Genomic DNA, 56350 nt, shown 5'->3' on the forward strand with positions numbered 1-56350 from the left:
CACTGGAACTCTGTCGTACACATATTCTGTGTTCACTGAAGATCAAATGTGGGAGCGGCGGTGCGGCGATCCGACTTGCTCGCGAAGGGGCCAGCACTGACACCAAAAAACTCAACCCGGGGTCAAACACTCCGGCCCATTGAGCTTCGGATCATTCACCATATTGGCCAGCACCCGCTCGCGCAATGCGGCAGGCTCACTGGCCAGCAATGCTTGCAAAGCATGCAATGGCGTCTCCGGATCCAGCCACGCGGCCTGCCCCGCCTCGTCAAGAATCAACGGCCGCCGTTGGCTTGCCGCTGGCTGGGTAATCACCGCGGTACTGAGCCAAACCTGTTCCTGTACCGGATACGCCTCCCAGATCGCCGCAAAAAATAATGACGAGCCCTCCCCCGGTGTCAGCCAGTACGGGCGCTTGCGCGTTGTGCCGCGCCATTCGTAGAAACCATTGGCCGGCAACAGGCAGCGGCGCAGGCGCAGGGCTTCGCGGAACATCGGTTGTTCGGCAACGGTTTCGGCGCGGGCGTGGGCCGGGGTGCGGGACAGATCGGTCAGCCAGGGTGGCGTCAGGCCCCAGCGGGCGCGGGCCAACGTGCGCTGGCCGTCAGGCTCGGCCCGCAGCATCAACACCGAATCATTGGGGGAAATGTTCCACTGCGCCTGCTGGTCGGCGGGAAAACCGGGCAGCGCCGCGAAGGCGGGGTTCCAGCGAAACAGGGCATAACGTCCACACATGGGGCAACACGGCTCTTGATCAAACGAACGCCAGCCTAACAGACCAGCGTGCCGGGAAAGCTGTCCGATTCATCGCCGGACAGCGGCAGCGCGGCATTGTACGCAGTGATCAGCTCGCGGGCGTATGCAGCCTGATCGTTCTCGACCGACAGCCCGAGCAGGCCATAGATCGGTAACTCGCCGCTACCCCCGAGCAAATCACGGCCCACCAGATGCGCTTCGATGCCCTCGCTGGCGAGCATGCCTTGCAGCAACTCGCCTTCCATCAGGTTTTCCGGATCGTAGATGCGCTGCATACACGCTCCTCACTCGTTTTCGCTGAACACTTCGAGATGCCATTCCTCTTCATGAACTTGCAACACGAAGGTTATCGGCCGGCAGCACACCTGACAGTCTTCAATATAGGTCTGATCGCCACCGGACAAATCCAGCGTCGTCTCGACTTCCTCACCACAATACGGACATTCATATTGCGCAGTTTCCAGCATCGCGGTCTCCCAGGTGACTTGTGCGTATAATCGCCGGTCTATTTGCAGGGCTATTTTTGTCTGACTACTTTTTCAGACCGTACCCCGCCGGTTTTCGATCAAAACCTTTACTTACCCTAGCCGTTTCTAACAAGAGAGCATGATGGGCGAATTCGATGCCATCCGACCTTACGACGACAGCGAAGTCCCGGCAGTGCTGGCACGACTGCTCGGCGACAAGGCGTTTCTAGATATCCTCACCCACTTCCGCTTCCCGCGTTTCGCCGGCGCTTTAGGCTGGGCACTCAAACCTCTTATAGCCCATCGGTTGCGCCGTGAGTTTGCCGGCATTACCTCCGTGGCCACGTTACAGGACAAAGTCGAGCATTACGTCGACCATACCATCGAGCGCGCCACCGACGGTGTTACCTATACAGGGGTGGAGCAATTCAAGTCCGGCAGCGCCTACCTGTTCATCGCCAACCACCGCGACATTGTGATGGACCCGGCCTTCGTCAACTATGCCGTGTACCACGCCGGTCTGCCGACCCCGCGCATCGCCATTGGCGACAACCTGCTACAAAAGCCTTTCGTCAGCGACCTGATGCGCCTGAACAAGAGCTTCATCGTGCACCGCTCAATCAGCGGACGACGGGAGAAAATGGCGGCCTATCAACTGTTGTCGGCGTACATCAACCATTCGATCCGCAACGATTGCGCCTCGATCTGGATCGCCCAGGCCGAAGGCCGCGCCAAGGACGGTGACGACCGTACCGAGTCGGCGATCCTCAAGATGTTCCACATGAGCCGCAAGGACGAGCCCTTCGGCGAAGTCATTCAGTCGCTGAACCTGACCCCGGTGTCGATCAGCTACGAGTACGACCCGTGCGATCAGGCCAAGGCCCGCGAGCTTTACATCCGCGCCACCACCGGCAGCTACACCAAGGTGCCGGGCGAGGATGACGTGAGCATCGCCAAGGGCATCACCGGCTACAAGGGCCGGGTGCATGTGAACTTTGCCGCGCCGATCACCGAACTGTTCGACGACACCAAGCAATTGGCGGTCGAGATGGACAGGCAAATCCTCAGCGGATACCGCTTGTTCCCGGTGCACTACCTGGCTTATGCACAGTGGAAAGTTGCTGATCCGCAGTTGCAGGTGCCGAAAGCCGCCGAAGTGTTCCCGGCCGAGGAGCTGGTCAAAGCCCAGGAAGAATGGCAACGCCGCCTGGACGCCTGCCCTGAAGAGCATCGTCCATTCCTGGTGCTGCAATATGCGACGCCGGTACGCAATCAGTACCGGGTGAAGGCAGGGTTGCCGCTGTAAGCGGTTTCGGCCAAATGTGAAAACGGCGCCCTTGAGGCGCCGCTTTTGTATCTGTTCACCACAGGTTTGCGGTTATTCAAACCTGAGTACTGATCCACGACACCAGCAGCGCCATCCCCATGCAGGCAAAACCGAAGATGTAGAAAAACCGGTTCATGCGTAAGGTCGCCCAGTCCAGCGTGGGCTCTACGTTGGGGCTGCTCTGGCGCTGCGCCTGCAAACTGGCCATCGCGCGCAGTTCGCGACGACGGGTGGCGTGCAGCAACCAGCCGCCCGGGAAGGCAAAGAGCAAGGCCAGCAGATTGATCAATTTGGCGGGATGGGCAGTAAACAGCGTCATCAAGTGCAGCGACATCACAAACCTCAAGTAAAACAGGTGGCAGGTGCCGGGCCGGCGACCGCGGCGCGGATTCTACCGAAAGCCTGCGCACCTGCCCTCTGTTTCCGACAAATAACGAAGCTTTTGATCAATGGCTGTCCTGAGTCACGGCTTCGTCATCTGTATCGGCGATCATGCGCGCCTCGAAACCGACAGGGACCACGTCATGCTCCACGCCGAAAACCAGGATCGTCTTTACCTCATCACCCCCAGCGAAGAACAACAAGCCCTCGTCGGCAGCCTCGCCTTCAACGTTCAGGATCGCCATTGGCTGGTGTATTGCGCCTTGGGCGGGCATCAGCATGCGGATTTGCCGGAGGCGGATTTGCTGACGGGTGTGAGCGTGCTGGACTTTTACTCCGAGGCCGCCTGACACCACCATTCCCACATTTGATCATGTGTGAATCTGACTCAATGCTCACAAAAAAGCCCGGGACCATCACCGGCACCGGGCTTTTTTCACATCCAGCGAAGATTACTCGCCGAGAATCTGACCCACGGTCGGGTCCTTGAACAGGCGGGTCAACGCATCGCTCAGCACATCGCTGACCAGCTTGGTGTTGGTTTCCTGGTTCGGCGCCATTCCGAAGCGCTGGTCCAGGGACGAACCATAACGGCCGCTGTAGCGACGGTTGGCGTTTTGTACATCGGAGCGGAACGTCGCGCCGATGGTGGCTTCGGTCACGTACATGCCTTCCTTGGGCGACTGGTACTTCAACTCTGCCAGGGTCACGGTCAGTTGCGGTGCATTCATGGCATTGTTCGTCGGGGTAAAGCCCAGCAGACGCACGGCGGCTTCAGCCTGGGCCTGCAGCTTCGGCAGGATCTGCGCGCTCTGCACGGTGATTGCGCTGGTTTCCGGATACAGGCCACCACGGGTGCCCAGCGTCGGCGACGGGCGACCGTCCACTACACGCACCACGACGGGCTGACCATGGCCGACCGGGGCCAGTTGAGTGGTCAGCTTGGGTTCCGGGCTCAGTTGTTGCGGGCTGTTGGCGCAGCCAACCAGAGTCAAACTGGTCACAGTGATCAAACCGAACAACAGGCGTTGCAACATGCTCTTCTCTCCAGAATCAGGCACAAACAGGCCGGCAGTATAGCGGTGCTCCGCTGCCGGGAACCAGCACCTGACAGTGATAACTGAAATGTCTGACCATCCTATTTGAGAGCGGTTTCCTGTCACCAAGATGTCACTACTCAGACACTTGCGCGTCATCACCCGTGCGCTATGTTGGCGTTAGTCACCTAATACGGTAATCATCATGCGCCATTTGATTTCGCTGTTCGCGCCACGCCCTCTGCATCGCTGCTTCGCCCTGCTCGACCGCAACGGCCACTGCCAGGCCTTCAAGCAGTGCAGTCTCCAGCCCATGGGCGATGGCTGGGTTGAAATCGAAGAGATCCGCCTGAACTGGCTGAATCAGCCGCTGCCTGCCGGCGCCCGGGTCGTTTCGCAGCAGCTACAGCCACGCTCGCGTGCACAGCAACTGATGACGACCTGACCAAACACCTAATAAAAGTCATTAAACACGACCATTTCCCTGCGTTTCTTAGATACAATCTCCCCCCGATTATAAGGACGTCTCCTGATCGGGCCTCGCAGCATCGTCAATGCGCTTGCATTGACACCCCGCACCGCCCACAGAGAGCCGCCCACACAGATCGAGTGAAGCTGGCGCGCTTGCTGTTTTGTTGAGCAAGACCTCCACTTTTCGCGAATCTGCAGAGCTGTCATTACGCTCGGTCACTGAGCTGTTTGCCCGTTTTGCCTGCCCTGTATCCCATGGCGGCAATCCATCCGGGCACGGTGCCAGGCTGGGACAGCCCTTTTTGAGGTTCACGTCTTCAAAAGAGCGTGAAAAAAACGGGTTTTCACAACTTCACAAGAGTGTGGCGAGCAAATGAATAGTTTTGCGTCTGAACATGCACCATTAGCGTCTACAACAGCCCAACGACACAGGACCGAGTATTCCTCGAACACCGGAGCCTGAAGCCTGTCCGCTACGGATTTGGTTGCACAAACGGATGTATCGACCATAAGTCGAATTGCCTCCCGCGCGCTGAAATGAGTTCATATGGCTCATAGGCCCGGCAGGTAGCGTCCGTCGAAGTTGCGATAAATTGCGAAGATTCGGACATGGCGATCCTGCCATGGGTACCTGGGGCAACACTGACACGCCCCGTCACTCCTGGCAGCCATGCCGACAATTTGGTGCTGCAGATTTTGGAGACGCGTTAAATGGCGCATAACGAAGCAGTCGACGTAGTACTGGTTGGGGCCGGCATCATGAGTGCCACCCTTGCAGTACTGCTCAAAGAGCTCGACCCCGCGATCAAGCTGGAAGTCGTCGAGCTGATGGATTCCGGTGCCGCGGAGAGTTCCAACCCGTGGAACAACGCCGGTACCGGTCACGCCGGGCTGTGTGAGCTCAACTACACGCCGCAGGCCGTCAATGGCGCCGTCGACATCAAGAAAGCCGTGCACATCAACACCCAGTTCGAGGTGTCGAAGCAGTTCTGGTCGTACCTGACCAAAAAAGGCACGTTCGGCTCGTGCAAATCGTTTATCAGCCCGGTGCCACACCTGAGTTTCGTGCAGGGCGACAGCGGCGTGTCCTTCCTCAAGGAACGCTTCAAGGTGCTGAGCAAGCACCACGCCTTCGCCGACATGGAATACACCGAAGACAAGGCCAAAATGGCCGAGTGGATGCCGCTGATGATGCCTGGCCGCGATCCTGGCGAAACCCTCGCCGCGACCCGCGTGATCAATGGCACCGACGTCAACTTCGGCGCCCTGACCAACCAGTTGCTCAAGCACCTGACCAGCGCACCCGATGCCCATGTCAAGTACTGCAAGCGCGTGACCGGCCTCAAGCGCAGCAACGGCGGCTGGACCGTCAGCATCAAGGACGTCAACAGCGGCAACACCCGTGAAGTCGATGCGAAGTTCGTCTTCCTCGGCGCGGGCGGTGCGGCACTCCCGCTGCTGCAGGCCTCGGGCATCGAAGAAAGCAAAGGCTTCGGCGGCTTCCCGATCAGCGGCCAGTGGCTGCGTTGCGACAACCCGGAAGTGGTCAAGCACCACCAGGCCAAGGTCTACAGCCAGGCTGCCGTGGGCTCGCCGCCAATGTCCGTGCCGCACCTGGACACCCGCGTGGTCGAAGGCAAGAAGTCCCTGCTGTTCGGACCATACGCCGGCTTCACCACCAAGTTCCTCAAGCACGGTTCTTTCATGGACCTGCCGATGTCGGTTCGTGCCGGCAATATCGGGCCGATGCTGTCTGTGGCAAAAAACAACATGGACCTGACCAAGTACCTGGTCAGCGAAGTGATGCAGTCGATGGAGCAGCGCCTGGAATCCCTGCGTCGCTTCTACCCTGAGGCGAAAGCCGAAGACTGGCGCCTGGAAGTGGCCGGCCAACGGGTACAGATCATCAAGAAAGACCCGAAAAAAGGCGGCATCCTGCAATTCGGTACCGAACTGGTCGCGGCCAAGGACGGTTCCCTGGCGGCACTGCTCGGCGCTTCGCCAGGTGCCTCGGTGACCGTTTCGATCATGCTTGAGCTGATCGAAAAATGCTTCCCGAGCAAAGCCAAGGGCGAATGGGCTACCAAACTGGCAGAGATCTTCCCGGCCCGGGAAAAGGTCCTGGAAACCGACGCTGCGCTGTATCGCAAGATAAACACGCAGAACAACGTTGCCCTGGAACTGGTTGAAGCCAGCAGCGAGACCGAAAGCTACGCTTGATTCGGCTCCATGAAAAACGCCCCACTCTCATCGAGAGCGGGGCGTTTTTTTATGGCCGGCGAAACCATGTTTGTGGCGAGGGATCAGCCGCGAGCCTTTTCGATCAGCTCGATGTAATCCGCCGCATTGCGCTGATCCTTGATCAGGGCAATGAAGTTATTGCCGTGCTCATCCTTGCCATTCACGTCGTAACCCGCTTCGACGAAGAACGTCAGAAAGCGCGCGAAATCGTCGATGCGCAGGCCACGGTAGGCCTTGACCAGTTTGTGCAGGGACGGAGAAGTCGCGTCGACCGGTTCAAAATCGAGGAACAACTTGATCTGCTCATCGCCGATCTCGTCACCAATCACTTGTTTTTTATCTTTACGCATTGCCGACTCCAGCTCGCAGACATTTCACGGGGCGGGCAGTTTACCCCCGCGCAGGCACAGGGCTCAACGCGGACGAGTGCTGCCGGTGTGCAGATCGGCCCAAACATGACCATTGGCGTAGCTGAGAAACTGGCAATACACCGTGTCATTGCGCAACAAGTCGATCACCACCCGGTATTGCGCCAGCGGGTAATAGAGGGTCAGGGTCTTGCTCGGCACATCGTAAACCGGCTTTTTCAGGCTTTTGCTTTCACCATCGAAGTTGACCAGTACCTGATTGATGGTGGCGCCCTTGTTCAGGGATTTACCCTTGAGACGAATCATTAATGGGGACGTGACCGGAATCGGCTGTTGATTGGATTGACGCTGAGCACCGACCACCACCGAATAATCGGTGACCTGCATCAGTTGCTGCTGTTCGGGGTCGGCATCGCGCAGAGCGAGATCGTCCGGCGGCAGGAATTGACTGTGCATGGGCGCCGGCGCGGCGGCCAGGGGCAGGCTGAGGGTCAGCAACAGGGCGGCGCAGCAGCGGATAAAAGGGCTCATGGCTGGCTCCGGAGGGCGGGTGTAGGAGCAAGCTCGCTCCTACAGGTTACAGATGGTGAAAATCAATCGAACTGCGCGCGCATCCAGGCCTGATACTCGGCAACACCGGGCTCGCCTTCGCGCGGCGCCCAATGTGCCAGCTCACCTTCACCAACCGGACGGTAAGGACCGGCCTTGCATTCGAACATCAGGCTGTCGGCCTCCAGCACCACCACACCGTGGAACACACCGGTTGGCAGGTCCACGCCAACACAGTCGCCACCGGCCTGCAGCACGGTCTTGCTCAGCACCGCACCGGTCTCGTCAAAGATCAACACGCCCAGCCGACCCTTGAGGACCAACAGGGTTTCGGCCTTGTTGTCGCCCAAATGCCGGTGAGGCGGGATATACGTGGACGGCTGCAACCCCACTGCCATGCGATGGCAAGCGTCTTCCATCTGATGGAAGTTGTGATGCTGGCGCCCGCGAGGATTGGCCGCGGCTTTCCCGGCCAGCTCGGCGAACAAGGTCTGATCCAGAAAGCGAGGCGTATCCATGTCTTACATTCCTTTAACGGCGAAAATCCCGTTGGCATTACGCCAGTAGCCTTTGTAGTCCATACCGTAACCGAAGATGTAGCGGTCGATGCACGGCAGGCCGACGAAATCGGCCTTGAGGTCCGGACGGGCCTTGCGGTCGTGGTCTTTGTCGATCAGCACGGCGGTGTGCACTTTGCGGGCACCGGCGTGTTTGCAGAAGTCGATGATCGCGCCCAGGGTGTGACCTTCATCGAGGATGTCGTCGATGATCAGCACGTCACGGTCGATGAAGGAAACTTCCGGCTTGGCTTTCCAGAACAGGTCGCCACCGCTGGTTTCGTTGCGATAGCGGGTGGCGTGCAGGTAGGACGCTTCCAGCGGGAAGTCCAGGTAGGTCAGCAGCTTGCCGGAGAAAATCAGCCCGCCGTTCATCACGCAGAACACCACCGGGTTGCTGTCGGCCATTTGTTCGTTGATTTGTGCACCGACGCGGGCGATGGCCGCCTCGACTTCAGCTTCGGTGTACAGGCAGTCAGCCTCTCGCATGATTTGACGGATATGCTCGAGATCAGCGGACATGGCGCTCTCCAGGGGGTTTGAGGGGGAGGGACGGATTCGGAAAAGCGGGCAAAGGTACGCATCAAGCGAGGCCAGATCAAGCGTTTGTGGACTAACGTACTGTATGTCTATAGGACAACACCCTCGGATAGATTAATCTAGGCCGGTTTTTTTGCCCGCCGCCGGAGCCTTTCCCCATGCCCATCCATGAGATCCGCCACCCGCTGATCCGTCATAAACTTGGCCTTATGCGCCGCGCAGACATCAGCACGAAGAATTTCCGTGAGCTCGCTCAGGAAGTCGGCGCCCTGCTGACTTATGAAGCCACCAAAGACCTGCCGCTGGAATCCTACGATATCGAAGGCTGGTGCGGCACTGTGTCGGTCGAGAAAATCGCCGGCAAGAAAATCACTGTAGTGCCGATCCTGCGTGCCGGTATCGGCATGCTCGAAGGCGTACTGAGCCTGATCCCGGGCGCCAAAGTCAGCGCCGTCGGCGTGGCTCGCAACGAGGAAACCCTCGAGGCCCACACCTACCTCGAGAAGCTGGTGCCGGAAATCGACGAACGCCTGGCCATGATCATCGACCCGATGCTCGCCACCGGCGGCTCGATGGTTGCCACCATCGACCTGCTGAAAAAGGCCGGCTGCCGCGACATCCGAGCCATGGTGCTGGTTGCCGCGCCGGAAGGCATCGCCGCCGTAGAGAAAGCTCACCCGGACGTGATCATCTACACCGCTTCCATTGATCAAAAACTGAACGAACACGGTTACATCATCCCAGGGCTGGGCGATGCCGGTGACAAGATCTTCGGCACCAAGCAGAAGGACGCGTGACCATGCAGCAAGAGTTCAACGATCCGCTCTGGCGCACGGTGCTGTCGGGTGCACAGATGCTGTTCGTGGCCTTCGGCGCCCTGGTGTTGATGCCGCTGATTACCGGTCTCGACCCGAACGTGGCGCTGTTCACGGCCGGCCTGGGGACGATCCTGTTCCAGATCGTCACCGGGCGTCAGGTGCCAGTGTTCCTGGCATCGAGCTTTGCCTTCATCACCCCGATCATTCTCGCCAAGGGCCAGTTCGGCCTGGCCGCGACCATGGGCGGCGTGATGGCGGCGGGTTTCGTCTACACCTTCCTCGGCCTCGCGGTGAAGATCAAAGGCACCGGGTTCATCGACCGCCTGCTGCCGCCTGTGGTGATCGGGCCGGTGATCATTTCGATCGGCCTGGCCATGGCGCCGATTGCCGCCAACATGGCCATGGGCAAGGCCGGCGACGGCAGCGAATTGATCCATTACCAGACGGCGATGCTGATTTCGATGCCCGCGTTGCTGACCACCCTGATCGTCGCGGTATTCGGCAAGGGCATCTTCCGCCTGGTGCCGATCATCTCCGGCGTGCTGGTGGGCTTTGGCATGGCATTCTACTTCGGCGTGGTCGATACCGCGAAGATTGCGGCGGCACCGTGGTTCGCCATCCCGCACTTCACCGCGCCGGAATTCAACTGGCAGGCGATTCTGTTCATCGTTCCGGTGGCCCTGGCCCCGGCCATCGAACACATCGGCGGCGTGATTGCCGTGGGTAGCGTGACCGGTCGCGATTACCTGAAGAAACCCGGCCTGCACCGCACTCTGCTCGGCGACGGCATTGCCACCACGGCGGCCGGTCTGTTCGGCGGCCCGCCCAACACCACCTACGCCGAAGTGACCGGCGCGGTGATGCTGACCAAGAACTACAACCCGAAAATCATGACCTGGGCGGCGATCTTCGCCATCAGCCTGGCGTTCATCGGCAAGTTCGGCGCACTGCTGCAAAGCATTCCGGTGCCGGTGATGGGCGGGATTCTGTGCCTGTTGTTCGGTTCGATTGCCGCGGTGGGGATGAACACGCTGATCCGCCACAAGATCGATCTGGGCGAGGCGCGCAATCTGGTGATTGTTTCGGTGACCCTGGTGTTCGGGATCGGCGGCGTGCTGATCGGCACCGGCACCGGGCCGGACGATTTCGGCCTCAAGGGCATCGCGCTGTGCGCGGTGGTGGCGATTGGCTTGAACCTGATCCTGCCGGGCAATGACAGCTGGAAGCACAAGAAGGCGAATGAGCCGCTGATCTAACAGCTTGAGATATTTGTAGTCAGTGAAACAGCTATCGCGAGCAGGCTCGCTCCCACAGGGGAATGGATTCCAAACTGTGGGAGCGAGCCTGCTCGCGATGCTCTTTAAAGGGCCAACGGCGCTCGCTCGCACAACGCACTCAACGCCCGCGCCCAATGCGGATCATCGTTGAGGCACGGCACCAGCACCAACTCCTCTCCCCCCGCTGCGCGGAATTGTTCTTTGCCGCGATCACCGATCTCTTCCAGTGTCTCGATGCAATCGGCAACGAATGCCGGGCACATCACCAGAATCTTTTTCACCCCGCTTTTGGCCAATTCATCGAGGCGCACTTCGGTGTAGGGTTCGATCCATTTGGCGCGCCCCAGACGCGACTGGAACGACACCGACCACTTGCCCTCCGGCAACCCCATGCGCTTGGCAAACTCTGCCGCCGTGCGCAGGCATTGGCCGCGATAACAGGTAGCGACCACCTCCGGCGGCGCCCCGGCACAGCAATCACCGCCGCCCTCGAAGCTGTGTCCGGGGTTGAGTTTCTTCAGATGCCGTTCCGGCAAGCCGTGAAAGCTCATCAGCAAGTGATCGAAATCCTGCTCCAGATAGGGCTTGGTCGTGGCCATCAGCGCATCGAGGTATTCCGGTTGATCGTAGAACGGTTGCAGCACCGACAGCTGCACGTCGAGGTTTTTCTCGCGCACCACACGTTTGGCCTCTTCGATGACTGTGGTCGTGGTGCTGTCGGCGAACTGTGGATAAAGCGGTGCCAGCGTGATTCGCTTGTGCCCCGCGGCGGCCATGCGCATCAGTGTCGATTCAATCGACGGCTCGCCGTAGCGCATCGCCAGTTCGACCGGGCCGTGCTGCCATTGACGGGTCATGGCTTGTTGCAGGCGGCGGCTGAGCACCACCAGCGGCGAGCCCTCGTCCCACCAGATCGAGGCATAAGCATGGGCCGACTGCTCGGGACGCTTGATCAGGATCAGCGACACCAGCAGACGTCGAACCGGCCATGGCAGATCGATCACGTACGGGTCCATCAGAAATTGATTGAGGTAGCTGCGCACATCCGCCACCGAGGTGGAGGCAGGTGAGCCCAGGTTGACCAGAAGCAACGCGTGATCGGTCATGCAACGTCCTATTTCAAAGGCGACCGGACAGATCGTCCAGAGCCGCGCGCAAATCCGTGAACTTAAAAGTGAAACCAGCCTGTAACAAACGCACCGGAGTGGCGCGCTGGCCGCCCAGCAACAGCAAGGACAACTCACCCAGTCCCACCTTCAATGCGAAGGCCGGCATCGGCATGAAGGTCGGGCGACGCAGCACGCTGCCCAACGCCTTGGCAAACTCGAGGTTACGCACCGGTTTGGGCGCGCACGCATTATAGGGACCGCTGGCCTCGTTGCGATGCAGAAGAAAATCAATCAGGGCGATTTGATCGTCGATATGAATCCACGGCATCCACTGCCGGCCGTTGCCGATCGGCCCTCCCAGGCCCAGTTTGAACGGCAGTAACAGCCGCGACAAAAAGCCGCCTTCCGCCGACAGCACCAACCCGGTACGGATGAGGATGACGCGAATGCCCAGCGCTTCAGCCCGCTGTGCAGTCTCTTCCCAGGCGATGCATAACTGGCTGGCGAAATCTTCGCTGACCGGCCCCGAGTCCTCGGTCAGTTCGCGCTCGCCACCGTCGCCATACCAGCCGACAGCCGAACCGGAAATCAAGGCCCGTGGTTTCTGCTCGCGACTTTCGAGCCACGCCAGCAAGGTTTCGGTGAGGGTGATGCGGCTGCTCCACAACAAGGTTTTACGCTTGTGTGTCCAGGGCCGGTCGGCAATCGGCGCTCCGGCCAGATTCACGATCGCATCGATCTGCTCCTGCCCCAGATCCTCCAGCCGGGCAACTCCACGCACTTGGGCACCACATATTTTCGCGACTTTTTCAGGCTTGCGACTCCAGACTGTCAGGCGATGTCCCTGGCCCAACCAGTGCCGGCAGAGCTGACGTCCTATCAAACCAGTACCGCCGGTCAGCAATATGTGCATGACTTCTCCCTCGTGTGGCGTTTTACCTTGTCCATTAGTCTATTTTTATAAGCAGGGATCTTTGGTATCGAACAGGCGCTATGTTTAACAATAGGCCAAGCTGTCAGATCGAGAGCGCTAAAAGTTATACCAAAAAACAATATTGTACAGGTTTGAACCCCGGCGTAGTCTGTACAGAAAGGTAAACGAGGCCCCTATGACTGTACCTATCGCAATCATCGGCACCGGCATTGCCGGACTCTCCGCCGCCCAGGCCCTGACTGACCTCGGGCATGTGGTTCAACTGTTCGATAAAAGTCGCGGCAGCGGCGGGCGCATGTCGAGCAAGCGCAGCGATGCGGGTGCTCTGGACATGGGCACGCAGTATTTCACCGCGCGTGACCGGCGTTTTGTCAACGAAGTCCAGCGCTGGCAAGCCAAAGGTTGGGTCGCCGAGTGGACGCCGCAGCTGTACACCTACCATGGCGGCCAGCTCAACCTGTCGCCGGACGAGCAGACCCGCTGGGTCGGCACGCCGCGCATGAGCGCCATCACCCGCGCCCTGCTCGGTGACCTCGAAGTGCATTTCGCCTGCCGGATCACCGAGGTCTATCGCGGTGAAGAACACTGGCACCTGCAGGACGCCGAGGGCTTCACCCACGGACCGTTCAGCCACGTGGTCATCGCCACGCCGGCCCCACAGGCCACGGCTCTGCTGGCATCAGCGCCGAAACTCGCCGGGGCCGCCGCCGGGGTGAAAATGGACCCGACCTGGGCCATCGCCCTGGCCTTCGAAACGCCGCTGGAAACGCCCATGGAAGGCTGCTTCGTACAGGACAGCCCCCTCGACTGGCTGGCCCGCAACCGCAGCAAACCCGGGCGCGATAACACCCTCGACACCTGGGTGCTGCACGCCACCAGCGCCTGGAGCCGACAACACATCGACTTGTCCAAGGAAGCCGTGATCGAACAACTGCATGGCGCCTTCGCCGAACTGCTGCACGATTCCATGCCCGCGCCGAGCTTCAGCCTCGCCCACCGCTGGCTCTACGCCCGCCCCGCCAGCAGTCACGAATGGGGTACCCTGGCCGACGCCGACCTGGGGCTGTACGCCTGTGGCGACTGGTGCCTGTCCGGACGCGTCGAAGGGGCCTGGCTCAGCGGTCAGGAAGCCGCCCGCCGCTTGCATGAGCACCTGCAGTAAAGAGCATCGATCCGAGCAAATCGCTGCTGTCGCCATGGACAGCAGCCCGCCACAAAACTTATACACAACATTTGACTTGTACAACTTCGAACCTATGATGAAGTTATCTTGTACAGACTCGACCGCCTGCACAGGTTCAGATTCGAGGTGCTCCGATGTCCCATGCCCCCGCCAAACAGAAAATCGCCATCGACGCCTGCCTGCTGCACCCGGACTTGCCAGCGGAAGAAGACAGCCGGCTCAATGATCCGGTGCTACGGGAAAACTTCCTCACCCGCGCGTTCGCTTACAGCGCCTGGCAGCAGCTACGCCAGGAAGGCCTGACCCGGCGCGGTCTTACGGACTTTCACTCGCGCTACAAATACCTGCTGATGGCCCACAACCCGGTGCAATACAAAACCCTGGGCCACCTGCTGGGCAACATGGGCCATACCGATCCGCAGGAACTTGGTCCCCGCTATTTCAGTGAACTGATGGCGGCGCTGAAAAAGTGCGCCACCCGCCGGACCCATACCAACGTCCTGCAACACCTCAGTGGCTACTTGAAACAGGCCATCAGCCACGAAGACAAGCAGGAAGTGCAGCACGTGATCAACCAGTACCGCCTGGGCATCGTGCCGCTGGTGGTGCCGCTGACGCTGCTCAAGCATCACTTTCGCCAACACCCCGATCCGTACATCGCACAGCAGGTTTACCTGCAACCGCACCCGGAAAACCTCAGCCTGCGAAACGCCATCTGATGAAAAAAGCACTCGACACCAGCGCCCGCGAAGACCTCGGCGATGACTTTAAAAAGGCGTTGAACGAAGGCTGGTTGCCGATCCGTGAGGTGGCGCGGCAAACCGGGGTCAATGCCGTGACCTTGCGCGCCTGGGAGCGGCGCTACGGCCTGATCGTGCCGCTCCGCACGCCCAAGGGCCATCGGTTGTTCTCGGCCGACCATGTACAACGCATCCGGACCATCCTCACCTGGCTCAACCGTGGCGTTGCCGTCAGCCAGGTCAAGCCATTGCTCGACACGCCGCAAGCCTTCAGCGAGTCCGTCGACAACGATTGGCACGCCTTGCAGCAAACGTTGCTGCAGGCGGTCAGCGGATTGCAGGAACGCGCCCTGGATGACAGCGTCAATCAGGCGATGGCGTTGTATCCGCCGCGAACCCTGTGCGAGCACTTGCTGATGCCCTTGCTCGCCGCTCTGGAGCAACGCTGGCAAGGCCAGTTCGGGGCGCAGATGGAGCGGGGCTTTTTTTGTGCCTGGCTGCGCAGCAAGTTCGGCGCGCGCATCTACCATAACAATCGTCAGTTGCGCACCGCGCCGCTGCTGCTGGTCAACCACTCGGACCTGCCCGTGGAACCGCACCTGTGGCTCACGGCCTGGCTGATCAGCAGCGCGGACTGCCCGGTGGAGGTCTTCGACTGGCCGCTGCCTGTCGGAGAACTGGCATTGGCGGTCGAACTGCTGCAACCCCGTGGGGTTCTGCTGTACTCAAGCAAAGCCCTGAATCTGGCGCAGCTGCCGAAACTTTTCAAAGGTGTCAGTTGCCCCAAAATGATTGCCGGACCAACGGTATGCATCCACCACGCCGAGTTGTCCGCAAGTACTACCGAGATCGCTGATTTGTACCTGGCCGAAGATCCGTTGTCGGCACATCAGGCACTCGTTCAGCGCGGACTGATTTAAATGAATCGCGTGGATACCAAAATGCAATTGATCTGGCTGCGCAGCGACTTGCGTCTACATGACAACACCGCCCTCTCGGCAGCCGCGGCTCGCGGCCCGTGCGTGGCGGTGTACCTGCTGAGTCCGGAACAATGGCTGGAACACGACGATGCGCCCTGCAAAGTGGACTTCTGGCTGCGCAACCTGCGCGAGTTGAGCCGTGAACTGGGTCAACTGAACATTCCCCTGCTGATCCGCCAGGCACCCCGCTGGGATGACGCGCCCAGCGTATTGCTGAACCTGTGCCGAGAGTGGCAGGTCGACGCGCTGTATCTCAACGAAGAGTATGGCATCCATGAGTCCTGTCGCGATGCTGCAGTCGCCCGGACGCTACAGGCCGAAGGCATCGAAGTTCGCCGCTACCTCGATCAATTGCTGTTCAAGCCCGGGAGCGTGCTGACCCGCACCGGTACTTACTTTCAGGTCTTCAGCCAGTTCCGCAAAGTCTGCTACGAACGACTGCACCACTCGCTGCCCAGCCTGGTCCGCGCGCCGCACAAACAAGCGCCGTTGAACATTGCCAGCGATGCGATCCCCTTGAGTGTCGACGGCTTCGCAACACCCGTTGATAACCTGCGCAACCTGTGGCCGGCGGGCGAAGCTGAAGCCCGGCATCGCCTCGACAGCTTTAGCGATGCGCAGATCGAGCACTATCAAAGCGAACGCGACTTCCCGGCGAAGCCCGGCACCAGTCAGCTCTCGGCCTATCTGGCCGCCGGGGTGATTTCTGTGCGCCAATGCCTGCACGCCGCCTTGAACTGCAATCAAGGCGAATTCGAAAGCGGCAAGACCGGCGCCGTCACCTGGATCAGCGAACTGCTGTGGCGCGAGTTCTACAAACACATTCTGGTGGGCTACCCACGGGTTTCCCGGCACCGCGCGTTTCGTCCGGAAACCGAAGCACTGGCCTGGCGCGATGCCCCCGAAGAACTGGCCGCCTGGCAACAGGCGCGCACCGGCTTGCCGATCATCGACGCCGCCATGCGCCAACTGCTGGCAACCGGCTGGATGCACAACCGCCTGCGCATGGTGGTGGCGATGTTCCTGAGCAAAAACCTGTTGATCGACTGGCGCGAAGGCGAACGCTTTTTCATGCGTCACCTGATCGATGGCGACCTGGCGGCGAACAATGGTGGCTGGCAGTGGAGCTCCTCTACCGGCACGGACTCGGCGCCTTACTTCCGGATTTTCAACCCGCTGAGCCAGTCGGAAAAATTCGACCCCGAAGGCGTGTTCATCAAACAATGGCTGCCGGAACTGGCCGGGCTGAATAAAAAAGACGTGCACAACCCCGCCAATCTCGGCGGCCTTTTCGGTGTTGTGGATTACCCCTCACCGATCGTCGACTTGAGCACATCCCGTACGCGCGCGTTGACGGCATTCAAAAACCTGCCCTCGCTGCAATACGCCGCCGCTGGGTCATGAGTTACCGCCACCGGGATAACCTCGATGCCGGGGCTCTGTTTTATGAACATTTACCCGTATTGGGCCGGGCAATTGCCTGGCTGAAAAGGAGATTGGGATGAGTCGCACACCCGCACGACGTTACTGGCTGACCGGCGCCAGCAGCGGCATCGGTGCCGCCCTGGCCGAAGAAATCCTGAAAACCGGTGCGCACCTGGCCGTCAGTTCGCGCACCGTGGAACCACTGAAAGACTTGTCGCTACGTTATCCGGGACAGGTACTGGTGGTCGCCGGGGACCTGACCAACAGCCAGACCGTGCGCGAGATCGGCGAGCAGATTGCCGAGGACTGGGGCTCGCTGGACACCGTGATACTCAACGCAGGCACCAGCGAGTACGTGGATGCCAAGCAGTTCGATGCGTCGATTGTCGAGCATGTGGTGCGCACCAACCTGTTGGCCAGCAGCTATTGCATCGAAGCCGCCTTGCCCTTGCTGCGGGCCGGCACCGCACCGCATATGGTGGCCATGGCCAGTACGGTGACTTACCTGCCGCTGCCCAAGGCAGAAGCGTACGGCACCTCGAAGGCCGGGCTGCGTTATCTGCTCGAATCCCTGCGCATCGACCTGGCCCCGGAAGGCATAGAACTCACGGTGATCAGCCCCGGCTTTGTCGAAACGCCGCTGACGGAGAAAAACGACTTCTCCATGCCATTGAGCTGGCCGGTGGAAAAAGCCGCACGGCACATCTTCGAAAAACTCAAGGACCGCCCGTTGGAAATCGCTTTTCCGGCAGCGTTCATGGCCGCCCTCTGGCCGCTTTCCAAACGGCCGGACCAAGTGAAACTGGAGATCGGCAAACGCATGGTGCGCAGCCAGCCACCGATCAAGGATCAACCCTGAAAAGCACCATCATCGGCAGCGGTATCTCGGACGTTCCGATACTTGAGCGTCCGTCAGACCTTTCACACAGCACACGGTGACTGCCTTACACTGCGCGCCATGAAAACCATCCCCCATACGCAAATCGCGGAACCCGCGGTCACATGCTCGACCTGCGCAGCCTGCTGCTGTCAGCTCGAAGTCATGCTGATCACCGATACGGGTGTGCCTGAACGATTCATCGATACCGATGACTGGGGCGGGGAAGTCATGTTGCGTCTGGACGACGGCTGGTGTGCCGCACTGGATCGCAACACGATGATGTGCACTATCTACGAAAAACGCCCGCTGATCTGCCGAGAGTTCGAGATGGGCGCACCGGAGTGCATTGACGAACGCCAGGGAATTTCGACAGCGTATCGCTGATTTCAGAATCACCTAGGAACAAATGTGGGAGCGGGCTTGCTCGCGAAGGCGGCGTGTCAGTCAACAGGGATGTTGAATGTTCCACCGCTTTCGCGAGCAAGCCCGCCCCCACATTGGTGTGTATTCAGCAGTTACAACGGCAACGTGTAATGCAGCGAGTAGCTTTCTACACCGTCGTTGGAACTGGCGAGGCCGGCGTTGGAATAGTGCGTCGCGCGGATCCCGACCTCATGACCGCCATTGAAGCGCAGGCCAAAACCGAACCGGTCTTCAAACTGGAAGGCACTGCCGATGTTGTTGTCTTCGAGTCGGGTATTGGAGAACACCGCCACGCCAATGCCTGCTTCAACGTACGGTTTGACGTTCTGACCGGCAAATTCGTAAACGAACACCGGAGAGAACGACAGGCTGTTATTGCTCGAGGTCTTGTCGCCTTCCCAATAGGTGTAGGCGCCGCTCCAGTAACCGGTCACGCGACCGACGTCACTCTGCCACCAACTCTGGTCCCAATCGAATTGCATGCCCAGTCGATACGTCATGGTCGAATCGCTGGTCTGACCAACCGCGAACTCCACACCTGCCGCCTGAGCGGTAAAAGTGTGCCCCATTAATGCGGCCGCAATCGCGGCCAAACAGAATAGTCGCTTCACGAGAAACTTCCTTTTCCGAACGATTTCGTATGATTTTTTTGTTGCCCAGCCCTGCAAAGCTATAGAAGTCAGCGATTAATCAGAAATTCACCCGACTTTTCGTATTCCCCCAGTCAATCTTCTACCTGTTGAAGCTTCGCACAACGCCACAGGTATTCCACAGTATCGGCAAGATATTTCTGAAATGAACCGGATCGGCGCTGGTCCAGAACTGTGCCTCACGAGCAGGCCCCTCGGCCAGCAGCTCGCCTTCGGCCAGCAGACGCTGAAGTTGCCGCGCGACGGCGGCGCCGGTGTCGATCAGGCTGATGTCCTCGGGGATCATCTGCCGCAGCATCGGCTTGAGAAAGGGGTAATGGGTGCAGCCGAGAATCAGGGTGTCGGCGCCGGCGGCCAGCAGTGGCTCGACATACCCGGCCAACAGCTGGCGCAACTCGGGGCTGCGCAGGTCGCCGTTTTCAATCAGCTCCACCAGCCCGGGACAGGGCTGGGTAATGACTTTCACGTCCGTGGCGAAGCGGTCGAGCAATGCGGCGAACTTGGCGCTCTGCAAGGTACCGGTGGTGGCCAGCACCCCCACCACGCCGGAACGGGTTGCGGCGGCGGCCGGTTTGACTGCCGGCTCCATGCCGACAATGGGCCATTCTGGATAGTCGCGACGCAAGTCGGCGACGCCGGCCACCGTCGCCGTGTTGCACGCCAGCACCAAGGCCTTGGCGCCCTGCTGTCGAAAGAATTCAGCCATCACGCTGCAACGCTGTTGGATAAACTGCGGGGTTTTCTCACCATAGGGAACATTCCCGCAGTCGGCGACGTACAGCAGAGACTCATTGGGCAGCAAACGCTGGATCTCGGCCAGTACCGAGAGCCCGCCGACACCGGAGTCGAACACGCCAATCGGCGCTTCACGCATGTTTCGACCCACAGACGCTGCAACCCGGATCGCGCTTGACCCGCAACTCACGGAAGCGTGTGCTCAAGGCATCGATCAGCAGCAGGCGCCCCACCAGCGGCTCACCGAATCCGGCCAGCAACTTCAACGCCTCCAGCGCTTGCAAACTGCCAACCAGCCCCACCAGCGGACCGACTACGCCAGCCTCGCTACAGGTCAATTCGGCTTCGCTGCCGTGCCCGTATAAACAGTGGTAGCACGGACTCTCCGGCCGACGCGGATCGAACACCGACAGTTGCCCTTCGAGGCGAATCGCCGCGCCGCTGACCAGCGGTTTGCCGGCGGTTACGCAAGCGGCGTTGACCGCTTCACGGGTGGAAAAATTGTCAGAACAATCGAGGACCAGATCCACCCCGGCCACCACGGCGGCCAGCGAATCCTCATCCAGCGCCGCACGATGAGCGATCAACTGGATCTCGGGATTGATCGCGCTCAGGCGCTTGATTGCCGAATCGACCTTGGACATGCCGACGCTGTCGGTGTCGTGAATGATCTGGCGTTGCAGGTTGGTCAGGTCGACCGTATCGAAGTCCGCCAAGTGCAATTCGCCAACACCAGCGGCCGCCAGATACAGCGCCACTGGCGCGCCAAGGCCGCCAAGACCGACGATCAATACGCGGCTTTCCTTGAGCCGCAATTGGCCGTCGATATCGATGTGTTGCAGCAGAATCTGCCGGCTGTAACGCAGCAATTCCTGATCATTCAGCACGGCAGGCGCCCCAGACTGATGCGTTGGTGACCGCCCAAATCGGTGCGGCTGTGGACTTCTTCAAAACCCCGGGTCAGCAGCAAATCGCGAACCGCCTCGGCCTGATCGTAGCCATGTTCGAGCATCAGCCAACCACCGGCATCCAGATGGTCCGGTGCCTGGGCGACGATCAGGCGCAGATCGTCGAGCCCATCGACACCGGCCACCAGGGCGCTGGCCGGTTCGAAGCGCACATCGCCCTCGACCAGATGCGGATCGGTCGCTGCGATGTAGGGCGGATTGCTGATGATCAGTTGAAAACGCTGACCTTCCAGGGCGCTAAACCAATGACTGCTCAGCACTCTGGCGTTGCCCAGGTGCAGGCGCTGGCGATTGCGTTCGGCCAAGGCCACGGCTTCCAGAACACGATCCACGGCGGTGACATTCCACGCCGGACGCTCACTGGCCAGGGCCAGGGCAATTGCGCCGCTGCCGGTGCCAAGGTCGAGTACCTTGGCCGGTGTGGCCGGCAACAACTCCAGCGCGGCTTCCACCAGCAGTTCGGTGTCGGGGCGCGGGATCAGCGTGTGCGGCGCCACTTCCAGGTCCAGCTTCCAGAAACCCTGCTGGCCGAGGATATAGGCCACCGGTTCACCGCTGCGGCGGCGCTGCAAATATTCGGCAAACGTCAGCGCCGCTTCGCTCGGCACGATGCGCTCCGGCCAGGTGTGCAGGAAACTGCGGGACTTGCCCAAGGCCGCCGCCAGCAGCAATTCGGCATCCAGACGCGCCGTCGGCGAGTCGGGCAAATCAGCGGCGCGCAACAAACTGGCAATGATCGTCATTTACTCACCTATCGCTGCCAGTTGATCGGCCTGGTACTCGGCCAGCAACGGCTCGATCACCGCCTCGACGCCGCCGGCGAGGATCTCGTCGAGGGAATACAAGGTCAGGTTGACCCGGTGGTCGGTGACCCGGCCCTGGGCAAAATTGTAGGTGCGAATGCGCTCTGAGCGGTCGCCGGAGCCGACCAGCAACTTGCGCTCACTGGCGATGGCATTGGCCGCAGCGGAGGTCTGCTGATCGTTCAGCTTGGCCGACAACCAGGACATCGCCCGGGCGCGGTTCTTGTGCTGTGAACGTTCTTCCTGGCACTCGACCACGATGCCGGACGGCAAGTGCGTAATGCGGATCGCCGAGTCGGTCTTGTTGACGTGCTGGCCGCCGGCACCGGAGGAGCGATAGGTATCGATGCGCAGGTCGGCCGGGTTGATCTCGATGGCTTCCTGTTCGTCCGGCTCGGGCAACACCGCCACGGTGCAGGCCGACGTGTGGATGCGGCCCTGGGATTCGGTCGCCGGCACCCGCTGCACGCGGTGCGCACCGGATTCGAATTTCAGCTTGCCGTAGACGTTGTCGCCCTCGACCCGGGCAATCACCTCTTTATAGCCACCGTGTTCACCCTCGTTTTCCGAGAGGATCTCCACCCGCCAGCCACGACGCTCGGCGTAACGCGAATACATGCGGAACAGGTCGCCGGAGAAAATCGCCGCCTCGTCGCCGCCGGTACCGGCACGGATCTCGAGGAACACGTTGCGCCCGTCGTTCGGGTCCTTGGGCAGCAGCATGCGCTGCAGGTCGGCTTCGAGCGTGACCAGGCGCTCCTTGGCCTCGCGGACTTCTTCCACGGCCATTTCACGCATGTCCGGGTCGCTGTCCTTGAGCAGTGCCTGGGCGCCTTCGAGGTCGTCCTGCACTTTCAGCAGTTCTTTATAGACGCCCACGATCGGTTCGACTTCCGCGTACTCCTTGGAATAGGTGCGGAACTTGTTCTGATCGGAAATGACCTCGCCGTCGCCCAGCAGGGCGGTCAACTCTTCGAAACGGTCCTGGAGGATATCCAGCTTATTGAGCAGTGACGCTTTCATTGCGGTTTTTTATCCGAAAAGCTATCCGATGAGCCCTCACCGAGGGCAAAGAGTTCCTGGGCCATCGCCAGCGCATCCAGGCGACCTTCGGCAGAGAGCTTTTTCAACTGCACGCTCGGTGCATGCAACAGTTTGTTGGTCAGCCCGCGGGCCAGTTGCACCAGCACCTCTTCGGCACTGCTGCCATTGGCCAGCAGGCGCTGGGCCTTTTGCAATTCTTCGTCGCGTATGCGTTCGCTCTGTTGACGATAGGCCTTGAGCACGTCCACCGCCGCCAACTCGCGCAGGCGGACCATGAAATCTTCGGCACCGATCGAAACCATCTCTTCGGCGGCCTGGGCTGCGCCCTGGCGGCTCTTGAGGTTCTCGGCGACCACTTCGTGGAGATCATCGACGCTATAGAGGTAAACGTCGTCCAACTCGCCGACTTCTGGCTCGATGTCACGCGGAACGGCGATATCCACCATGAAGATCGGTTTGTGCTTGCGCAGTTTCAAGGCGCTTTCCACTGCACCCTTGCCGAGAATCGGCAATTGACTGGCGGTGGAACTGATGACGATATCGCTGCGCACCAGCTCTGCCGGAATATCCGACAGCAACACCGCATGGGCGCCGAACTGCTCGGCCAGAATGCTCGCGCGCTCCAGGGTACGGTTGGCGACCACAATGCGTTTCACACCCAGGTCATGCAGATGGCGGGCGACCAGGGTGATGGTCTCGCCGGCGCCGATCAACAAGGCCTGGCTGCGTTGCAGGTCGCTGAAAATCTGCTTGGCCAGGCTCACCGCGGCAAACGCCACCGACACCGGGTTCTCGCCGATGGCCGTGTCGGTGCGCACCTGCTTGGCCGCATTGAACGTGGCCTGGAACAAGCGCCCGAGCAATGGCCCGATGGTCCCGGCCTCGCGGGCCACGGCATAGGCCGACTTCATCTGGCCGAGAATCTGCGGTTCGCCCAACACCAGCGAGTCGAGCCCGGAAGCCACCCGCATCATGTGACGAACTGCCGCATCATCTTCATGCACATAGGCGCTTTCGCGCAGCTCGTCGTAGCTCAAATGATGATATTCGGCCAGCCAGCGCAGCACGATGTCCGCCGACAGGTGATCCTGTTCTATATAGAGTTCACTGCGATTGCAGGTGGAGAGGATCGCAGCTTCGCGGCTGTCGGTGAGTCGGCAGAGCTGCTGCAAGGCCTCAACCAGCTGCTCAGGGGTAAAAGCCACGCGCTCGCGGACGTCTACTGAAGCAGTCTTGTGGTTAATACCGAGTGCAAGGAAGGCCATTCAAAGTCGCTGATTGTGACGTGAAGCCGACAATTGTCCTACTTCGACGGAATCAGAACAACTACTCGATATCTATCGCGCCGGAAGGTGACGCCAACGTTGCGAGCAGTTCTCGTTTACACATAATTCCTGTAGGAGCTGGCTTGCCAGCGATGAGCTGACTGGCGCCGCTTCTTTCCTGTAAAAACGCGTCATCGTTAGCGACCATCGCAGGCAAGCCAGCTCCTACAGGGGCGGTGTTCATGCGAAAATGCCGGGCCGGTTATGTTTGGCCGAAAGCTTGTGTCATGATGATCCGACCGCAGGTTAGTCGTCCTCTTCCTATATGAATAGATCTTCCGCGTTGCTCCTCGCTTTTGTCTTCCTCAGCGGCTGCCAGGCCTTGGCACCCGTTTCACCGGACGGCACGTCACCGGTTGGAGACAGCACCCCGGCCCCTGAAAAGCCCAAGGTCTACAGCTCATTCAGCGAGGAAACCATCTTCAGCCTGTTGAGCGCCGAACTGGCTGGCCAGCGCAATCGTTTCGACATTGCCCTGGACAACTATGTGACCCAGGCCATCAATACCCAGGATCCGGGCATTTCCGAGCGGGCATTCCGTATCGCCGAATATCTGGGCGCCGATCAGGCAGCCCTGGACACCGCGCTGATCTGGGCCAAAAACGCCCCCAACGACCTCGAAGCGCAACGCGCCGCCGCCGTGCAACTGGCACGCGCCGGGCGTTATGACGACTCCATGGTCTATATGGAGAAAGTCCTGCAAGGCAAGGGCGACACCCATTTCGATTTCCTTGCGCTGTCCGCGGCCGACACCGACCAGGACACCCGCAACGGCTTGATGAAAAGCTTCGACCGTTTGTTGCAACGCCATCCGGACAACGGCCAGCTGATTTTCGGCAAGGCCTTGCTGATGCAACAGGATGGCGATGCCAAAGGCGCGTTGAAGCTGCTGGAAGACAATCCGCCTGAAAACGGCGAAATCGCGCCGATCCTGCTGCGCGCGCGGCTGTTGCAAACCCTGAATCGCGGTGACGAAGCCTTGCCGCTGCTGCAAAAAAGCATCAAGAAATACCCGGACGACAAGCGCCTGCGCCTGACTTACGCACGCATGCTGGTTGAACAGGACCGCATGGACGACGCCAAGGCCGAGTTCTCGAGCCTGGTTCAGCAATACCCGGAAGACGACGAACTGCGTTACTCGCTGGCACTGGTCTGCCTGGAAGCCAAGGCCTGGAACGAGGCCAAGGGTTATCTTGAAGACCTGATCGCCCGGGAAAGCCACGTCGACTCGGCACACCTGAACCTCGGCCGCATCGCCGAAGAACAAAACGACCCGCAAGGCGCATTGATCGAGTACGCCAAGGTTGGCCCGGGCAACGACTTCCTGCCGGCGCAATTGCGACAGGCCGACATCCTGATAGACAACGGCCGGACCGCCGAAGCGCAAAGAAAGCTGGCGGCAGAGCGCGACGAGCAGCCGGATTACGCGATCCAGTTGTACCTGATCGAAGCCGAAACCCTGTCCGCCAACAATCAGGGCGACAAGGCCTGGAATGTTCTGCAACAAGCCTTGCAGCAATATCCGGACGATTTGAACCTGCTCTACACCCGCGCCATGCAGGCGGAAAAACGCAATGACCTGGCGCAGATGGAAAAAGACCTGCGCACGATCATCAAGCGCGACCCGGACAATGCCATGGCGTTGAACGCCCTCGGCTACACCCTGTCCGACCGCACCACGCGCTACGCCGAAGCCAAGGCCCTGATCGAACAGGCGCACCAGATCAGTCCGGAAGACCCGGCGGTACTCGACAGCCTTGGCTGGGTGAATTACCGCATGGGCAATCTCGACGAAGCCGAGCGCCTGCTGCGCCAGGCCCTGGAACGCTTCCCCGATCAGGAAGTCGCCGCTCACCTGGGCGAAGTCCTGTGGGCCAATGGCAAGCAGCGTGAAGCCAAACAAGTCTGGGGCAAGTTCCTCAAGGAACAACCCGACAGCCCGGCCCTGCGGGGCACCATCAAACGCCTGACCGGATCAGAGACTCTTTAAGATTATGTTTTTGCGCCATTTCATCGTTTTCAGTTTCATCGCCCTGCTCGCCGGTTGTGCGGGCCTGGGTCCCCGCGAATCGGTCGAGGGGCACGGCAACCCTGCCCAATGGCGCGAGCACAAAGAACAACTGACCAGCCTCGATGGCTGGCAGATCGACGGCAAGATCGGCATCCGTGCCCCGAAAGACTCGGGCAGCGGCACGCTGTTCTGGTTGCAGCGCCAGGATTACTACGACATTCGCCTGTCCGGACCTCTGGGCCGCGGCGCGGCTCGCCTGACCGGACGTCCGGGCAAGGTGTCGCTGGAAGTCGCCAACCAGGGACGTTACGACGCACCGAATCCGGAAGTGCTGCTCGAAGAACAGCTGGGCTGGAAGCTGCCGGTGTCCAACCTGGCCTGGTGGGTGCGCGGGCTCCCGGCTCCGGACAGTAAAAGTCGCCTGACGCTGGATGGCGACAGTCGTTTGGCCAGTCTCGAACAGGACGGTTGGCAGGTCGAATACACCGAATACACCCAACTGAACGGTTACTGGCTGCCCGAACGGATCAAACTGCATGGCACCGACCTGGATGTCACGCTGGTGATCAAGACTTGGCAACCGCGCAAATTGGGGCAGTGAAATGCCAGCCAATCGCCTGACTTTACCCTCGCCGGCCAAACTCAATTTGATGCTGCACATTCTGGGTCGCCGCGAAGACGGCTACCACGAACTGCAAACGATGTTTCAGTTTCTCGATTACGGCGACGAAATCACCTATGCCCTGCGCGATGATGATGTCATTCAACTGCACACCGAATTCCCAGGCGTCCCCCACGACAGCAACCTGATCGTCAAGGCCGCCAGAAAACTTCAGGAGCAATCCGCTTGCTCGCTGGGCGTCGACATCTGGATCGAAAAAATCCTGCCCATGGGCGGCGGCATTGGTGGCGGCAGCTCGAATGCCGCAACGACTTTGCTCGGTCTTAATCATCTGTGGCAATTGGGCTGGGATGAAGATCGCCTGGCTGGGCTGGGGTTGACGCTGGGCGCCGACGTCCCGGTTTTCGTACGTGGCCACGCGGCTTTTGCCGAGGGCGTGGGGGAGAAACTGACCCCTGTAGACCCGGAAGAACCGTGGTATCTGGTGCTGGTGCCGCAAGTCTCTGTAAGTACGGCAGAAATTTTTTCAGATCCGTTGTTGACACGTAACACTCCTCCCATTAAAGTGCGCCCCGTTCCCAAGGGAAACAGTCGAAATGACTGCTTGCCGGTGGTAACAAGGCGTTATCCAGAGGTACGTAACGCTTTGAATTTGTTAGGTAAATTTACCGAAGCAAAACTCACCGGAACTGGAAGTTGTGTGTTTGGGGGCTTCCCAAGCAAAGCTGAAGCTGATAAAGTCTCGGCCCTTCTTACAGAGACCCTTACAGGGTTTGTAGCAAAAGGAAGCAACGTTTCGATGTTGCATCGCAAGCTGCAAAGTCTGCTCTAAAGGAACCGATTACCGGGTAATCGTTGCAACAAATACAGGGGCGTCGCCAAGCGGTAAGGCAGCAGGTTTTGATCCTGCCATGCGTTGGTTCGAATCCAGCCGCCCCTGCCATTTTCCTATACTCATCCAGGTTACCCTCAGCCTTCAGGTACTGCGCGTGTCCAAGATGATGGTCTTTACGGGGAACGCTAACCCCGATCTGGCTCGGCGTGTCGTACGTCAGCTGCATATCCCTCTCGGTGACATCTCTGTCGGTAAATTTTCCGACGGCGAAATTACAGCCGAGATCAATGAAAACGTCCGCGGTAAAGACGTCTTCATTATTCAGCCGACTTGCGCTCCGACCAACGATAACCTGATGGAACTGGTAGTGATGGCTGATGCCTTCCGCCGCTCCTCGGCTACTCGTATCACTGCTGTTATTCCTTACTTTGGTTATGCCCGTCAGGATCGCCGTCCGCGTTCCGCACGTGTGGCTATCAGCGCGAAAGTCGTGGCTGACATGCTTACCGTAGTCGGCATCGACCGTGTTCTCACGGTTGATCTGCATGCTGACCAAATCCAGGGTTTCTTCGATATTCCGGTAGATAACATCTACGGCTCCCCGGTTCTGGTGGATGACATCGAAGATCAGCGCTTCGAAAACCTGATGATCGTGTCCCCGGACATTGGCGGCGTCGTGCGTGCACGTGCCGTTGCCAAATCCCTGGGCGTGGATCTCGGGATCATCGACAAACGCCGTGAGAAAGCCAATCACTCTGAAGTGATGCATATCATCGGTGATGTCGAAGGGCGTACCTGTATTCTGGTCGATGACATGGTCGATACCGCCGGCACCCTGTGCCACGCGGCCAAGGCCCTGAAAGAGCATGGCGCTGCCAAGGTTTTCGCCTACTGCACACACCCTGTGCTGTCCGGTCGGGCGATCGAAAACATCGAAAATTCCATGCTGGACGAACTGGTGGTGACTAACACCATCCCGTTGTCCGCTGCTGCACAAGCCTGCTCGCGTATCCGTCAACTGGATATCGCGCCGGTAGTTGCCGAGGCGGTTCGCCGCATCAGCAATGAAGAATCGATCAGCGCGATGTTCCGCTAAGGGCCCTGCCCTTCTCGAAATGTCTCGTTGACGAAAAGCGCCCCGCCCCGGCATTCCTGTCGGGGCGGGGCTTTTTTGCCCATATCGCCTTTAGCGCTGGTCGCAAACGCTGGGGCGAATGTGGTTATTTTGGAGATACAACATGAACGATTTTACCCTGAATGCTGAAGTGCGTTCCGACCTGGGGAAAGGTGCGAGCCGCCGCCTGCGTCGTCTCGCAAGCCTGGTTCCAGCTGTAGTTTACGGTGGCGAAAAAGCCCCTGAATCCATCAGCATGCTGGCCAAAGAAGTTGCCAAACTGCTCGAAAACGAAGCGGCTTACAGCCACATCATCGAGCTGAACGTTGGTGGCACCAAGCAGAACGTCGTGATCAAAGCCCTGCAGCGTCACCCGGCCAAAGGCCACGTGATGCACGCTGACTTCGTACGCGTAGTAGCTGGCCAGAAACTGACCGCTATCGTTCCAGTGCACTTCATCAACGAAGAAGCACCGACCAAGAAAGGCGGCGAAATCTCGCACGTTGTTGCCGAGATCGAAGTTACCTGCCTGCCGAAAGATCTGCCTGAGTTCATCGAAGTCGACCTGACTAACGCTGAAATCGGTTCGATCATTCACCTGTCGGACCTCAAGGCTCCTAAAGGCGTTGAGTTCGTGGCCCTGGCACACGGCGATGACAAGGCTGTTGCCAACGTCCACGCTCCACGTGTTGCTCCAGAAGCTGCAGAAGGCGCTGCAGAGTAATTTTACTCTGTACGCCGGAGTGACCGGAAACATCGCGGACTAGAGCATAGCGAGAAAGCGGGCGAGAACGCGGAGTTTACATCATGGTAAATGAGCAATTTTCGTCCACTTTCGCCGCTCTCCCTGATTGCAGCGATGTTATCCACCACTCCAAGGAAGGGCCCCTATCGTGACTGCCATCAAACTGATCGTTGGCCTGGGAAATCCAGGCGCTGAATACGAACAGACCCGGCATAACGCAGGGGCCCTTTTTGTTGAGCGCATCGCGAACGCACAAGGCGTGAACCTTGTGGCGGACCGCAAATATTTCGGCCTGACCGGGCGCTATTCGCATCAGGGTCAGGATGTTCGTCTGCTGATTCCCACCACGTACATGAACCGCAGCGGCCAGGCCGTGGCGGCACTCGCCGGTTTCTTCCGCATCAAGCCTGAAGAAATCCTCGTGGCGCACGACGAACTCGACCTGCCTCCGGGCGTTGCCAAGCTCAAGCAAGGCGGCGGCCATGGCGGTCACAACGGGTTGCGCGACATCATTGCGCAACTGGGCAATCAGAATACCTTTCATCGCTTGCGGCTTGGCATTGGCCACCCGGGCGTTGCCAGTATGGTTTCAAATTTCGTCCTGGGTCGTGCGCCACGCGCCGAACAGGAAAAACTCGATGCCAGCATCGACTTTGCCCTCGGCGTGCTGCCGGATATCCTCGCCGGGGAATGGAACCGCGCGATGAAAAACCTGCACAGCCAGAAGGCCTGACTCTTATCCGAGGGGAAACACCATGGGATTCAATTGCGGCATCGTCGGCCTGCCTAACGTCGGCAAGTCCACCCTGTTCAACGCCCTGACCAAATCCGGGATCGCGGCCGAAAACTTCCCCTTCTGCACCATCGAGCCCAACAGCGGTATCGTGCCGATGCCGGATCCGCGCCTGGATGCCCTGGCGGCCATCGTCAATCCAAAGCGCATCCTGCCGACCACCATGGAATTCGTCGACATCGCAGGCTTGGTCGCTGGCGCGTCGAAAGGTGAAGGCCTGGGCAACAAGTTTTTGGCCAACATCCGTGAAACCGATGCCATCGCCCACGTGGTCCGCTGCTTCGAAGACGAGAACGTGATTCACGTCTCCAACAGCGTCGACCCGAAACGCGACATCGAAATCATCGAACTGGAACTGATCTTCGCCGACCTCGACAGCTGCGAGAAGCAACTGCAGAAAGTCGCGCGCAACGCCAAGGGCGGTGACAAGGACGCAGTGGTCCAGAAAGGCCTGCTGGAGCAACTGATCGCCCACTTCACCGAAGGCAAGCCAGCGCGCAGCCTGATGAAGAACATGGGTGCCGACGAGAAAGCGGTGATCAAGGGCTTCCACCTGCTGACCACCAAACCGGTCATGTACATCGCCAACGTCGCTGAAGACGGTTTCGAGAACAACCCGCACCTGGACGTGGTACGCGCCATTGCAGAAGAAGAAGGCGCCGTGGTTGTTCCGGTGTGCAACAAGATCGAAGCGGAAATCGCCGAGCTCGATGACGGCGAAGAGAAAGACATGTTCCTCGAAGCCCTGGGCCTCGAAGAGCCTGGCCTGAACCGCGTGATCCGCGCCGGCTACGAAATGCTGCACCTGCAGACCTACTTCACCGCCGGTGTCGAAGAAGTCCGCGCCTGGACCGTCCGCGTCGGTGCCACCGCACCACAAGCCGCCGGCGTGATCCACACCGACTTCGAAAAGGGCTTCATCCGCGCCGAAGTGATCGCCTACAACGACTTCATCCAGTACAAGGGCGAAGCCGGTACCAAGGAAGCCGGTAAATGGCGCCTGGAAGGCAAGGACTACATCGTCAAAGACGGCGACGTGATGCACTTCCGCTTCAACGTGTAAGCCTCACGCCCAAGAAAAAGCCGCGTTTGATACGCGGCTTTTTTGTGCCTGAAACATTCATCCGCCCCACCACCGAACAACTGTGGGAGCGGGCTTGCTCGCGAAAGCGGTGTTTCAGGCGAAATAGATGTCGACTGACACGCCCTCTTCGCGAGCAAGCCCGCTCCCACAGGGGGATTTGTGTCGGCTCAGGCCTTTTTGGTACGCGGCAGGAAGATCGCCAACACCCCGAACAGCGGCAGGAACGAACACAGGTAGTACACGTACTCGATGCCATGTATGTCCGCCAGATGCCCGAGCAACGCCGCACCAATCCCGCCGAAGCCGAACATCAAGCCGAAGAACACCCCGGCGATCATCCCGACATTGCCCGGCACCAATTCCTGGGCGTACACCACGATGGCCGAGAACGCCGAGGCGAGGATGAAGCCGATGACCACGCTGAGGATGCTGGTCCAGAACAGGTCGACATGGGGCAGCAGCAATGTGAACGGTGCAACGCCGAGGATCGAGAACCAGATCACCGCCTTGCGCCCGATCTTGTCGCCGATCGGCCCGCCGAAGAATGTCCCCGCCGCGACCGCGCCGAGAAACAGGAACAGGTGCAACTGCGAACTGGCCACCGACAGGTCGAACTTCTCGATTAGGTAAAAGGTGAAGTAGCTGGTAAGGCTCGACATGTAGAAATACTTGGAGAACACCAGTAACCCGAGCACCACCAACGCACTGGTCACTCGCCCCCTGGACAGGCCGTGAGTCGCCGCCTGGCCTTGCTTGAGCTTGAACAGGTTCAAGTGGTTGGCGTACCAGCGGCTGATCCGGTAGAGCACGAACAGCGCAAACACCGCGAACAGGCCGAACCAGGCCACGTGCCCCTGGCCGTAGGGAATGATGATCGCCGCCGCCAGCAACGGGCCGAACGCCGAGCCTGCGTTACCGCCGACCTGGAAGGTCGATTGCGCCAGCCCGAAGCGCCCGCCCGAAGCCAGGCGCGCCACGCGGGACGCTTCCGGGTGGAAGGTCGATGAACCGATGCCGATCAGCCCCGCCGCCAACAGGATTAGCGGGAAACTGGCGACCACCGACATCATCAGAATGCCGACCAGGGTGCAGACCGTACCCGCCGGCAACAACCACGGCTTGGGATGGCGGTCGGTGTAGTAACCGACCCACGGTTGCAGCAGCGAGGCCGTCAACTGGAACGTCAGGGTGATCAGGCCGACCTGAGTGAAGGTCAGGCCATAGTTGGCCTTGAGCATCGGATAGATCGACGGCAGCACCGACTGGATCAGGTCGTTGATCAAGTGCGCCAGCGCTACGGCGCCGATGATGCGCATCACCAGGGGACTGCTTTGGGGCGTAGCGGACGCCGGCACTGAGCCGGTCTGGGCGTTGCTGATAGCCATGGGAATTTCCAGACAACAGGAGGTACAAACGAGCAGGTGCGTCAATGTGCCATTTTTCAGTGCGGCAACGCCATCCCCTTAGCCTGCTAACGACTTGGTTTTTTCATCGCCACAACCTTGATGGCGCAAAGCCATGGTCTGAATCTTGCCTTCCTTGTCTGCTTGAACGCGGCTTCCTTACAAAGGAGACCGACAATGGGAAGTTTCGCTACAGAGTCAGCCTACAGAGCGGACAAGGGTGAACTTTCGAGGCCTTTTTAGAGGGCACGAGTCGGGGGTGCGACAACCTCCGGCGCACGCCAATAGTGCGTGGTGTCCAGAGGAGTCATGGGGCATGCAGGCTTTTTTATCACCGGGGATCGGGCTGCTGGGGCGTTTTGGCTTCGCACGTAAATTCCAGCTGTTGTTTCTGCTGTTTATCCTGCCGCTGGCCGGCAGCCTGTGGATGATCGGCCAGGACTATCGCGACAAGCTCAGCCTGATCTCCGGCGAACGCGCAGGGGTGCGGCAATTGCTTGCGCTCGATGCGCTGGATGACCTGCTCGCCGCCCAGCGTGATCGCGCCGCCCGGTGGCGCGCCACGGAAACCAATCGCCAGCCAACGCCGGCCACCCTCGCCGCGATGGCCGCCTTCGATGCGGTTCAGCCCGCCGTCAGCCAGGCCACTGCCGAGTTGGGCAATGCCCTGCAAAAAGAAAGTGCCGAGGGTGAAACCCTGACGCGTTACCAGGCCCTGCAAACCGCCCTCGATGGCCTCGATTCAAAAAGCCTGAGCAATGTCGGCTGGTGGCCCGATGGCTACGATCGCTTCACCAACACCTTGAGCGCCTTGCAAGCCTTGCGCGAGCAGATCGCCATGGACAATCGCCTGACGCTGGCACCGTGGCTGGAGACTTATTTGCTGACGCAGATCTCCACCCAGCATGCGCCAGACCTGATCGAACGGGTCGGTCGTCTGGCGGCGGTGGGGCAGGCCTCGGTGGTGTCCGGACAGTTCACCCTGCAAAGCCGCCTGCAACTGCGCGACCTGCGCAGCCGCATCGGCGATGCGCGCGAGCAGCTGGTGAAAACCGCAGGCCTGCTCGAAGCGCGCTTGCCCAGCGCCCTGCAAACCTGGGCCGGGCAATACCATGACAGCCTCAAGCGCCTCGATGCGGGCCTGAAGGTGCTGGATGATGGCGTGTTCGGCGGCAGCATCAACCTCAAGCCGGAGGATTTCGAACGCAGTCTCGATGCCCTGCTCTCCGACCTCGCCTCGTTGCGCCAGCAGTCGCTGGTGTCGCTGGATCAACGCCTGGATTACTACCACGACTCGGCGATCCGCCAGTTCATTGTGGTGGCCGCCGTGCTGGGCTGCCTGCTGTTGGCCGCGCTGTATCTGTTCATCTGTTTGCAGGCCTCGATCCGCCGCAGCGCCAGCGGCATCACGGTACTGGCCGAGGCCTTGCGCGATGGCAATCTGAGCCTGCAAGTGCCGGTTCAGGGCCGGGACGAACTGGCGGTCATCAGCACCGCGCTGAACGTCGCCGTGGTGCAACTGCGCACCAGCCTGCAAGGGGTGGATCATGAAACCCTGCAACTGAGCAACGCGGTACAAACCCTCAACCATCATTCCAGCGACGCCCTGGGCGAAGTCGAAGCCCAGCAGTTGCAGATCAGCCAGATTGCCGCTGCGGCGACGCAACTGGCCGCCACCTCCAAAGGGGTGGCCCACAGTTGCGAACAGGCGTCCGGCAGCGCCCAGCACACCCGGCGCATTGCCGCCGACAGCAGCCGTGACAGCCAGCGCACCACCGCGAGCATCCAGCAACTCAATCAACGCCTGAACGAGACCGCTGCGGCGCTGGGCCGAGTCAGCGAGCAGGGACAGCAGATTCAACTGGTGGTCGACACCATTCGCGGCGTCGCCGAGCAGACCAACCTGCTGGCACTCAACGCCGCCATCGAGGCGGCTCGGGCGGGCGAGCAAGGGCGTGGCTTCGCGGTGGTGGCCGATGAGGTGCGCAGCCTGTCCCAACGCACGCAATCGTCGACCGCACAGATTGCCGGTACGGTCGACAGCCTGCGCAACACCGTGAATGAGGCCGTCAGCCTGATGCAAGCCGCGTGCAGTCAGGCAGAGTCCGATGCACAAGCGGTCACTGGCCTTGGTGAACGGCTCGGGGAAATCGCCAGTGCGGTGCAGAGCGTCACCGATACCCTGGCGCAAATCGCCGCGGCGGTGGAAGAACAGGCCAGTACCGCCGACGAGGTCAGCGGCAATATCCAGCAGGTCGATCAAGCGGCGGTGCGTTTGCTCGAAGGTGCCCGCGCGGTGAACCAGGCCGCGGATACCCTGAGCCACGGCAGCAAGGCCCTCAGCGCCAACACCGGGCGCTTCCGCTTGAGTTGAGTCCGCCAGGACTTCTCAGGCGCGGATCACCGCCTCCGGGAAGTCCTGCTCCAGTTCGCTCCTGAGCCAGTCGATAAACCACGCCACGTCCGCCGAGAGCTCGGCGGTCGGCGTCAGCACCCGATAGCTTTCCAGCTTCACTTGCGCGTCCACCACCCGCACCAGCTTGCCGCGATGGAGTTCTTCGCGCACCAGCACTTCGTTGGCCAGTGCAATGCCCTGCCCGCTCTCGGCCACCGACAATGCGTGGTCGTTGTTGACGTAGAGCATGTCCGAATTGAGGTGGATGTCGAGGTCGTTGGCGGCGAACCACAGGTTCCACCACTCGCCGTCGTCGACGTGGATCAGGTTGTGCTTCACCAGGTCCGCGGGGCTGTCGATGGGCTCGACGCTGGCCAGATAATCGGGGGAACAGATCGGAAACACTCGAGGACAAATCAGGCTGGTGCGCGAGTGGGCATATTGGCCGTCCACCCCGTAGACGATGCCCAGGTCAGCGCTTTTGCCATCCACTTCGGTGAAGGTCGAATTGGGTTCGATGGCGAACTTCAAGCCCGGGCGCAGATGACGCATGGCCTCGATGCGCGGCATCAGCCAGCGCTTGGCGAACCCCGGCACCACCATGATGCGTAGCCAGCGCTCGGCATGCTTGGGCTGCGCCTCTTTTCCGGCCTCGATGATCAGCTGCAAGGCGGCGGTGATCTTGCGGTGGTACTTCTCCCCCGCCGTCGTCAGGTTGACCCCGCGAGAGGTGCGCTCGAACAGTTGGATGCCCAGCCAGTCTTCCAGCAACTTCACGTGACGGCCGATGGCAGGCTGAGTCACGTGCAGGGCTTTGGAGGCTTCGACATAGCTGCCCAACCGGGCCGCGGCATCAAAGGCACGCACCGCGTTGAGCGGCGGCAAACGGTGGTCAGGCATGGTTTCCGGGCGCCTTCTGCTGTTAAATTTTTTAACAGCCCCTATGTTAAAATTGAAGTTTCGCCCCCGCAACCCCTCGCTGATAATCGATCCACAGCAGAACAAAAAAACAGCTGGTTACAACACCCGAACGCAATCTCGATCCTGCCCAGAAAAATAATATCCATGGCCCGACGGCACAGCTGTTTTCAGCACGTGCACAGGCGATGGGGGAATCGGAGGTAACGCATGAATGCCCTGCATTCGCTGCAAACGCTGGCGGTGTCCATCCGCTCAGTGCGCAAAGTCTACGGTGATCCAAAGACTGGCCCGGTGGCGCTGAAAAGCATCGACCTGGACATTCGCGACAACGAGTTCTTTACCCTTCTCGGCCCTTCGGGCTGCGGCAAAACCACGCTCCTGCGGATGATCGCCGGGTTCGAATTCCCTACCGAAGGCGAGATTCTGCTCTACGGCGAAAACATCGCCGACCGCCCGCCCTTCCAGCGTCCGGTCAACACGGTGTTTCAGCATTACGCGTTGTTCCCGCACATGACCATCGCCGAGAACCTGGCGTTTGGTCTTGAATCCCACCCGATGGGCAAAGTCCTGAACAAAACGCAAATGGCCGAACGGGTGCGCGAGATGCTCGCCCTGGTGCAGATGGAGCGCTTTGCCAACCGCAAGCCAGCGCAGCTGTCCGGCGGTCAGCAACAGCGCGTCGCCCTCGCTCGCGCATTGGCGCCGCATCCCAAAGTCTTGCTGCTCGACGAACCGCTCTCGGCGCTGGACCTCAAGCTGCGCCAGGCCATGCGCGAAGAGCTGAAAACCATTCAGGCGCGCACCGGCATCACCTTCATCTTCGTCACCCATGACCAGGAAGAAGCCCTGACCATGTCCGACCGCATCGCCGTGTTGTCCGAAGGCGAAGTGCAGCAGGTCGGTCGGCCGGAGGACATCTACGAACGCCCGCGCAATCGCTTCGTGGCGGACTTCATCGGTGAAACCAACTTCATCGAAGGCACGGTCACCCGCGTCGAAGACGGCCTGGCGTGGTTCGCCGGCCCGGCCGGTCATCCGCTGCCTGCGCAGCCGTGCAGCGATGTGCAAGTCGGTGCCAACGTCGCATTGTCCGTGCGCCCCGAGCGTTTGCATCTGGTGCCAGCCACCACTGAGAACGCTCTGCCGTGCCGGATCGAGGCGCAGATCTACCTCGGCACCGACCTGCAATACCAGATCAGCCTGAGCGACGGTTCGCGCCTCACCGTGCGCACCCCCAACTGCGTCGACCAGGGCAAACGCTTCGCCGTCGGCAGCCAGGCCGGTCTGTTGTTCGACCAGGGCAGCGCCAGCGTCCTGCACGATTGAGCACGAGGAATTGCCATGCACGCTTTACCGATTGCCAACACGCTGGAACGTCGGCGGGCCTTCCAGAGCTTTCTCGGGGTCAGCCCGGCGCTGATCGCCATCGGCCTGTTTCTGATCGTGCCGATCCTGATCGTCATCGGTTACTCGCTGATGGAGGCCAACCCCTACGGCGGGGTGAACAAAGTATTCAGCAGTGAAGCCTACACCTCGCTGCTGTTCGAGCGGCAACTGGACGACAGCCTGGCCTTCGCCGACTCCTACCTGATCATCGCCCTGCGCTCCATCGGCATCGCCGGGCTGACCACGCTCATTACCCTGTTGATCGGTTTTCCGGTGGCAGTGTGGCTGGCCATGCAACCAGCCCATCGCCGTGGTCTGCTGATTTTCCTGATCACCGTGCCGTTCTGGGCCAACCTGCTGATCCGCACCTATGCGTGGATTCTGCTGCTGCGCAACACCGGGGTGATCAACAACAGCCTGATGGGCCTCGGGGTCATCGACCAGCCGTTGCAACTGCTCTACACCGACGGCGCAGTGCTGCTGGGGCTGGTTTACACCTACGCGCCCTTTGTCGTGCTGCCGATCTACGCCACCCTGGAAAAAATGGACACCCGCCTGCTCGAGGCCGCTCAGGACCTCTACGCCGGACGCGTTCGAACCTTGCGCAAGGTGGTGTTACCGATCGCCAAGCCGGGGATTCTCGCCGGCGCCATCCTCACTTTCGTGCCTTGCCTGGGCGCAATGATCGCCCCGGAACTGCTCGGCGGCGGCACGCGGATGATGCTCGGCAACCTGATTTTCCGCCAGTTCAGCGATGCACGTAACTGGCCATTCGGCGCGGCCCTGTCGCTGGTGCTGATGGCGGCGGTGATGTTGGTACTGACGGTGTATGCCCTGCGTGCCGAGCGCCAGCGCATCGCCAAAGGAGGTGCGTGATGATCGGCCTGTTCAAACGCAACACGCTGGGCGTACAGGACTTCCCCGGTTTCGGCGGATTCAGTTTCCTGTTCTACCTGTACCTCTACGCGCCGATCGTGGTGCTGGTGGTGTTCTCGTTCAACGCCAACCAGTCGGCCACAGTGTGGACCGGTTTCAGCCTCGACTGGTATCGCGCGGCCTTCGCCAACCAGGCCCTGCGCCAGGCGGCCGGCAACAGCCTGTTGATTGCGGTCTGCGCCAGCATGGTCGCCACGGCCATTGCGACCCTCGCCGCCCTCGGCACTTCACGGGGTGCGAAGTTCAAGGGCCTGCAACTGTCCATGGGCGCGATCATGTTGCCTCTGGTGCTGCCGGAAATCGTGGTCGGCGTCGCCACCCTCGCGCTGTTCTCCACCATCGGCCTGTCCCTGGGCTACGGCAACCTGATCATCGCGCACACGGTGTTCTGTATCCCGTTCGCCTTTCTGCCAATACGGGCACGCCTGAACGACATGGACCTGTCCCTGGAACAGGCCTCGGCCGACCTGTATGCCGGCCCATGGCGGACCTTCCGCAAGGTCACCCTGCCGCTGCTGATGCCGGGGATTTTCTCCGGGCTGATGCTGGCCTTCATCGTGTCGCTGGATAACTTCGTGATCTCGATGATGGTCTCCCAGGCCGGCACCACCACCTTGCCGATCTTCATCTTCGGCCTGTTGCGCATGGGCGTGACACCGGACGTCAACGCCGTCTCGACCCTGATCCTGGGCGTCTCGGTGCTGTTCGTCACGCTCTCTTATCTGCTGGGCAAAAAGAAAACCTGAACCTTCTACGTACTGTGGGGAAATAGCATGAGCAAGTTGATTGCAAGCATCGGCACTTCGTTGTTCCTGACTTTACCGCTGACCATGGTCGGCAGCGTTCAGGCCGCGGAAAAACTCAACGTGGTGAGTTGGAGTGGCTACTTTTCGCCGGAGATTCTCGCCAAATTCCAGAAGCAGACCGGCATCGAAGTCACAGTCGATTCCTACGATTCCAACGAAACCCTGCTGGCCAAATTGAAACAGGGCGGTGCCGGTTATGACGTGGCGATCCCCTCGCACCAGTTCGTGCCGATCCTGATCAAGGAAAAACTGCTGGAGCGTTTCGACCCGGTCAACGAGCCCTACTATGCCGGCGTCGTCGACAACCTGAAAAAACCCACCTGGGATCCGGAAGGCGCCTATTCCGTGCCGTTCATCTGGGGCACCACCAGCGTGGTACTCAACACCGAGCGCTACAAGGGCCCCACCGACAGCCTCAAGGTGCTTTACGAACCACCAGCCGAGCTGCAAGGGCGGATCAACATGTTCGACTCGGTCAGCGACGTGGTGGACATGGCCAGCCTGTACCTGAACATTCCGCTGTGCAGTGAGGACCCTAAGCAGATGCAGCAGATTCTGACCCTGCTCAAGGCGCAGAAACCCTTCGTCAAGACCTACAGCTCCAAGGCCGGCTCGATCCGCGAAAACCTCGCCTCGGGTGAAATCGACATGTCGACCTTCTGGGGCGGCTCGTCGATGCGCGCCCGGGAGATGAATCCGAGCTTGAAGTACCTGTACCCGAAAGAGGGTGTGCTGGCCTGGGTCGATAACATGGTCATCCCGACCGGTAGCAAGAATCCAGCAAACGCCAAGGCCTTCATCGCGTTCCTCAGCCAGCCTGAAAACGCGGCGATGACCCAGAACTTCCTCAAGCACCAGAGCCCGATCAAGGGTGTGGAGCCGTTCCTCGATGCGGGCCTCAAGGACGCGCCGGAGCTGCACATTCCCGAAGGCACCCAGGTGGTGTTCAGCAAGACCTGCGGCGAAGGCGCGATCCGCCTGGCCGATCGTCTCTGGACCAACCTGATGCGTTGATCTCTACCGCCCCGACGCATTGGCGGGGCGTTTTTCCAGCCGTCTGAAAGGCCGCTTGCAATGAACTCTAATAACATCAGCGAACTGGTCCTGTTGCAGGCCCACGAGCTCGCCGAACGCATCCGCCTGCGCCAGGTTTCCTGCCGGGAAGTGATGCAGACTTATCTTGCCCATATCGAACGCTTCAACCCGCTGGTCAATGCGCTGGTGAGCCTGCAAGCGCCAGAAGACCTGCTGGCCCAGGCCGATATCCGCGACGCCGAACTGGCGAAAGGCCAATACCGTGGCTGGATGCACGGCCTGCCCCACGCCATCAAGGACTTGTCCCTGACCCGTGGCATCCGCACCACGCTGGGTTCGCCGCTGTACAAGGACTTCATCCCCGAGCGCGACGGCATCATGGTCGAGCGGATCAAGGCCGCGGGCGCGATCATCATCGGCAAGAGCAACACCCCGGAATTCGGCCTCGGCTCGCAAAGCTATAACCCGCTGTTCGGCGCGACCGGTTGCGCCTACGACCCGAGCAAGACCGCCGGCGGCAGCAGCGGCGGCGCGGCGGCAGCGCTGGCGATGCACCTGGTGCCGGTGGCCGACGGCAGCGACATGATGGGCTCGCTGCGCAACCCGGCGGCCTTCAACAACATCTTCGGTTTCCGTCCGTCCCAGGGCCGCGTGCCCTTCGATGACAGTGCCGACCTGTTTATCGACCAACTCGGCTACGAAGGCCCCATGGCTCGCAGCGTGCGCGATGCAGCGTTGCTGTTGTCGGTGCAGGCCGGGGCCGATGCGCGGGCGCCACTGTCCATTGCCGAGCCCGGTAGCGCCTTTGCCGCACCGCTGGATCGAGACTTCAAAGACGTGCGTCTGGGCTGGCTCGGCGACTTCAACGGCTACCTGCCGATGGAGCAAGGCATCCTCTCGCTGTGCGAGAAGGCCTTTGCCGACTTCGAAAGCCTGGGTTGCCACATTGAGCCCGTTCAGTCCGAATTCGCGCCAGAGAAGCTATGGAGCAGCTGGCGGACGTTGCGCCACTGGATGGTCGCCGGCTCGTTGGGTGCGACCTATGCCGACCCGCAAAAACGTGCGCTGTTGAAACCGGAAGCCTGCTGGGAAGTGGAAAACGGCCTGAAACTCTCGGCCACCGACGTGTTTGCCGCCTCGGTGACGCGCAGCGACTGGTATCGGGCGATCTCCAGGCTATTCGAAAAATACGACTACCTGCTGCTGCCCAGCGCCCAGGTGTTCCCGTTCGATAAAACCCGACCGTGGCCTGCCTCCATCGAAGGCGTGACCATGGACACTTATCACCGCTGGATGGAGGTGGTGATTCCCGGCACCTTGTCCGGCTGCCCGGTGGCTAACGTGCAAGTGGGCTTCAACCAGAATGGTCTGCCCATGGGCCTGCAAATCATCGGCAGACACCAGGCCGACTTCGCTGTCCTGCAACTGGCGCACGCGTACGAACAGGCCAGCCGCTGGTTCCAGCGCTGCCCTTCGCCACTGCTCAGAGGATAGATTTTGATAAACGGTTGAAAGCGCAGAGAAATATTTTAGATTTATGCTTGACGCATCCCCGTTACCGGTGAATAATGCGCGCCACTTGGCTACATAGCTCAGTTGGTTAGAGCATAGCATTCATAATGCTGGGGTCCGGGGTTCAAGTCCCTGTGTAGCCACCAAGTACCTGTTTACAGATGTCTCCATGAGTCTCTAAACAACCTCAAGAAGCCCGCCTAGTGCGGGCTTTCTTGTGTCTGGGGCATTTGTTTTGTCGCACCATGTACCCGGAACAGCCCTTGCCTTCGTGTCTGCCTGCTTGCATGTTTCAGGTCGCGGCTACCGCTGCTGCCCAATTCGCACAAGGTTTTGCGGCAACCGGACAAGGCCTGCCGCCTTTATGACGAACAAGGCCTCTGCCTGGAAGCGCATCCCCATGGCGGCTCATGATAAATCCTGGGTTAGCCGAGGTACCGGCAGGCCCGCTGCCTTGTGGCGCAATAATGCATCAAAGCGCGACTGGATTAACCCGCGACGCGGTGCTCATCTTGCGCCAACTGCCAGTCATACTGTCGCCATTGATGCTGGTCCGAGACCTGTTTCAACGCTGGCGCGGGGTTGACGACACACGCATGCTGGACCACATGTAAAAGCGGCAAATCATTCACCGAGTCACTGTAGCCATAGCTGCCTTGCAAGCTGTTGCCACGGTGCTTCAGCCACGCCTGCAAGCGCTCCACCTTGCCTTCCCGAAAACTGAGTATCCCTTTAGTCGCGCCGGTAAAACTGTCGCCTTCCTGTTCAAGCTCGATGGCGATCACCTCGTCCACGCCCAGCATGGTCGCGACACGGCGCACGATAAAGTCAGCCGTCGCGGAGATGATCAATAGCTGGTTTCCCTGTTGGCGATGCCACTCGATTTGCCGACGTCCGGCTGGATATATGCGGGGAGCAACGATGCTGGAAACAAAGTCATCTGCCCATCGCTCCACTTCGCTGACGGCCACTCCAGACAACGGTTGGAGCGTAAAGTCCATGTACTGCGCCATGGAGAGTTCGCCCAGATGATAGGCTTGCATCATCGCCTGCTCGGTGACCAGCATGTCGGCTGCGGCCACACCATGCTGCACCAGATAGCGCAGCCAGAGACTGGAGCTATCGCAATCGATAAGGGTCTCGTCCATATCAAAAATAGCCAAAACCGTCATGCGACCTCCTGCAGTTCTTCACGATTGAACAGCAGATCGAGCGGCGCGCCTGCCGGCAGCAAAGACCCTGAGCTGCGATTGAGCATATCGACCATCAACGAGCAGCCTTGCGCATCGACGTGGTAACGAATGACGTTGCCGAGCAGCTGATGGTGACGGACCGTGGCGCGGCACGGTGCACCCAGATGTGAGCCATAGCTGCGGCCGGCTTGCGCCACATGGATCGCTTCTGGCCGGATTGCCAGTTGTCCTTGTATGCGCAGGCCAAGCAGTTGTTCCGCCTGACGGGCATCCAGCAGGTTGTAGCTGCCCATGAAGCGCGCGACAAACCCATTGGCGGGACGGGTGTAGATTGTCTCGGCGCTCCCTTCCTGCACGATGCGACCGCCATCCATGACAATGATGCGGTCGGACAACATCAGCGCTTCTTCCTGATCGTGGGTCACGAAAATAGTCGTCAGTTTCAGCTGCGACTGAATCCGCCTGATCTCCTCCTGCAGGTTCTTGCGGATGCGCGCATCCAGTGCCGACAGTGGTTCATCCAGCAACAGGATGCGTGGCCGCACCACCAATGCCCTCGCCAGGGCGACACGCTGACGCTGGCCGCCGGAGAGCTGACTCACGAATTTGTTTTCGTGCCCCTGCAATTCAACCAGGCGCACCGCTTCGGTCACGCGCTGGAAGGCTTCATCGACACAGACGCCCTGCATTTTCAGGCCGAAGGCAATATTGCCCATCACCGTCAGATTCGGAAACAACGCATAGCTCTGGAAGACCATGCCGATACCACGTTTTTGCGGAGCAACATGGGTAATGTTATTTCCCGCCACCTGGATCTGACCGCTATCGACATCAGTCAAACCGGCGATGCAGCGCAATAAGGTCGACTTGCCGCAGCCACTGGGGCCAAGCAGGGTCACCAGTTCGCCTTCTTTGATATTGAAATGGATGTCGTCAAACACGCGGGTCTTGCCCGAGCCCTTGCCGTAGTATTTTGACAAGTTGGATACTTCAAGATAATTCATCGCACAGTCCTATCGACTCAAGCGGGTGGCAATCCAGGTCACGCCCAGCGTAAATATGAAATAGCTCATCACCACGGCACTCATGAAATGGCCGCTGGTGGAGCGCACGGAATAGAGATAGACGTTCAAGGTTTCGTAACGGCTGCCCACCAATATGTTGGCGAACACGAACTCGCCCAGCAGGAAGGAGAACGAGAGAAACAAAGCGGCCATCAGGCCCTTGCGGATATTCGGCAAGATCACCCGCAAAAAAGCGGCGGGAGTGCTTGCCCCTAGCAGGTGCGCCGCATCCATCAGGTCACGCACGTTCAGCCCTTGCAGACCGTTGGCGAGTGCCCGGTACATGAACGGCAGGACAATCGTGAAATAGCACCCGATCAATACCCACGGCGTACCGATCAGTGGAAGCGGGCCATCGGCATAAATCTGTAACAAGCCCACAGACGAGACCACAGGCGGCACCGCGAACTGGATCAGGATCAGGATGTTCATCCAACGATCCAGATTCGGGAAATAATGGAACACGACAAATGCGGCAGGCACGATGACCACTGTGCTGAAGACCAATGTGCCCAGTGCAATCAACAGGGAGTGGCTAAATGCACTCAAGAACCGCGGCTCTTGCCACAACTTGAGGTACCAGTCGAACGTCAGCCCGTCGGGCAATATGGTTGCCCCCCAGTGCTGGGAAAATGAATACACCAGGGTCGCCAGAACAGGGACACTGAGCAGGGCCATCACGCCATACAGCACGAACTGGTGATAACGGTTAGTGTGCATGGTAGCTTCTCTTCATCAAGAGCTGGTTGACCATCGCCACGAGCACCAGCATCGCCACCAGAAGCACGGACAGTGCTGCCGCCAGATTCGGTTCCAGGGAAATGTCCCCGGCGACCAGGCTGGAAATGCGGATGGTGACCAGGTTGTAGTTGGAGGTCATCAGTGCATACGCACTGGCATACGCCCCCATGGCATTAGCCAACAACAATATGAAAGTGCCGAGTACCGCCGGCAGCAACACCGGCAACGCAACCAGGCGCCAGTAACTGGCACGGCTGGCACCCAGCAAAGAGGCTGCCTCTTGCCAATCATCTTGCAGCGCATCAAAGGCTGGATAGAGCAACAACACCGCTAGCGGTATTTGGAAATAGCTGTAAATCAGCGTCAGACCGGTCTGCGTGTATAGATTGAAATCAGCCAGCAAACCCCATCGCCGCAAGAGCAAGGTCACGGCGCCATTAGTTCCCATCACGATAATGAAGGCGAATGCCAATGACACCCCACTTAGATTGCTGGCCATATTGGTGAATGCCACCGTCATATCACGTAGCGCGCAATCCACCCGCTTCAATGAAGCGGCGACCACCAGCGCGATGGCTAATCCGATCAAGCTGGAGCAGACGGAAACCCAAAGGCTGTTACCAAAGGCCTGCCGGTAAAACGGGGAATGCAGGATTTCACTGAAATTCGCCAGCGACCATGCGCCATCAACCTGCACACTGTTGATCAGCAGCCAGGCTGTCGGTGCCAGTGAAAACAGCGCCAACACACATAACAAAGGCAATAGAACCAGCGCCGCCCGCCAGTGGCGAAAGCGTGGGTAATGCCGGGTGTCGAGAGTCACTGGTATTGCCAGTGGATTCGATGCAGAAGTCATACAGCTAGCCATTCCGTGTTACATGGTTTTTGATAAACGAGCGCGAAATATGGCCGGCGCAAACCTTAGTGCGACCATTACCCTGCTCTCTGCTCTAATGCTCACTTCTAAAAACCGTAGCGAACGACCCAAGTCGCGCAGCAGGTTTTTAGAAGCGAACTAACGCGGGTGGAGTTACTTGTTATAAATCATGACTTGTTCTTGCCACTGCCGCGGTATGGCCTTGGTGGTTGTCTCCCAAGCCGCGAAATCCTGGATCGGTTTGGCGTTGCGATACTGTTCAGCCGACAGCATCTTGTCCTTTACATCCTGTGGCAGGACGACGTTGTTGCGAATCGGACGCGCATAACCACGCGCCAGGTTAATCTGGCCTGCATCGCTGAAGATGTATTCACGCGCCAGCTTGGCGGCGTTCGGATGCTGTGCGTATTTGTTGATGAGGGTTGAATAACCGGCACTCACACTACCGTCAGTTGGAATGGATACCGTGAACTGGGATGGATCGATCTTGTCGCGATAGCTCAATGACGTGAAGTCCCATAACAGGGCAACTTCCACTTCACCTTTTTCCATGTTGGCGATATTCGCATCGGTCATGGAGAGCCGCCCTTGTTTAGCCAACTCTGCAAATAACTGATACGCAGGCTGCAAGTTCTTTTCGTTGCCGCCATTGGCAATCGCCGCCGCCAGCAGAGCGCTATTGGCTTGCGCCGAGACGCCCACTTCGCCAACCGTCACCTTGTAGTTGCCTTTGAGCAAATCGCCCCAGTTCTTAGGCGGATTTTTGACCAGCTTGTTGTTGCTGATGAAGGAAATGGTCCCGCTGTAAGCCACCATCCAATGACCGTCTGCGTCCTTGGCCCAAGCCGGAATTTCGTCCCAGGTGGTCGGCTTGTAGGCCTGGGTAACGCCCTTCCTGACGGCAATCGGGCCAAAAGATTGGCCAACGTCACCGATATCGCCTGATGCGTTCGATTTTTCAGCTTCGAATTTTGCGATTTCCTGCCCCGAACTCATGTCGGTGTCCTGATGTACCAGGCCATATGTTTGCGTGATCTGAGCCCAGGTATCTTTCCAGTTTGCCCAGTTATCCGGCATACCCAAACTATTGACCGCGCCTTCTTTTTTGGCTGCGGCGACTAAAGCATCCAGCTCCGACTGCGCGTACGCACTGGAAACTGCAATCGACAAGGCACCTGCAAGCAAACTCGTAATCAGTATTTTTTTCATGGGATAGCCGTGTGGTATAGACCAGATTTGGGCGGAAACTGGATGCTACCCATAAGAAATGACCGAAATGTGACACTTGAGACGCTCCGACTCAGCCCCCTGATGCAATTGAATAGGCGTTAAGCACTTGGCCGGGATAGAACAGAGCTGTCGTTGCGCCAGGGATTGTCTGTCGATGCCACGCTCATTCACGCGCCCGGCACGACCAGAAACAACGAAGGTAATCGGCACCAGAGCGCAGGCGCGGACGACGGTCTGAGCACCCGCTCCGGGTGATCAATCGTCAGAGGGATAGTGGGCGAGGTGTGCCCGAAGAGAGACAGTTGAGTCTCGTAAAGGTAATGAAATGATGAACTGGGATAATATCAGCGCTCAAAAATCATCCAGACCATCACCGTGACAGAAAAAATAACCACTCAAGCTGCCACCATCTATCACGCCCTGGCAACGCAAATCATCAATGGCACTCTGGCGTCCGGTAGCAAGCTCCCTCCCGAACGAGAGCTCAGCGACCTGTTTTCCACAACCCGCATCACGCTCAGAGAAGCCCTGCAAAGAATGGAAGCGGAAGGATCGATCTATCGGGAAAGCAGGCGCGGCTGGTTTGTTACCCCACCCCGACTGGTGTACAACCCCTTCACAAATTCGCTGTTCCACCAGATGGTCGAAAGTCAGGGGCGCAAGGCACTCACACAGGTCATTTCCACCAGTACGGAATTGGCGAGCCCGGAGTTATGCCTGAAGTTGGCGGTGCTGCCGTTAAGCATGCTGCACTGTATACGTCGTCTACGCTCAGTCGATGGGCGCCCCGTGATGTTTGTAGAACATTATCTGAAACCAGAGTTTTTCCCGGACATATTGAAACTGGACCTGACTCAGTCGCTGACATTGATTTACCGAAAACACTATGACATCCATTGCGGCCGCGCCACTTTTGATATTTACCCGACCGCGGCGCAGGCCAGCGTGGCGAACTATCTCAATCTGCCAGAAGGCAGTCCGCTGTTAATGATAATTCGCGTCAACTATGATCAGCATGGACAGATTCTTGATTGCGATCGCGAGTTCTGGCGTCATGACGCAGTCCGGATTTCCATGGATAGCCAAACACTGCATCCAGACAAAGTAGCTTGACCCTCGAAAACCTTACCCGCTGGAAACCATACAGCTTCCCCTTGAACCTTATGCCGTCGGCAATGCAGACAACGCCCGCTCCCAGATCTGCCAGGTGCGCAGCCAGACCATCGCCTGCCAATCGCTGTCGGCGGGATAGAACTGCTCAAGCAGATTCAGCTTGATCCCGCGCCCTGTTGCGTCATTCGGGTTGCCGTGCAGATGCAGCCAGTGGTCATCGCGCAGATGACGGTGAACGTCCGGCCCCGGGTAAGTCCCGCACTCGATGACAAACGGCATCAGCCGCGCCTGCGGCAGCGCATTGATCAGCGCCTGCGAGGTGTAGCCGGTGGCCGTTGCCGCCACGCCGGTTTCGCTGACGGTGTCGGCACCGGTTTGCAGGCTGTAGAGCCACGGGCCATAAATCGCCTGCGCATCCGACAGCGCCGGATAGGCGGACTCGGTGATGGTCAACAACATCGGATGACCGTACTCGCCAGCGCCCGTGTGCAAGTCGAAACACATGGCGACCTCGGCATGGGCCATATGCTTTTGCACGATTTTGTGCAGCGTGCGGTTCGACCAGCTCGGCGCCAGCCCGCCGAAAAACAGGCCGTCGGGATGAGCATGCTGACCGCCCTCGACAATCGACATCACCGCCGACCAGCCGTGCAGGCAAATCTGCTCGTCGAGCAAGGCATCGGCACGATCGCGCTCCGGACCGTGCAACTGCGGGCAGGCATAGATTTCATGCAGGGCGTTGTAGGCCTGGTTGTCTGGCAGCGGGCGTTGAAAGTTCAGATGATTGCGGTTCAGGTCGATGTTGTCTTCGTTGACCCGGCGCAACCACGCCATACCCCAAGGGTTGATGGCATGGATCATGACCACGGCGACATCCGTTGGCAGGGAACGCTTGCCCAACTCCTGCAGCCATTTGATCTGGCAGCCCGAGCCGTAGAAGCCTTCGACCCCGTGAGTGCCGCTCAACGCGATCAGCAGCCGCTTGGCGCCCGGATCACCCAGCACCGCCACATCGGTACTCAGGGGCTCGCCGAACGGTCCTTTGAGCGGGTGTGGATATTCCGTCAGCGTTGCGCCTGCCGTGGTCGCTGCGGCCAGGAACTGTTCACGCTGGGTGCTATAGCTGGGCTGGGTGGGGAACTCGGTTTGCATGTTTGCCTCTTGTTGATCTTCTGGCCTGTTTGTTGGCAACGACCCTACAGAAAATCCTGCCATTGATGAAGGACAAAAACATCGGAGCCGCAGGACCCGGTTTGCTTCCCTCCCGGTCGGCCGATAAAGTCCATTGATCGTAGATCCAACGGACGGAGTACCCCACGTGTTCTCAACCTTCCCTTTGCGCCGCTATCGCCTGCCAGCCCTGGTTCTGCTCGCCAGTGCCTTGACCCTGGGCGCGTGCAATAACGCTTCAGTCCCGACCCTGCCGCTCGCACCGGAAAGCGCTTCCGGTTTTCGCACCGACCTGCGCACCCAACACGCCGAAAAATACATGGCCGCGGCGGCCAACCCGCTGGCAGCCGAAGCCGGACGGGAAATGCTGCGCCGGGGCGGCTCGGCCATCGATGCCGCGATTGCGATGCAAGCGGTGTTGACGCTGGTCGAGCCACAGTCTTCGGGCATCGGTGGTGGCGCATTGATCGTACTCTGGGATGGCAAAACCGTGCGCACTTACGACGGCCGTGAAACCGCCCCGGCCGGCGCCACCGAGAAGCTTTTCCTGCAAGCCAACGGACAACCGATGGGGTTCACCCAGGCGCAGATTGGCGGTCGCTCGGTGGGCACGCCCGGCGTGCTGCGCGCTCTGGAACTGGCCCATCAAAAACACGGACGCCTGCCCTGGACGCAGCTGTTTGAACCGGCCATCCGGCTCGCCGAGCAAGGCTTCGCCATTTCGCCACGCCTGCACCAGTTGATCGCCGCGGATTCGTCCATGCCGCGTTCAGCAGAGATGATGGCTTACTTTCGCAATGCCGATGGCAGCCCAAAAGCCGCCGGCACAAACTTGAAGAACCCGGCACTGGCCGCCGTGTTCAAACGCATCGCCGATGAAGGCCCGGATGCCCTGTACAAAGGCCCGGTCGCCGAGGAAATCGCGGCCAAGGTGCAGGGTCACGTCAACCCTGGCAGCCTGTCCCTGACCGACCTCGCCAACTACCAGGCCAAGGAGCGCGCGCCGCTGTGCACCGACTACAAGCGCTGGCAAGTCTGCGGCATGCCGCCGCCATCGTCGGGGGGAATCGCCGTGGCGCAGATCCTCGGCACGCTGCAAGCCCTGGAGACTCGCGATAAACGTCTGGCGCTGGCACCGCTGAAACCGGTCAAGACCACGGCCCCGGCCGGCATCGAGCCCGACCCGCAAGCCGTGCACCTGATCTCTGAAGCCGAACGCCTGGCCTACGCCGACCGCGCTCAGTACGTCGCCGACACAGACTTCGTCCCCGTGCCGGTCAAGGGTCTGGTCGACCCGACCTACCTCGCCAGCCGCGCCGCCCTGATTGGAGAACGCAGCATGGGCACGGCCAAACCCGGCACTCCGCCGGGCATTCAGGTGGCCTATGCGCCGGACCGTTCGCCGCTGCGGATTTCCACCTCGCAAGTGGTGGCCGTCGATGATGCAGGCGGCGCCGTGTCGATGACCACCACCATCGAGTCGGCGTTCGGCTCGCACATCATGGTTCAGGGTTTCATGCTCAACAACGAGATGACCGACTTCTCGTTCATCCCCGAGGAAAACGGGCAAAAAGTCGCCAACCGCGTCGAACCCGGCAAACGCCCGCGCTCCTCCATGGCCCCGACCCTGATCTTCGACCGCCAGAGCGGCGAATTCCTTGCTACCGTCGGTTCCCCCGGCGGCTCGCAAATTATCGAATACGTGGCCAAATCCACCATCGGCCTGCTCGACTGGAACCTCGATGCGCAAGCCGCAATCAACCTGCCCAACTTCGGCAGCCGCAACGGCCCGACCGAACTGGAGCTCGGACAGTTCAGCCCGACGCTGATTCAGGCGCTGAAAGACAAAGGGCACAGCGTGAGCGAGATCGACATGACCAGCGGCACCCAGGCGATTGTTCGGGTCAAGGACGCCCAAGGCAAAGCGTCGCTGACAGGCGGGGCCGATCCGCGGCGTGAGGGGCAAGCGCTGGGGGATTGAGACGTACGCAGGGATGAGAAAGGGCTTACTGGTGGGTAGGCCCTTTTTATTGGTAAAGAGTCCAGGTCGCCTCGATCCCGCTGCTTTTTCCTACCCACAAGTATTTGCGTCCTGGTTAGAGTTTCCACGCCATGCACATAAAATTTGTCGGCACTCACAAGCAGTACGACACGGTCGACGCTGATAACGCCGAAATGGTGTAACCCATGAACATTCACCCGATTCACACCGAAGAGGATTACCGCGCCGCTCTCAAGAGCGTCTCTGCACTGTTTGAGAATGAACCAGAGATTGGCACTCCCGAGGGAGATTACTTTGACATCATGATTACGCTGATCGAGTCGTTTGAGTCGAAGCACTTCCCGGTCGACTTACCCAATCCTATCGATGCGATCAAGTTCAGAATGGAGCAGTCCGGGTTGTCCGCCGCCGATCTTGCACCCGCCATCGGCTGCACAAATCGTGTTTATGAAGTACTCAATGGCAAGCGAGCGTTGACGCTTCCGATGATCTGGAAACTGCACGAGCTGTTCGGGATACCCGCCCAGAGCCTGATCAAACCGGTCAAGCACGTTTGATCAGGGGCAGCTCTTGCAATCATACCCACCGATAATACGGACGATGCAGAACTCCGCTTATCGACTGATCTTCAACCCCTGTCGAACCTGGTGCTTTTCCAGCCCCAGCTCGATCAGTCGCGTCACCAGCTCGCTGTAGGTCATGCCGGTGGCCTGCCACAGTTTCGGGTACATGCTAATGCGGGTGAAGCCGGGCAGCGAGTTGATTTCGTTGATCAGCACTTCGCCGCTGTCGGTCAGGAACACATCGACGCGGGCCAGGCCGGAGCAGCCCAGTACCTGAAATGCCTCGACGGCCAGGGCGCGAATGCGCTCGCTGACCTCGACGCTGATATTGGCTGGCACTACCACTTCAGCGGCCTTGTCGTCGATGTATTTGCTGTCGTAGGAATAGAACCCGCTGCGCACCACGATCTCGCCGCAGCCACTGGCGATGGCGTCTTCATTGCCGAGCACCGCGCATTCAATCTCGCGGCCGCTGACGGCAGATTCGATCAACACCTTGGTATCGAAACTCAAGGCCAGCTCCACCGCTGCGCGGTACTCAGCCTCGTCGGTGACTTTGCTCACGCCCACGGAAGAGCCCTGGTTCGCCGGTTTGACGAACAGCTGCAAACCCAACTTGCCCCGCACCTCGGCAAACCCGGTGCGCGCCGCCGTGGCGCGGGTCAATGTCACGAACGGCGTCACGGCCAGGCCGGCATCGCGCAGCAGGCGCTTGCTGATGTCCTTGTCCATGCACACAGCCGAGCCGAGCACATCGGAGCCGACAAACGGCAGATCGGCCATGCGCAGCAAGCCTTGCAGGCAACCGTCTTCTCCGAGGGTGCCGTGGACAATCGGGAAGATCACATCGACGTGACCGAGCATTTCCTGGCTGGAAGTTTCCACCAGTTGCTGACTGGCTTTGCCCGGCACCACGGCCAGTTCGCGATTGGACTGATTGAGGGCGATCAGCGCCGGGTTTTCCTGGTTCAGCAAAAAGTTGGAAGGGTCGTTGAGGTGCCAGTGGCCTTGTTTGTCGATGCCGATCAGCACCGGCTCGAAGCGTGAACGATCCAGCGCATCGACAATGTTTTTCGCCGACTGCAACGACACCTCATGCTCGGCCGAACGGCCTCCGAAAATGATCCCCACGCGCAGCTTGCTCATGACCTGGCCTCATCCTGACAAATAAAAAACAACCTGTAGCGAATGCGCCCCACAGTGCAGTATTTGCCCTTGGTTTTCTAGCGGACAAGCCGCCTTCCGATCAGAAGACAGCGAACCGCTGGCTGGGTTACCGTGTTGCGCATCAAGCTCAAGACGATCATCACCATGACCAAGCGTCCGCCTCGCAATGACTGGTTCCTTCGCGCGCCCGATGTCGGCGGGCTGCAGCGTTTCGAGGCGTTTTTTGCCGGCCATGGCTACGACCTTCACCGCCACGATACCTATGCCATTGGCCACACCCTGGCCGGGGTGCAGAGCTTTCAGTATCGCGGCGGATGGCGTCACAGCCTGCCGGGCGCAACGATCGTGCTGCACCCGGACGAAGCCCACGATGGCGAGGCCGGCACCGAGTCCGGTTTCCAGTACCGGATGATGTACATCGAACCGGCGCTGATCCAGCAGATGCTCGGCGGGCAAGCGCTGCCATTCATCAAGACCGGGCTGTCGAACGATCCCCGCCTGTTCGCCGCCACGGGCGCGTTGCTGCGCAGCCTGGATTGCCCGCTCGACCCGCTGGAAGAACAGGACGCGCTGTTCGATCTGGCGCAGGCCATGAGCACGGCTTCCGGCGCGCCGGGCAAACGCTCGGGTTTCGATTACGTGGCCGCGCAGCGTGCGCGGGAATACATCCACGGTACCCTGGATCGCACCGTGACCCTGGATGAACTGGCGCAACACAGTGGTCGGGATCGCTGGAGCCTGTCCCGGGATTTTCGCCTGTTGTTCGGCACCAGCCCCTACCGCTACTTGACCATGCGCCGCTTGGACATGGTCCGTGCGCTGTTGATTCAGGGTCAGAGCCTGGTCAGTGCCTCGCTGATCGCAGGCTTCACCGACCAGAGCCACATGACGCGGCAATTCGGCAAAACCTACGGCCTGTCACCGGCCCGCTGGATCAACATGCAGCGCCGTTGAGCCACGCACAATCGTACAAGAAGCGCATGGAGTCGCTGGCTATCGTGGGTTCACCAACCACCGCGAGAGCTGTTTCATGAACGCTTACGAAAGCCTGAACTTCGCTGAAAAAATCAGCTGGATCGATTCCCACTGGTCGCCCCGGGTCATCGCCGAAATGAACGACTACCAGTTCAAGGTGGTGAAGCTGCTGGGGGACTTTATCTGGCACGACCACCTCGATACCGACGAAACCTTCATCGTGCTCGAAGGCCGGCTGCGCATCGACTTTCGCGATGGCCACGTGCTGGTGAACGCCGGGGAAATGTACGTGGTGCCCAAGGGCGTCGAGCACAAACCCTGTGCCGAGCAGGAGGTGAAACTCCTGCTGATCGAACCCAAGGGCGTGCTCAATACCGGCAGTGAAGGTGGCGAACGCACGGCCGAGAATGATCTGTGGATATGAGCCCGGACCGGCTCAAACCTGCAAGTGCTTGCCATCCACCGGATCGCCGATCTTCAGGAAATGCCCGCCCGCCACGTGGTGCAAGGTGCGCAGCGCATCATGCCCCTCGAAGTGCCAGCGACCTTCGCTGAACACGCGCTCGTCGGCTTGGGCTGCGATCACTTCGGCCAGGAACAGATCGTACTGTTGATGGTTGTTCGGCTCAGGCAACAGACGACATTCCAGCCAGGCCACGCAGCCTTCTAGCATCGGTGCATCGACCGACTCGCCGGTGAAGGTCTGCAAGTCGTAGGTCTCAAACTTGTCGCGCCCCTGGCCCCGGGTCAATTCCAGGCCGGAGGTCGAACCGACGGTCTGCACAATGTCGGCTTGGGTGGCGCAAGGCACGTTCAGCACAAAGGTGCCCGAGGCTTCCAGCAGCTGGCGAGTCCAGGTGGACTTGTCCAGCACCACGGCAATTTTCGGTGGTTCGAAATCTAGTGGCATGGCCCAGGCTGCCGCCATGATATTACGCTGACCACCGTGGGCTGCACTGACCAGCACGGTCGGGCCATGATTGAGCAGACGATAGGCCTTGGACAAGGGAACCGGACGGCGGTGGGAAACGCTCATGGAAGTCTGCTCCAGGGGGAAAAGAGCCGATTGTAACGACATCCCAAATGAAAATATCGCAGCCTGCGGTCGCTCCTTCAAAGTGGTCCATCACCCGAGCAGGTACCATTCAACCGCTTGTTCGTGTCGTGTGATCCTGTCGGAAAAGGGCCAAGTGCGCATCTGGTAGCGCTGGACCAGTTGTGTCGGCAAGATCTCGCCCTGTTCGAAATACCGAGCGACGCTCCTGTCTACTGAGTGATGGCGGGGAAGCCAGCCCACCTTCCAGTATCCACTCACCGGACAGGCTTGGCCGCTATGGCAGTTCGGTGCCGACAAATGAGATTGGCTGAATGCAGGCGATCCCGGTAGACCCTGCCCCGTGGCCGGGTCGAGAAGCTTGGCTTTGGCCAGTTGGTTGATCAGCTCTTCGCTGGGTTTTTCAGGGGGGACATTGGCCAGGCGTTCTTCGAGCCATTGGAGCTTACCGTCCCAGGATGGCAACGGCGCGGGTGGCAGCGGGACGATTTCGGCGACCAGCAGCAGACATGTCAGCAACAAGACCCGGCGCATCAGTCGAGGTCCGACATGTCGGATTCGCCGAAATAGAACTCGATGATGGGAGCTATGGGCGAGGCCTGGGCTTTTTGGCCCCGTTTGTTCCGTTTAATGATCTTTTGCCAAATATTGAAGGCCCATTCCGAATTATCCTGCGCTCCCTTTTTAGTGGAAAAATTTGAGACAACCGACCCGGAAAATTTAAAAAACATCCATCCTACCCACAGAACAATAAAGCCACTTTATTCTCACTCGACGTAGTCCTTCAGTCAGCTTTTGCCCGCTCTATTTCAGCTTTAATTCCAGCCCAGACACCCTTACAAACCAACCGAATAAACCACCGTTGAACCGGGGCAACCGCCTTACTCGCGACACCTCTACTGAGTCTCTTCTTTATCAACAACTCGATATCGCGTAAAAGCTGATCCTCATTGAAGAACCAGCAGACCGGAGGCACTGGTGCCAGCAGATTGTAAATACACACGGGCGCAACTCTTTCAAAAAACGCGTACTCGACATCCGACAAAGGGTAATTTTTTGCGATACTCGCGATATATCTGTAGTCAATCTCACTATCAACAAACGCACCCGACAAAGCCAACCAAAGTTTTTCGTTCAGTTGATCTGCCACCTTGTAAACTCCTCTAGTTCATCATCAAGGGAGTCTGCGATTTCCGAAGCCACCCAGCCAGACGCAGCCCCGCCTGCCAGCATTAAACCGATTGCGCAGAACGGCGCGCCAGGTCCACAGATCGTAGATACAGCCATGCTTGCCAATACTCCTCCCGCCAATCCACCGCCTATGGTAATACCCTGCTTAATAGCTTCCTTGGGTTTATTATCTGCATTGGCAATTACATAAGTCGCATGGGCGATAGTCACAACAATCAAAACCTTCCCTGATACCTTTAGCACTTTATTTACAGTGTTAAACTTTATATTCGGCCTTGCCGAAGACTCAACGATTTCATAGTACACTGAATTTTTTTGCGCCTGACTCAGATCTATAAATTTTTTACCAAACTTCTCCTCAGTCTTCCGGTTCAATATCTCCTCCAAGGCAGGAGCAACGAATTTCTTCTTCTCCGCAATAGCC

The 56350-nt window shown here is 59.5% G+C and carries 58 protein-coding genes, 2 tRNA genes and 3 pseudogenes (1 of these 63 cut by a window edge); 33 read left to right on the forward strand and 30 right to left on the reverse strand.

Features of this window, described 5'->3' with window-relative positions; all coding sequences use genetic code 11:
- Positions 1-111 precede the first annotated feature (111 nt).
- The 3 genes from KGA85_RS20715 to KGA85_RS20725 are packed head-to-tail and all read right to left on the reverse strand — an operon-like array spanning position 112 to position 1223.
- On the reverse strand, positions 112-735 hold the full coding sequence (locus KGA85_RS20715) for an SOS response-associated peptidase (protein WP_223454762.1): 624 nt from the start codon (positions 733-735) through the stop codon (positions 112-114).
- Positions 736-770: 35 nt separating this feature from the next.
- Positions 771-1031 carry a putative signal transducing protein gene (locus tag KGA85_RS20720; protein ID WP_223454760.1) on the reverse strand — a complete coding sequence of 87 codons (261 nt, stop codon included), beginning with the start codon at positions 1029-1031 and terminating at the stop codon, positions 771-773.
- 9 nt (positions 1032-1040) lie between these two features.
- A complete protein-coding gene (locus tag KGA85_RS20725) occupies positions 1041-1223 on the reverse strand; it encodes a CPXCG motif-containing cysteine-rich protein (protein WP_053159662.1) in 183 nt (60 codons plus the stop codon).
- A gap of 139 nt (positions 1224-1362) precedes the next feature.
- Here KGA85_RS20725 and KGA85_RS20730 point away from each other — a divergent pair, with 139 nt between their 5' ends.
- On the forward strand, positions 1363-2529 hold the full coding sequence (locus KGA85_RS20730; RefSeq protein WP_223454758.1) for a 1-acyl-sn-glycerol-3-phosphate acyltransferase: 1167 nt from the start codon (positions 1363-1365) through the stop codon (positions 2527-2529).
- Between the two features lie 76 nt (positions 2530-2605).
- Here the strand turns inward: KGA85_RS20730 and KGA85_RS20735 are convergent, their stop codons facing one another.
- Positions 2606-2884, reverse strand: a complete 279-nt coding sequence (locus tag KGA85_RS20735) for a hypothetical protein (protein ID WP_007979321.1) — start codon at positions 2882-2884, stop codon at positions 2606-2608.
- 190 nt (positions 2885-3074) lie between these two features.
- Here KGA85_RS20735 and KGA85_RS20740 point away from each other — a divergent pair, with 190 nt between their 5' ends.
- The gene (locus KGA85_RS20740; protein ID WP_116264400.1) at positions 3075-3281 is read left to right on the forward strand and encodes a hypothetical protein; all 207 of its coding nucleotides are present in this window, start codon (positions 3075-3077) and stop codon (positions 3279-3281) included.
- A 102-nt stretch (positions 3282-3383) separates the two neighbouring features.
- On the opposite strand, the gene KGA85_RS20745 is transcribed toward KGA85_RS20740, so the two are convergent.
- Complete coding sequence (locus KGA85_RS20745; RefSeq protein WP_223454756.1) at positions 3384-3968, reverse strand: YajG family lipoprotein; 585 nt, start codon at positions 3966-3968, stop codon at positions 3384-3386.
- Between the two features lie 205 nt (positions 3969-4173).
- Here KGA85_RS20745 and KGA85_RS20750 point away from each other — a divergent pair, with 205 nt between their 5' ends.
- Together KGA85_RS20750 and mqo are read left to right on the forward strand one after the other, a co-directional pair.
- Positions 4174-4413 carry a hypothetical protein gene (locus KGA85_RS20750; RefSeq protein WP_223454755.1) on the forward strand — a complete coding sequence of 80 codons (240 nt, stop codon included), beginning with the start codon at positions 4174-4176 and terminating at the stop codon, positions 4411-4413.
- A gap of 737 nt (positions 4414-5150) precedes the next feature.
- Positions 5151-6659, forward strand: coding sequence for a malate dehydrogenase (quinone) (mqo, locus tag KGA85_RS20755; protein WP_223454753.1), 1509 nt, complete (start codon positions 5151-5153; stop codon positions 6657-6659).
- A gap of 83 nt (positions 6660-6742) precedes the next feature.
- Here mqo and KGA85_RS20760 read toward each other — a convergent pair whose 3' ends face one another.
- The 4 genes from KGA85_RS20760 to KGA85_RS20775 form a co-directional block, all read right to left on the reverse strand.
- Positions 6743-7030: a PA4642 family protein gene (locus tag KGA85_RS20760; protein WP_223454751.1), complete on the reverse strand. Its 288-nt coding sequence runs from the start codon at positions 7028-7030 to the stop codon at positions 6743-6745.
- A gap of 63 nt (positions 7031-7093) precedes the next feature.
- Positions 7094-7579, reverse strand: coding sequence for a hypothetical protein (locus KGA85_RS20765; protein ID WP_223454749.1), 486 nt, complete (start codon positions 7577-7579; stop codon positions 7094-7096).
- A 62-nt stretch (positions 7580-7641) separates the two neighbouring features.
- Positions 7642-8115, reverse strand: coding sequence for a WbuC family cupin fold metalloprotein (locus tag KGA85_RS20770; protein WP_223454748.1), 474 nt, complete (start codon positions 8113-8115; stop codon positions 7642-7644).
- A 3-nt stretch (positions 8116-8118) separates the two neighbouring features.
- Complete coding sequence (locus KGA85_RS20775; RefSeq protein ID WP_223454746.1) at positions 8119-8676, reverse strand: hypoxanthine-guanine phosphoribosyltransferase; 558 nt, start codon at positions 8674-8676, stop codon at positions 8119-8121.
- A 176-nt stretch (positions 8677-8852) separates the two neighbouring features.
- Here KGA85_RS20775 and upp point away from each other — a divergent pair, with 176 nt between their 5' ends.
- Together upp and KGA85_RS20785 are read left to right on the forward strand one after the other, a co-directional pair.
- Positions 8853-9491 carry a uracil phosphoribosyltransferase gene (gene upp, locus KGA85_RS20780; RefSeq protein ID WP_046041879.1) on the forward strand — a complete coding sequence of 213 codons (639 nt, stop codon included), beginning with the start codon at positions 8853-8855 and terminating at the stop codon, positions 9489-9491.
- Between the two features lie 2 nt (positions 9492-9493).
- Positions 9494-10768, forward strand: coding sequence for a uracil-xanthine permease family protein (locus tag KGA85_RS20785; protein WP_150728001.1), 1275 nt, complete (start codon positions 9494-9496; stop codon positions 10766-10768).
- 104 nt (positions 10769-10872) lie between these two features.
- On the opposite strand, the gene hemH is transcribed toward KGA85_RS20785, so the two are convergent.
- Both hemH and KGA85_RS20795 read right to left on the reverse strand, forming a co-directional pair.
- Complete coding sequence (hemH, locus tag KGA85_RS20790) at positions 10873-11895, reverse strand: ferrochelatase (protein ID WP_223543349.1); 1023 nt, start codon at positions 11893-11895, stop codon at positions 10873-10875.
- Between the two features lie 13 nt (positions 11896-11908).
- A complete protein-coding gene (locus KGA85_RS20795; protein ID WP_223454742.1) occupies positions 11909-12811 on the reverse strand; it encodes a TIGR01777 family oxidoreductase in 903 nt (300 codons plus the stop codon).
- Between the two features lie 196 nt (positions 12812-13007).
- Between KGA85_RS20795 and KGA85_RS20800 the strand changes: the two genes are divergently transcribed.
- The 7 genes and pseudogenes from KGA85_RS20800 (at position 13008) to KGA85_RS20830 (ending at position 18424) form a co-directional block, all read left to right on the forward strand.
- On the forward strand, positions 13008-13994 hold the full coding sequence (locus tag KGA85_RS20800; RefSeq protein ID WP_046041875.1) for an NAD(P)/FAD-dependent oxidoreductase: 987 nt from the start codon (positions 13008-13010) through the stop codon (positions 13992-13994).
- A 197-nt stretch (positions 13995-14191) separates the two neighbouring features.
- Positions 14192-14734: pseudogene (locus KGA85_RS20805) on the forward strand (YbgA family protein); the annotation flags it as partial.
- The gene (locus tag KGA85_RS20810; protein WP_223454740.1) at positions 14734-15675 is read left to right on the forward strand and encodes a MerR family transcriptional regulator; all 942 of its coding nucleotides are present in this window, start codon (positions 14734-14736) and stop codon (positions 15673-15675) included. The pseudogene KGA85_RS20805 and the gene KGA85_RS20810, both read left to right, overlap by 1 nt.
- A gap of 21 nt (positions 15676-15696) precedes the next feature.
- Positions 15697-17139 (forward strand): deoxyribodipyrimidine photo-lyase, encoded by a 1443-nt coding sequence (phrB, locus tag KGA85_RS20815; RefSeq protein WP_223454738.1) that lies wholly within the window; start codon positions 15697-15699, stop codon positions 17137-17139.
- Between the two features lie 2 nt (positions 17140-17141).
- A pseudogene (locus KGA85_RS20820) lies at positions 17142-17240 on the forward strand (transcriptional regulator); the annotation flags it as partial.
- Positions 17237-18019 (forward strand): SDR family NAD(P)-dependent oxidoreductase, encoded by a 783-nt coding sequence (locus KGA85_RS20825; RefSeq protein WP_223543350.1) that lies wholly within the window; start codon positions 17237-17239, stop codon positions 18017-18019. The pseudogene KGA85_RS20820 and the gene KGA85_RS20825, both read left to right, overlap by 4 nt.
- A 99-nt stretch (positions 18020-18118) precedes the next feature.
- Positions 18119-18424: a YkgJ family cysteine cluster protein gene (locus KGA85_RS20830; protein ID WP_007981864.1), complete on the forward strand. Its 306-nt coding sequence runs from the start codon at positions 18119-18121 to the stop codon at positions 18422-18424.
- 131 nt (positions 18425-18555) lie between these two features.
- Here KGA85_RS20830 and KGA85_RS20835 read toward each other — a convergent pair whose 3' ends face one another.
- The 6 genes from KGA85_RS20835 to hemA form a co-directional block, all read right to left on the reverse strand.
- The gene (locus KGA85_RS20835; protein ID WP_223454734.1) at positions 18556-19074 is read right to left on the reverse strand and encodes an acyloxyacyl hydrolase; all 519 of its coding nucleotides are present in this window, start codon (positions 19072-19074) and stop codon (positions 18556-18558) included.
- 121 nt (positions 19075-19195) lie between these two features.
- Positions 19196-19987: a glutamate racemase gene (gene murI, locus KGA85_RS20840; RefSeq protein ID WP_223454732.1), complete on the reverse strand. Its 792-nt coding sequence runs from the start codon at positions 19985-19987 to the stop codon at positions 19196-19198.
- Complete coding sequence (locus KGA85_RS20845) at positions 19980-20735, reverse strand: molybdopterin-synthase adenylyltransferase MoeB (RefSeq protein WP_223454730.1); 756 nt, start codon at positions 20733-20735, stop codon at positions 19980-19982. The genes murI and KGA85_RS20845 overlap by 8 nt, the downstream gene beginning before the upstream one ends.
- Complete coding sequence (gene prmC, locus KGA85_RS20850) at positions 20729-21559, reverse strand: peptide chain release factor N(5)-glutamine methyltransferase (RefSeq protein WP_223454728.1); 831 nt, start codon at positions 21557-21559, stop codon at positions 20729-20731. Before prmC ends, KGA85_RS20845 begins: the two co-directional genes overlap by 7 nt.
- The gene (prfA, locus tag KGA85_RS20855) at positions 21560-22642 is read right to left on the reverse strand and encodes a peptide chain release factor 1 (protein WP_090457658.1); all 1083 of its coding nucleotides are present in this window, start codon (positions 22640-22642) and stop codon (positions 21560-21562) included.
- On the reverse strand, positions 22639-23928 hold the full coding sequence (gene hemA / locus KGA85_RS20860) for a glutamyl-tRNA reductase (RefSeq protein WP_223533241.1): 1290 nt from the start codon (positions 23926-23928) through the stop codon (positions 22639-22641). The genes prfA and hemA overlap by 4 nt, the downstream gene beginning before the upstream one ends.
- Positions 23929-24253: 325 nt before the next feature.
- On the opposite strand from hemA, the gene KGA85_RS20865 reads away from it, so the two are divergent.
- The 8 genes from KGA85_RS20865 (at position 24254) to ychF (ending at position 31171) form a co-directional block, all read left to right on the forward strand.
- Positions 24254-25978: a tetratricopeptide repeat protein gene (locus KGA85_RS20865; protein WP_223454725.1), complete on the forward strand. Its 1725-nt coding sequence runs from the start codon at positions 24254-24256 to the stop codon at positions 25976-25978.
- A 4-nt stretch (positions 25979-25982) separates the two neighbouring features.
- Positions 25983-26600: a lipoprotein insertase outer membrane protein LolB gene (gene lolB / locus KGA85_RS20870; protein WP_223454723.1), complete on the forward strand. Its 618-nt coding sequence runs from the start codon at positions 25983-25985 to the stop codon at positions 26598-26600.
- A 1-nt stretch (position 26601) separates the two neighbouring features.
- Entirely contained in the window at positions 26602-27453 is an 852-nt protein-coding gene (gene ispE, locus KGA85_RS20875) for a 4-(cytidine 5'-diphospho)-2-C-methyl-D-erythritol kinase (protein WP_223543351.1), read from the forward strand.
- Positions 27454-27489: 36 nt separating this feature from the next.
- A tRNA-Gln gene (locus KGA85_RS20880) sits at positions 27490-27564 on the forward strand.
- Positions 27565-27610: 46 nt separating this feature from the next.
- Complete coding sequence (locus tag KGA85_RS20885; protein ID WP_003208392.1) at positions 27611-28552, forward strand: ribose-phosphate pyrophosphokinase; 942 nt, start codon at positions 27611-27613, stop codon at positions 28550-28552.
- Between the two features lie 142 nt (positions 28553-28694).
- Positions 28695-29294, forward strand: a complete 600-nt coding sequence (locus KGA85_RS20890; protein ID WP_223454719.1) for a 50S ribosomal protein L25/general stress protein Ctc — start codon at positions 28695-28697, stop codon at positions 29292-29294.
- 169 nt (positions 29295-29463) lie between these two features.
- Positions 29464-30048, forward strand: a complete 585-nt coding sequence (pth, locus tag KGA85_RS20895; RefSeq protein ID WP_046030136.1) for an aminoacyl-tRNA hydrolase — start codon at positions 29464-29466, stop codon at positions 30046-30048.
- Between the two features lie 22 nt (positions 30049-30070).
- Positions 30071-31171, forward strand: a complete 1101-nt coding sequence (gene ychF, locus KGA85_RS20900) for a redox-regulated ATPase YchF (RefSeq protein ID WP_150728018.1) — start codon at positions 30071-30073, stop codon at positions 31169-31171.
- A gap of 188 nt (positions 31172-31359) precedes the next feature.
- Here the strand turns inward: ychF and KGA85_RS20905 are convergent, their stop codons facing one another.
- The gene (locus tag KGA85_RS20905; RefSeq protein WP_223543352.1) at positions 31360-32577 is read right to left on the reverse strand and encodes an MFS transporter; all 1218 of its coding nucleotides are present in this window, start codon (positions 32575-32577) and stop codon (positions 31360-31362) included.
- A gap of 334 nt (positions 32578-32911) precedes the next feature.
- Between KGA85_RS20905 and KGA85_RS20910 the strand changes: the two genes are divergently transcribed.
- Positions 32912-34969 (forward strand): methyl-accepting chemotaxis protein, encoded by a 2058-nt coding sequence (locus KGA85_RS20910; protein ID WP_223543353.1) that lies wholly within the window; start codon positions 32912-32914, stop codon positions 34967-34969.
- 15 nt (positions 34970-34984) lie between these two features.
- Here the strand turns inward: KGA85_RS20910 and KGA85_RS20915 are convergent, their stop codons facing one another.
- Positions 34985-35890 carry a LysR substrate-binding domain-containing protein gene (locus KGA85_RS20915; protein ID WP_223543354.1) on the reverse strand — a complete coding sequence of 302 codons (906 nt, stop codon included), beginning with the start codon at positions 35888-35890 and terminating at the stop codon, positions 34985-34987.
- A 228-nt stretch (positions 35891-36118) separates the two neighbouring features.
- On the opposite strand from KGA85_RS20915, the gene KGA85_RS20920 reads away from it, so the two are divergent.
- The 6 genes from KGA85_RS20920 to KGA85_RS20945 all read left to right on the forward strand — a co-directional run bounded on the left by KGA85_RS20920 (position 36119) and on the right by KGA85_RS20945 (position 41732).
- Complete coding sequence (locus tag KGA85_RS20920) at positions 36119-37237, forward strand: ABC transporter ATP-binding protein (RefSeq protein ID WP_223454714.1); 1119 nt, start codon at positions 36119-36121, stop codon at positions 37235-37237.
- Positions 37238-37252: 15 nt separating this feature from the next.
- Positions 37253-38173 carry an ABC transporter permease gene (locus KGA85_RS20925; RefSeq protein WP_223454712.1) on the forward strand — a complete coding sequence of 307 codons (921 nt, stop codon included), beginning with the start codon at positions 37253-37255 and terminating at the stop codon, positions 38171-38173.
- Positions 38173-38979, forward strand: a complete 807-nt coding sequence (locus tag KGA85_RS20930) for an ABC transporter permease (protein WP_178120847.1) — start codon at positions 38173-38175, stop codon at positions 38977-38979. Before KGA85_RS20925 ends, KGA85_RS20930 begins: the two co-directional genes overlap by 1 nt.
- Before the next feature lie 27 nt (positions 38980-39006).
- A complete protein-coding gene (locus KGA85_RS20935) occupies positions 39007-40053 on the forward strand; it encodes an extracellular solute-binding protein (protein ID WP_223533247.1) in 1047 nt (348 codons plus the stop codon).
- A gap of 60 nt (positions 40054-40113) precedes the next feature.
- A complete protein-coding gene (locus KGA85_RS20940; RefSeq protein ID WP_223536432.1) occupies positions 40114-41568 on the forward strand; it encodes an amidase in 1455 nt (484 codons plus the stop codon).
- Positions 41569-41655: 87 nt separating this feature from the next.
- Positions 41656-41732, forward strand: a tRNA-Met gene (locus tag KGA85_RS20945).
- 342 nt (positions 41733-42074) lie between these two features.
- On the opposite strand, the gene KGA85_RS20950 is transcribed toward KGA85_RS20945, so the two are convergent.
- The 5 genes from KGA85_RS20950 to KGA85_RS20970 form a co-directional block, all read right to left on the reverse strand.
- Positions 42075-42758, reverse strand: coding sequence for an HAD family hydrolase (locus tag KGA85_RS20950; protein ID WP_223454706.1), 684 nt, complete (start codon positions 42756-42758; stop codon positions 42075-42077).
- Positions 42755-43783 (reverse strand): ABC transporter ATP-binding protein, encoded by a 1029-nt coding sequence (locus KGA85_RS20955; RefSeq protein ID WP_223454704.1) that lies wholly within the window; start codon positions 43781-43783, stop codon positions 42755-42757. The genes KGA85_RS20950 and KGA85_RS20955 overlap by 4 nt, the downstream gene beginning before the upstream one ends.
- Before the next feature lie 9 nt (positions 43784-43792).
- Complete coding sequence (locus KGA85_RS20960; RefSeq protein ID WP_223442545.1) at positions 43793-44563, reverse strand: ABC transporter permease; 771 nt, start codon at positions 44561-44563, stop codon at positions 43793-43795.
- Complete coding sequence (locus KGA85_RS20965; RefSeq protein WP_223454702.1) at positions 44553-45440, reverse strand: ABC transporter permease; 888 nt, start codon at positions 45438-45440, stop codon at positions 44553-44555. The genes KGA85_RS20960 and KGA85_RS20965 overlap by 11 nt, the downstream gene beginning before the upstream one ends.
- A gap of 174 nt (positions 45441-45614) precedes the next feature.
- Positions 45615-46670 (reverse strand): ABC transporter substrate-binding protein, encoded by a 1056-nt coding sequence (locus KGA85_RS20970; RefSeq protein ID WP_223454700.1) that lies wholly within the window; start codon positions 46668-46670, stop codon positions 45615-45617.
- Between the two features lie 396 nt (positions 46671-47066).
- On the opposite strand from KGA85_RS20970, the gene KGA85_RS20975 reads away from it, so the two are divergent.
- Entirely contained in the window at positions 47067-47804 is a 738-nt protein-coding gene (locus tag KGA85_RS20975; protein WP_223454699.1) for a UTRA domain-containing protein, read from the forward strand.
- Positions 47805-47852: 48 nt separating this feature from the next.
- Here the strand turns inward: KGA85_RS20975 and KGA85_RS20980 are convergent, their stop codons facing one another.
- On the reverse strand, positions 47853-48956 hold the full coding sequence (locus KGA85_RS20980) for a DUF2817 domain-containing protein (RefSeq protein ID WP_223543355.1): 1104 nt from the start codon (positions 48954-48956) through the stop codon (positions 47853-47855).
- Positions 48957-49122: 166 nt separating this feature from the next.
- Between KGA85_RS20980 and ggt the strand changes: the two genes are divergently transcribed.
- Together ggt and KGA85_RS20990 are read left to right on the forward strand one after the other, a co-directional pair.
- A complete protein-coding gene (gene ggt, locus KGA85_RS20985) occupies positions 49123-50955 on the forward strand; it encodes a gamma-glutamyltransferase (RefSeq protein ID WP_223454695.1) in 1833 nt (610 codons plus the stop codon).
- A 206-nt stretch (positions 50956-51161) separates the two neighbouring features.
- On the forward strand, positions 51162-51533 hold the full coding sequence (locus KGA85_RS20990) for a type II toxin-antitoxin system HigA family antitoxin (protein WP_223454693.1): 372 nt from the start codon (positions 51162-51164) through the stop codon (positions 51531-51533).
- Positions 51534-51590: 57 nt separating this feature from the next.
- Here KGA85_RS20990 and ddlA read toward each other — a convergent pair whose 3' ends face one another.
- Positions 51591-52685, reverse strand: a complete 1095-nt coding sequence (gene ddlA / locus KGA85_RS20995) for a D-alanine--D-alanine ligase (protein ID WP_223454692.1) — start codon at positions 52683-52685, stop codon at positions 51591-51593.
- Positions 52686-52850: 165 nt separating this feature from the next.
- On the opposite strand from ddlA, the gene KGA85_RS21000 reads away from it, so the two are divergent.
- Positions 52851-53660, forward strand: a complete 810-nt coding sequence (locus KGA85_RS21000) for an AraC family transcriptional regulator (RefSeq protein ID WP_223454777.1) — start codon at positions 52851-52853, stop codon at positions 53658-53660.
- A 76-nt stretch (positions 53661-53736) separates the two neighbouring features.
- Positions 53737-54105: a cupin domain-containing protein gene (locus KGA85_RS21005; protein ID WP_223454690.1), complete on the forward strand. Its 369-nt coding sequence runs from the start codon at positions 53737-53739 to the stop codon at positions 54103-54105.
- Between the two features lie 12 nt (positions 54106-54117).
- Here KGA85_RS21005 and KGA85_RS21010 read toward each other — a convergent pair whose 3' ends face one another.
- The 4 genes and pseudogenes from KGA85_RS21010 to KGA85_RS21025 all read right to left on the reverse strand — a co-directional run.
- Positions 54118-54717, reverse strand: a complete 600-nt coding sequence (locus KGA85_RS21010; RefSeq protein ID WP_223533250.1) for a flavin reductase family protein — start codon at positions 54715-54717, stop codon at positions 54118-54120.
- A 90-nt stretch (positions 54718-54807) separates the two neighbouring features.
- A pseudogene (locus tag KGA85_RS21015) lies at positions 54808-55233 on the reverse strand (DUF6396 domain-containing protein); the annotation flags it as partial.
- 286 nt (positions 55234-55519) lie between these two features.
- On the reverse strand, positions 55520-55885 hold the full coding sequence (locus tag KGA85_RS21020; protein ID WP_223454687.1) for a hypothetical protein: 366 nt from the start codon (positions 55883-55885) through the stop codon (positions 55520-55522).
- Positions 55870-56350, reverse strand: the 3' portion of a protein-coding gene (locus KGA85_RS21025; protein WP_223533251.1) for a hypothetical protein. It continues 293 nt past the right edge of the window; only the last 481 of its 774 coding nucleotides appear in the window; its start codon lies off the right edge, out of view; it ends in the stop codon at positions 55870-55872. The genes KGA85_RS21020 and KGA85_RS21025 overlap by 16 nt, the downstream gene beginning before the upstream one ends.

Source organism: Pseudomonas sp. GL-B-12 (genome assembly GCF_019955895.1).
Lineage (GTDB): Bacteria > Pseudomonadota > Gammaproteobacteria > Pseudomonadales > Pseudomonadaceae > Aquipseudomonas.

Coding starts and splice junctions, on each gene's coding strand:
- KGA85_RS20715 (WP_223454762.1), bottom strand. CDS start 735: ATGTGTGGACGTTATGCCCTGTTTCGCTGGAACCCCGCCTTCGCGGCG.
- KGA85_RS20720 (WP_223454760.1), bottom strand. CDS start 1,031: ATGCAGCGCATCTACGATCCGGAAAACCTGATGGAAGGCGAGTTGCTG.
- KGA85_RS20725 (WP_053159662.1), bottom strand. CDS start 1,223: ATGCTGGAAACTGCGCAATATGAATGTCCGTATTGTGGTGAGGAAGTC.
- KGA85_RS20730 (WP_223454758.1), top strand. CDS start 1,363: ATGATGGGCGAATTCGATGCCATCCGACCTTACGACGACAGCGAAGTC.
- KGA85_RS20735 (WP_007979321.1), bottom strand. CDS start 2,884: ATGTCGCTGCACTTGATGACGCTGTTTACTGCCCATCCCGCCAAATTG.
- KGA85_RS20740 (WP_116264400.1), top strand. CDS start 3,075: ATGCTCCACGCCGAAAACCAGGATCGTCTTTACCTCATCACCCCCAGC.
- KGA85_RS20745 (WP_223454756.1), bottom strand. CDS start 3,968: ATGTTGCAACGCCTGTTGTTCGGTTTGATCACTGTGACCAGTTTGACT.
- KGA85_RS20750 (WP_223454755.1), top strand. CDS start 4,174: ATGCGCCATTTGATTTCGCTGTTCGCGCCACGCCCTCTGCATCGCTGC.
- mqo (WP_223454753.1), top strand. CDS start 5,151: ATGGCGCATAACGAAGCAGTCGACGTAGTACTGGTTGGGGCCGGCATC.
- KGA85_RS20760 (WP_223454751.1), bottom strand. CDS start 7,030: ATGCGTAAAGATAAAAAACAAGTGATTGGTGACGAGATCGGCGATGAG.
- KGA85_RS20765 (WP_223454749.1), bottom strand. CDS start 7,579: ATGAGCCCTTTTATCCGCTGCTGCGCCGCCCTGTTGCTGACCCTCAGC.
- KGA85_RS20770 (WP_223454748.1), bottom strand. CDS start 8,115: ATGGATACGCCTCGCTTTCTGGATCAGACCTTGTTCGCCGAGCTGGCC.
- KGA85_RS20775 (WP_223454746.1), bottom strand. CDS start 8,676: ATGTCCGCTGATCTCGAGCATATCCGTCAAATCATGCGAGAGGCTGAC.
- upp (WP_046041879.1), top strand. CDS start 8,853: ATGCCCATCCATGAGATCCGCCACCCGCTGATCCGTCATAAACTTGGC.
- KGA85_RS20785 (WP_150728001.1), top strand. CDS start 9,494: ATGCAGCAAGAGTTCAACGATCCGCTCTGGCGCACGGTGCTGTCGGGT.
- hemH (WP_223543349.1), bottom strand. CDS start 11,895: ATGACCGATCACGCGTTGCTTCTGGTCAACCTGGGCTCACCTGCCTCC.
- KGA85_RS20795 (WP_223454742.1), bottom strand. CDS start 12,811: ATGCACATATTGCTGACCGGCGGTACTGGTTTGATAGGACGTCAGCTC.
- KGA85_RS20800 (WP_046041875.1), top strand. CDS start 13,008: ATGACTGTACCTATCGCAATCATCGGCACCGGCATTGCCGGACTCTCC.
- KGA85_RS20810 (WP_223454740.1), top strand. CDS start 14,734: ATGAAAAAAGCACTCGACACCAGCGCCCGCGAAGACCTCGGCGATGAC.
- phrB (WP_223454738.1), top strand. CDS start 15,697: ATGCAATTGATCTGGCTGCGCAGCGACTTGCGTCTACATGACAACACC.
- KGA85_RS20825 (WP_223543350.1), top strand. CDS start 17,237: ATGAGTCGCACACCCGCACGACGTTACTGGCTGACCGGCGCCAGCAGC.
- KGA85_RS20830 (WP_007981864.1), top strand. CDS start 18,119: ATGAAAACCATCCCCCATACGCAAATCGCGGAACCCGCGGTCACATGC.
- murI (WP_223454732.1), bottom strand. CDS start 19,987: ATGCGTGAAGCGCCGATTGGCGTGTTCGACTCCGGTGTCGGCGGGCTC.
- prmC (WP_223454728.1), bottom strand. CDS start 21,559: ATGACGATCATTGCCAGTTTGTTGCGCGCCGCTGATTTGCCCGACTCG.
- prfA (WP_090457658.1), bottom strand. CDS start 22,642: ATGAAAGCGTCACTGCTCAATAAGCTGGATATCCTCCAGGACCGTTTC.
- hemA (WP_223533241.1), bottom strand. CDS start 23,928: ATGGCCTTCCTTGCACTCGGTATTAACCACAAGACTGCTTCAGTAGAC.
- KGA85_RS20865 (WP_223454725.1), top strand. CDS start 24,254: ATGAATAGATCTTCCGCGTTGCTCCTCGCTTTTGTCTTCCTCAGCGGC.
- lolB (WP_223454723.1), top strand. CDS start 25,983: ATGTTTTTGCGCCATTTCATCGTTTTCAGTTTCATCGCCCTGCTCGCC.
- ispE (WP_223543351.1), top strand. CDS start 26,602: ATGCCAGCCAATCGCCTGACTTTACCCTCGCCGGCCAAACTCAATTTG.
- KGA85_RS20890 (WP_223454719.1), top strand. CDS start 28,695: ATGAACGATTTTACCCTGAATGCTGAAGTGCGTTCCGACCTGGGGAAA.
- ychF (WP_150728018.1), top strand. CDS start 30,071: ATGGGATTCAATTGCGGCATCGTCGGCCTGCCTAACGTCGGCAAGTCC.
- KGA85_RS20905 (WP_223543352.1), bottom strand. CDS start 32,577: ATGGCTATCAGCAACGCCCAGACCGGCTCAGTGCCGGCGTCCGCTACG.
- KGA85_RS20910 (WP_223543353.1), top strand. CDS start 32,912: ATGCAGGCTTTTTTATCACCGGGGATCGGGCTGCTGGGGCGTTTTGGC.
- KGA85_RS20915 (WP_223543354.1), bottom strand. CDS start 35,890: ATGCCTGACCACCGTTTGCCGCCGCTCAACGCGGTGCGTGCCTTTGAT.
- KGA85_RS20920 (WP_223454714.1), top strand. CDS start 36,119: ATGAATGCCCTGCATTCGCTGCAAACGCTGGCGGTGTCCATCCGCTCA.
- KGA85_RS20925 (WP_223454712.1), top strand. CDS start 37,253: ATGCACGCTTTACCGATTGCCAACACGCTGGAACGTCGGCGGGCCTTC.
- KGA85_RS20930 (WP_178120847.1), top strand. CDS start 38,173: ATGATCGGCCTGTTCAAACGCAACACGCTGGGCGTACAGGACTTCCCC.
- KGA85_RS20935 (WP_223533247.1), top strand. CDS start 39,007: ATGAGCAAGTTGATTGCAAGCATCGGCACTTCGTTGTTCCTGACTTTA.
- KGA85_RS20940 (WP_223536432.1), top strand. CDS start 40,114: ATGAACTCTAATAACATCAGCGAACTGGTCCTGTTGCAGGCCCACGAG.
- KGA85_RS20950 (WP_223454706.1), bottom strand. CDS start 42,758: ATGACGGTTTTGGCTATTTTTGATATGGACGAGACCCTTATCGATTGC.
- KGA85_RS20955 (WP_223454704.1), bottom strand. CDS start 43,783: ATGAATTATCTTGAAGTATCCAACTTGTCAAAATACTACGGCAAGGGC.
- KGA85_RS20960 (WP_223442545.1), bottom strand. CDS start 44,563: ATGCACACTAACCGTTATCACCAGTTCGTGCTGTATGGCGTGATGGCC.
- KGA85_RS20965 (WP_223454702.1), bottom strand. CDS start 45,440: ATGACTTCTGCATCGAATCCACTGGCAATACCAGTGACTCTCGACACC.
- KGA85_RS20970 (WP_223454700.1), bottom strand. CDS start 46,670: ATGAAAAAAATACTGATTACGAGTTTGCTTGCAGGTGCCTTGTCGATT.
- KGA85_RS20980 (WP_223543355.1), bottom strand. CDS start 48,956: ATGCAAACCGAGTTCCCCACCCAGCCCAGCTATAGCACCCAGCGTGAA.
- KGA85_RS20990 (WP_223454693.1), top strand. CDS start 51,162: ATGAACATTCACCCGATTCACACCGAAGAGGATTACCGCGCCGCTCTC.
- ddlA (WP_223454692.1), bottom strand. CDS start 52,685: ATGAGCAAGCTGCGCGTGGGGATCATTTTCGGAGGCCGTTCGGCCGAG.
- KGA85_RS21000 (WP_223454777.1), top strand. CDS start 52,851: ATGACCAAGCGTCCGCCTCGCAATGACTGGTTCCTTCGCGCGCCCGAT.
- KGA85_RS21005 (WP_223454690.1), top strand. CDS start 53,737: ATGAACGCTTACGAAAGCCTGAACTTCGCTGAAAAAATCAGCTGGATC.
- KGA85_RS21010 (WP_223533250.1), bottom strand. CDS start 54,717: ATGAGCGTTTCCCACCGCCGTCCGGTTCCCTTGTCCAAGGCCTATCGT.